We start from the raw sequence: 55,809 nt of genomic DNA, 5'->3' as shown, positions 1-55,809 counted from the left end.
AGGAGTTCAGGGACATGTTCTGCGCCTTGAACGGCGCGACCTTGACGCCCTGGCGGACCAGCCACCGGCAGATCCCGGCCGTCACGACGCTCTTGCCGGCGTCCGAGGTGGTGCCGGCCACGAGGAGGCCACCGTTCACTTCCCACGTCCTTTCAGGAGTGCGCGCGCGGCGAGCGTGGTGCCGAGGGCGAGCAGGCCGACGCGGCGGGAGAGCCGTACCGCCCGGTCGATGTCGGTGACCCGGACCGGGCGTCCGGCGCCGCCGTTGAGCACGGGCCGGTGTTCGACCCGGCCGCCGTACGAGAGGGTGCCGCCCAGCCGGACGCCGAGGGCGCCCGCGAAGGCGGCCTCCACGGGACCGGCGTTGGGGCTCGGGTGCTTGCGGGCGTCGGCCTTCCAGGCACGCAGGGCGCCGCGCGGGTCGGGTCCGGCGAGGGTGGCGAGCACGGCGGTGAGCCGGGCGCCCGGCCAGCCGGCGACGTCGTCGAGGCGGGCGGAGGCCCAGCCGTAGCGGCGGTGGCGGGGCGACTTGTGACCCACCATGGCGTCCAGGGTGTTGACGGCCCGGAACCCGAGAAGTCCCGGCACGCCGGCCACGGCTCCCCACACCAGGGCGCCCACCACGGCGTCGGAGGTGTTCTCGGCGACCGACTCGACCACGGCCCGGGCCATTCCGTCGGCGTCCAGCGCCTGCGGGTCGCGGCCGCACAGGTGGGGCAGCCGGGCGCGGGCGGCCTCGACGTCGCCCGCGGCCAGGGCGCGCCCGATCGCGTCGGCCTCGCGGGCGAGCGAGGTGCCGCCGACGACGGCCCAGGTGGCGGCGGCGGTCAGCGCGACGGAGGCGGTACGGGAGGGGCGTACGGCGCGTGCGGCCAGCGCCCCGAGCGCGACGGCGCCACCGGCGCATACGGCGGTGTGCACGGCGCCCCAGCCGCGGTGGTCGTGCCACAACGCGCCTTCCACGGCCGTGGCCGCGCGGCCGAACGCGGCGACCGGGTGCCCGCGGCGGGGATCGCCGAGGAGCAGATCACCGAGGACGCCGGCGGCGGCGCCGTACGCGTATGTGCGGTCGGCACCCATCGGCTCAGCCGGCCGTGGGCACAGGGGCGTTCCCGGTACGGGTCCTTCGGCAGCCGAGCATGGCGATTCATGTCCTCACTCAGGGTGTCCACGCCCTGGTTCGACGGATTCCGGCGGCGAGAGTTCCTGGCTCCCGGGGGTTCTTCCCCGGTGACAGTGGCGGGACCGCGCCGGATTCGCACCGGCTTCCTCTGCTGCCGCCGTACATGGCCTGGGCAGTCCACCACGTGCCCGGAAGGGCCGTCAACTTGCCTTTGACCTGGGATGCCCGACTGTGCTGAGGCCCACATCACCGGGGCGCCGGACGGGTCTTCGGGGCCGCCGCGAACACGCCTCCGCCCCGCCGGGTCCGGCGGGTGGGCCGGTCGGCGGGGCGGAGGCGGGGATCGGGAGTCTGCGGTCAGGCCACGATCAGGTAGATGCCGTAGGCCACGGCCGCCGCGCAGGCGGCGAAGCAGGCGTAGGCGCCGGTGACGGCGAGCGTGGCGGAGCCGCCCTGGGCCGCGGCCCGCTCGCGGCGGGACAGGCCGTTGATGCCGAGGGTGAACAGGGCCACCAGGCACACCGTGAACACGACGCTGACGCCCAGAACGGAGCCGAGGGCCGCCCAGTCGATCTTCATGGGATTGCTTCCTTCAGTAACCGTGCGGGCGGGTCAGACCGTGGCGGCCGGCGGGGCGGCGGGGGCCGGTTCGGCGGCCGGGGCGGGGATCGTGGCCGTCAGATCGCCGGTCGTCAGGTCGGCGGTGGCCAGACCGGCGGTGGCCAGGTCCGCGGAGAGCGGCTTCTCGGCGGCCGGGACCGTCAGGCTGTCGGCGATCGGGCCGGCGGGCGGCGGGGTGACCGCGGCGATGGCGGCGGTGACGACACCGGCCGGCTCGCCGGTCTCCTCGACCACGTTGGTGTGGTCCACGACCTCGCGGCGGGAGATCTTCCAGATCGCGGCGCTCGCGGCGACCAGGAAGACGGCGACGGCGGCGGTGCCCCAGTCACCGAGGTCGGTGACGGACTCGGCGCCCGCGCCGACCAGCGCGGCGGCCGGCAGGGTGAGCACCCAGGCGACGGCCATGCGGGTCGCGGTGGACCAGCGGACCACACCGCCCTTGCGGCCGAGGCCCGCGCCCATCACCGAGCCGGAGACGACGTGGGTGGTGGAGAGGGAGAAGCCGAGGTGGGAGGAGGCCAGGATGGCGGTCGCGGCGCCGGTCTGGGCGGCGAAGCCCTGGCGCGGCTCCAGGTCGGTCAGGCCCTTGCCCATGGTGCGGATGATGCGCCAGCCGCCGATGTAGGTGCCGAGCGCGATGGCCAGGCCGGCGGAGAGGATCACCCAGGTGGGAGGGTTGGAACCGGGAGCGAGGGAGCCGCCCGCGATCAGCGCGAGGGTGATGATGCCCATCGTCTTCTGGGCGTCGTTGGTGCCGTGCGCGAGCGAGACCAGGCCGGCGGAGGCGATCTGGCCGGCGCGGTAGCCCTTGCGGGTCGCCTCGTTGTCGCCGGTGCCGCCGATGCCGTAGGAGAGCCGGGTGGCCAGGAACGAGGCGAGGCCCGCCACGACCGGCGCGGCGACGGCGGGGAGCAGCACCTTGGTGACCAGGACGCCGCCGTGGACGGCGTCGAAGCCGGCGGAGGCGACGGTGGCGCCGACCAGGCCGCCCATCAGGGCGTGCGAGGAACTGGAGGGCAGGCCCACCAGCCAGGTCAGCAGGTTCCAGAGGATCGCGCCGACCAGGGCGGCGAAGATGACCTCGGGACGGATGCCGGTCTCGTCGACGAGACCCTTGGAGATCGTGTTCGCGACCTCCACGGAGAGGAAGGCGCCCGCAAGGTTGAGGGCGGCGGACATGGTCACCGCGATCTTGGGCTTCAGGGCGCCTGTGGAGATGGTGGTGGCCATCGCGTTCGCGGTGTCGTGGAAACCGTTCGTGAAATCGAACGCGAGTGCGGTTACCACCACAATCGCGAGGATCAGCGAGAAGCTTTCCATTTACCCAGGCAATCGTTCGAGGTCGTTGGCTGGATGAACGTAGGCAACCTGGGTGAACGGAAGATGAACTGGGACGGGCATGGTGGTGTCGGTAATCCCATACCGGGGTTCTGTTCCGCCCCGCCGGGCCGGGCCCCCCTTGGCTACCGGGCCCGCGCGAAGATCCGCAGCCGGTCCAGGGTGCCGTTGAAGAGATCCTGGTCACCCGGCAGCGTGCCCTTCGTGCGGTACTGCCAGAACGTCCAGTACTTCCAGCCGCCCGGCAGCGCCCCCGGCCGGGCGGTGCCGTGCCGGGCGATCCACAGCGGGTGGTCCTTCGAGAACGCGCGGCTGTCGCCGGTGCACAGCTTCCACCACTGGGTCGTCGTGTAGATCACCGGGCGGCGGCCGGTCTTGCGGCGGACCTCGTCGCTGAACGAACGGATCCAGGCGACCATGCGTTTCTTGCCCAGCCCGTAGCACTTGCGCGAGCCGTAGGGGTTGTACTCGATGTCGAGCGCGGGCGGCAGCGTCCAGCCGTCCCCCCGCCAGTCGCCGCCGTGCCGCACGAAGTGCGCGGCCTGCTTGGCGCCGGAGGACCGGTCGGGGCGGGCGAAGTGGTACGCGCCCCGGATCAGGCCGGCCTTGCGGGCGCCGGCGTACTGCTCGGCGAAGTAGGGGTTGCGGTAGCCGGTGGACTCGGTGGCCTTGACGTAGACGAAGCGCGCTCCCTTCTTCCGCGCGTCCGGCCACTTCACGTGCCGCTGGTGCGACGACACGTCGTGGCCCTTGGGCGGCTTGGCGGCGGCGGTCGCGGGGCCGGTGAGGGCGAGGACCGCCGCCACGGCCGCCGCGAGGACGCTCACGCGGCGGCGGGCGAGGGTGGGTACACGGGCCATACGGGCTCCCCCCGGGGGTGGCGGACGACGGGCGCGCCGGCCCTCGCGGGCGGCGGTGCCCGTGGGTGGGCAGGAGGGAGTCATTCAAGGTCCGCCGAACACGGAAAACCGGGCGATTTCAGGCGTTTCCCCCCGAAATCCCCCCGTTCGGCTCCGCGGTTTCCGGCCGGATCCACCGGCCCGCCCGCTCCCCGTCCCTCCGGCTGGCAGGATCACCGCATGGCTGAACCGGGACGGAACGCGAAGGACGGGCGACCGGACGAACGACAGGGCGGGCGGCCCGACGACTCCCCGGACGAGCCCCCGGCCGAGCCGGGGAGCGCCCGCCGGGGCGCGGGGGAGAGCGCGGTGTCGGACGTCGGGGAGGAAGCGGGGGAGGGCGAAGTGCCGGACATCGGGGAGGACGTGGCGCGGCTCTGGGCGGAGGTGGTCGCCACGGCGCGGCGTACCGTCGCCGACGGGCTGGTGGTCGGCACCTCCGGCAACGTCTCCGCCCGCCTCGGCGACCTCGTACTGGTCACCCCCTCGGGGGTGCCCTACGACCGGCTCACCCCCGCCGACCTCACCGGCGTCGACCTCACCGGCCGCCAGGTGCTCGGCACCCTCGTGCCGACCAGCGAACTGCCCATGCACCTCGCCGTCTACCGCACCACCGACGCCCGCGCGGTCGTCCACACCCACGCCGTGCACGCCACCGCGGTCTCCACGCTCGTCCCCGAGCTGCCGCTGGTCCACTACATGGCCGCCGCCCTCGGCGGACCCGTACGGGTCGCTCCCTACGCCCCCTACGGCAGCGACGAGCTGGCCGGGAACATGCTCCGCGCCCTCGCCGGCCGCTCCGGCTGTCTGCTGCGCAACCACGGCACGGTGACCTACGGCGCCACCCTCGACCAGGCCTACGACCGCACCGCCCAGCTGGAGTGGATGTGCCGCCTGTGGCTGACGGCGTCGTCGGTGCCGGGCCTGAGCCCGACCCTGCTCACCGAGGCACAAGTGGCGGAGGTCGGGGAACGTTTGAAGGGGTACGGCCAACGGAGGTGACCCCTTTTGCCGAACAGCAGCCCGCCCCGCACCCCGCACACCCCGCTCCGCCGGGCCCGTACGGGCACGCCGGCCCCGTTCCACGGCACCCTGCCGGCCGCGTACGCCGCGTACGGCCGGGCTCTGCCGGCCGCGCGCGCCGCGTATGAGCGAGCCCTGCCGGCCGCACTGGCTCTGCTCCGCCGGGCCCGGCGGAGGTCGCGCGCCGCGCGCGGCCGGAACAGGCCGGTTCCGCTCGCCGTGCTCCGCCGCGCCCTGGCGAACCGGCCCGCCCCGGCCCGCCGTGACGCCCTCCGGCCCCGGCCCGTCGGTGCCCGGCCCGGGCACGCCGGTATCCGGTCCTGGCCCTGGCGTGTCGGCACCTCGCCCCGGCGTGTCGGCACCCCGCCCACGCGCCCGCTCCCGGCCCTCCCGGGCTCGGCGGCGCGTCCGTCTCCCCGCCCGCCCTCCTCACCCCGCCCGGCGCTTCGGCTGGCCGCCGCCCGCCGCCCCCGTGACACTGGATCCGTGCGTACCGTCTCAGCGACCGCCGGTGCGGTCACCGCCGTCCTGGCCGCCGGCACGGCCTCCGTGGTCGCCGGCCGGCTCGCCAGCGACGCCGCGCTGAAGGTGTCCGCGGGCCGCCCGCTGCCCACCGAGCCCCGGCTCACCGTGCACGGCACGGCCGCAGGCCGGATCACGCTCACCCGTGATCTGGCCACCCTGCGCCCCGGTGTCTACGGTCTCGCCGGCGACGGCTCGCACGCGGTCGTCGGCCCCGTCCTGGAGGGCACCCCGCACGCCGCCGACACCGTCGTACGGCGCCTGGAACGCGTCACCCACGGCACCTTCACGGCCGGCGACGCGGCCTGGCTCACCCCCAACCTGTACGTCGGCAACCCCCGCGCCTCCCTCGGCCTGGACCACACCGACGTCGAGGTGCCCGGCGAACTCGGTGCCCTGCCCGCCTGGTTCGTACCCGGCGACCGGGACACCTGGGTGATCGCCGTACACGGCCTGGGCACCACCCGGGAGCACGCCCTGAACCTGATGGGCTTCCTGCACGCCCGCCGGCTGCCCGTCCTCGCCCTCGCCTACCGCGGCGACCCCGGCGCCCCCCGCCCGCCGGACCGGCTGAACCACCTCGGCGAGACGGAGTGGCGGGACGTCGAGGCGGCCATCCGGTACGCCGTCCGCCACGGCGCCGGCCGGGTCGTCCTCCTCGGCTGGTCCACCGGCGCCACCATGGCCCTGCGCGCCGCCGAGCACTCCCAGGTCCGCGACCGCGTCGCCGGGCTCGTCCTGGACTCCCCGGTCCTGAGCTGGCCCGCCACGCTGCGCGCGCTGGCCCGGGCCCGGCACACCCCCGAGCCGCTGCTGCCCCTCGCGGTGCGGGCCGCGCAGGGCCGGGCCGGACTGCACGCCGACGGACTCGCCGGGCCCGGCGCCCCGGACCGGCTCCAGGTGCCCACCCTGCTCGTGCACGGCCCGGACGACCAGGTCGCGCCCTGGGAGTACTCCCGCCGGCTCGCCCGGCGCCGGCCCGGCCTCGTCACCCTGCACACCGTCCCGGACGCCCCGCACGCGGCGATGTGGAACGCGGACCCCGAGGAGTACGAGGAACGGCTGCGCCGGTTCCTCACCCCGCTGCTGTGACCCCGCGCGCCGGGGCCCGCGCGCGCCGGTGGCCGGCATTCCGGTTACGGGCGTGGAGCCGATCCGGCCACCGGCGCACGACTGGCTCGATCCGGTCCGTCCCACCGCCCCGCGCCCCGTGCCCCGGCCGGCCCCGGTGCCCGCCCTGACATTCCGTTTGGGTTTTCGGACCGTCAACCGGAAGACTGCACCCGTGACGTCCCGTATCCCGCGCGACTCCAGGCTCCGACTCGTCCGACCTCGACCCCTGGCCGCCGCCCCCAGAGCTGTGAACCAGCGGCGTCCGCGCCGCCCGGCACCCCGGCCGCCCGAGGGCACGCCCGCCCCCGCCGAACTGGCCGGAATGGCCCGTACCGGTCTGGCCGGCGCGGTCCGCGTCGCCCGCTGGGCCGACGCCGCCCTCGGCCCCGGCCGGCACGGTGCCACCGCCGACGGAAAGGCGACGCTCTCCGACGCCACCGCCGAACGCGCCGCCGCCGACCTGGGCCTGAGCGTCGCCCAGATCCGCGCCGACTGGGACACCGCCCGCCTCGCCGGACTCGTCGAGGTGCACGGCGACAGCGCCCGGCCCGGCTGGCGGCTGCGCGCCTGGGACCGCGACGACAGCGCCGTACTGCGCGGCTGGGTCGCCCTCTTCGACGCCTGGTCGCTCGCCTTCCCCGAGCCCGCGGACCACGAGCCGGCCGCCGTCGCCGAGGTCGTCTCGGCCATGCCCCAGGTGCTCTCGTTCCTCCAGCTGTCGGCCGGCCCGGTCCCGGTGGAGCAGCTGCTCGACCTGCTCCAGCAGCGGGTCACCGAGCTGCGCACCGAACGCTGCGAGGTCGCCTACGAACCCGGCACCGGACGGCCCGCCGGGTCGCCCGCCCCGGCGGCCGCCGCGCCCGCCGCCGACGCCCCGCTCGCCCCGCTGCTCGACTGGGCACTGCGGGCCCTCGCCTCGGTCGGCGCCCTCACCTACGGCGGCGGCCAGGCCACCCTCACCCCGCTGGGCAGCTGGGCGGTGTGGGTCAAGCTGGAGCAGATCTGCGTGGCCGCGCAGAGCCCCGCCGGCAACATCGAGCAGTCCGCCGAGGACATGCTGCGCGGCTGCGCCCAGCTGCGCCCCAACGCGGCCCGCGCCGAGTACCGCGCCTGGCTCGCCGCCCGCCCCGTCGGCAGCGCCGTCACCGAGCTGATCGACGCCGCCCGCGGTGACGACGCGCTGCTGCGCGGGCTGGCCTTCGAGGCGCTGCGCGTCGTCGGCGCGCCCGCCGAGCCCGACGTACGGGCCGTGGTGGGCGAGCCCGCGCTGCGGCCGTACGCCCTGCTGTGGCTCGCCGAGCACGACGGGATCGACCCGGAGGACGCCCACGAGGTGCTCACCCGCCAGGAGGCCACCTGGCTGTGGGTGGACACCGCCGCCGCGGTCGCCGACCACGGTGAGGCGCCGATGCTGGTGAGGCACCTGGAGTCCGCGGTGCAGCCCACCGTGCCCCAGCTGCTCGAAGAGGTCCGCGCGGTCGGCCACCCGCGCACCGTGCAGGTGCTGGTCGCGCTCGCCGCCGCGCACCCCGACCCGGCGCTGGCCAAGGCCGTGCGCCGGGCCGCGTTCCAGGTGCACACCGGGGGCTGAGTACCACCGGGGCGGCTCAGGCCCCGGTCTCCGGGGCGTACGTCCCGAAGCTCCAGACGTTCCCCCCGGCGTCCCGGGCCAGGTACTCCCGGGCACCGTAGTTCTGGTCCGCCGGGGGCATCAGGATCTCCACCCCATGGGCCACGGCCCGCTCGTGGTGGGCGTCCACGTCGTCCACCACGACGTACACCCCGGCGGGGCCCGCCTGCTCCAGGGCGCCGTCGAGGGGGTCGCCGCGGCCCTTGGAGCCGATCATCACCACGCCGCCGGCCTGGGCCAGCTCGGCGTGCAGGACCGTGCCGTCCGCCGTCTCGTACACCGACAGTTCGGTGAAGCCCAGGCCCTCGGTGAGCTGCCTGATCGCCGCCTTCGCGTCCGTGTACAGCAGTGTGGGGCAGATGCCCGGCCGTCCGCCGCCGCCCGTGCCCGCCATGCCGACCACACTCCTTCGCGCACCGATTCCGTCGTCCTCCGGCGTCCGTCGCACCGCACGCGTCTTCGCTTCCCACCGCACACAACACCCGAAACCGCCCCATCCCGCCGAGTACGGGCATAACCCGACCGAGTGACGCGCCCGCCCCGCCGCGTCCAGGGGACAGCGGAGGGGGAGAGGTGCCGCCCCGCCACACCCCGCCCCCCAGCTCCCGGTGGGCGGCCGACGCGCAGGCCCGGTCGGGAAACGCGGATGCGGTGAGCCGGTCCCCCGTAGGCCGGGGCCGGGCTTGATGGAGTACGCCGAGGAGCCAGAGCCCCGCCGGCAGAGCGAGGTGCCCCGGGTGCGCGGCGCCGTCGTGGCCGGGTACGACACCCGCGGCGGTGGCCCGCGCCGCCGGTACGCGCGCGTGGGGCACCGCCGCCGTGCTCCCCGCGCGCGGGGAGGCAGTCACGCTCAGGGGCGGCGGGCTGCTCACCGCCACCGACGGCCGCGCCGTGCGCCGGCACCGGCCCTGCCCGACCCGGCCGAGTGGCTCCCGGCCCACGGCGGCGCCGGCGTCCCGCGTCCTCGGCCGTGGCATCCTCGCGGTCGTCACCCCGCGCCTCGCGTCGCCGCGTACCCCACCGCCGACGGCGATCTGCGCCGGCCCCTGCCCGCCCGCGACGGCCGCGCGTTCCGCCCCGGTGGCGCGCTCGGGCGCGCTCCGGCCCCGCTGCTCGCCCGGCCGTGCGCGGACACCGCCTGGGCCGGCCGGTTCGCGGCCCTGGACGGCCTGGGCCGGATCACCCCGGCCGCACCGGTTCGCGGCCCTGGACGGCCTGGGCCGGATCACCCCGGCCGCACCGCCCCGGGGCGCCCGCCCCGCGCCCGGTCGCCAGGACGCAGGAAAACCGCTTGCACCGCCCCGTTAGACTTGGCCCCATGGCCATTCTCCTCGCGCATTAGACGGCGGGAACGTCCTCAGCCGCCCACCCGCCAATCCCTGTACGCCCTGGAGTCTGTCCGTGATCTCCGCCTCCGGTATCGAGCTGCGCGCCGGTGCGCGCGTCCTCATCGAGAACGCCACCTTCCGTGTCGCCAAGGGCGACCGCATCGGCCTCGTCGGCCGCAATGGCGCAGGCAAGACCACCCTCACCAAGTGCCTGGCCGGCGAGGGCATCCCGGCCGCCGGCACGATCACCCGCTCCGGCGAGGTCGGCTACCTCCCGCAGGACCCCCGCACCGGCGACCTCGACGTCCTCGCCCGCGACCGCATCCTGTCCGCGCGTGGCCTCGACGTGCTGATCCGCAAGATGCGGGAGAACGAGGAGCGGATCGCCAACGGCAAGGGCTCCACGCGCGAGAAGGCCATGAAGCAGTACGAGCGCCAGGAGACGGAGTTCCTCACCAAGGGCGGGTACGCCGCCGAGGCCGAGGCCGCCACCATCGCCGCCGCGCTGAACCTGCCCGACCGGGTGCTCGGCCAGCCGCTGCACACGCTCTCCGGCGGTCAGCGCCGCCGTATCGAGCTGGCCCGGATCCTGTTCTCCGACGCCGACACCCTGCTGCTGGACGAGCCCACCAACCACCTCGACGCGGACTCGATCATCTGGCTGCGGGACTACCTGAAGTCCTACCGCGGCGGCTTCATCGTCATCTCCCACGACGTCGACCTCGTGGACACGGTCGTGAACAAGGTGTTCTACCTGGACGCCAACCGCTCCCAGATCGACGTCTACAACATGGGCTGGAAGCTCTACCAGCAGCAGCGCGAGGCCGACGAGAAGCGCCGCAAGCGCGAGCGCGCCAACGCCGAGAAGAAGGCCGCCGCCCTGCATTCGCAGGCCGACAAGATGCGCGCCAAGGCCACCAAGACGGTCGCCGCGCAGAACATGGCCCGCCGCGCGGACAAGCTGCTCTCCGGCCTGGAGGCGGTCCGCCAGTCCGACAAGGTCGCCAAGCTCCGCTTCCCGGAGCCCGCGCCCTGCGGCAAGACCCCGCTGATGGCCGAGGGCCTGTCGAAGTCGTACGGCTCGCTGGAGATCTTCACCGACGTCGACCTCGCCATCGACAAGGGCTCCCGGGTCGTCATCCTCGGCCTCAACGGCGCCGGCAAGACCACGCTGCTGCGCCTCCTCGCGGGCGTGGAGACGCCGGACACCGGCCGGGTCGTCCCCGGCCACGGCCTGAAGCTCGGCTACTACGCCCAGGAGCACGAGACCCTGGACCCCGACCGCACGGTCCTGGAGAACATGCGCTCGGCCGCCCCGGACATGGACCTGGTGGAGGTCCGCAAGGTGCTCGGCTCGTTCCTGTTCTCCGGTGACGACGTCGACAAGCCGGCCGGTGTCCTCTCCGGCGGCGAGAAGACCCGGCTCGCCCTCGCCACGCTGGTCGTCTCCTCGGCGAACGTGCTGCTCCTGGACGAGCCGACGAACAACCTGGACCCCGCCAGCCGCGAGGAGATCCTCGGCGCCCTGCGCACCTACAAGGGCGCGGTCGTCCTCGTCACCCACGACGAGGGCGCCGTCGAGGCACTCCAGCCCGAGCGGATCATCCTGCTCCCGGACGGCGTCGAGGACCTGTGGGGTTCCGACTACGCGGATCTCGTCACCCTCGCGTGATCGACGGGCCTGATCCATCCCGCATGGATCATTCGGCCCATCCGTGATCCATCATCTGTGTGAGATCTCCTCGTATCGAGGTGTGTCATACACGGATTTCGCGGCCGACCCCCCAGTAGCCGGGGGGCCGGCCGCTCGGCGTTCCTGACCTGGTACTTCGCGAATCCCCCCGTACGGACCCCTGGACCCCACCCGCTGGAATCGCGTATTCCGTTTGTGGGGAACCCCTCCTGTCGTCACAACGATGTCTCACCGACCTTGCCGAATGGGTGGCCATCACGCCCAGGAGGGGTGATCATGAGGAGACCAGAGCGCACTTCCCATGAGGAGGCACGGGTGGCCGAGACTCTGAAGAAGGGCAGCCGGGTGACCGGCGCCGCGCGCGACAAGCTCGCGGCAGACCTGAAGAAGAAGTACGACTCCGGTGCGAGCATCCGGGCACTGGCCGAGGAGACCGGCCGCTCGTATGGCTTTGTGCACCGGATGCTCAGCGAGTCGGGCGTCACGCTCCGTGGGCGTGGCGGAGCGACCCGGGGTAAGAAGGCCGCTTCGTCCTGACTCCGGGCGGCCCATCGGCTTCGATGGTGGCCACCCGGTCGGCGGACCGACCGGCCGGGTGGTTACTGTGCAGTCACTTAGCTCAGCTCTGCTGACCGCACCCATCGGAGGCACCCCATGGCTTCGCCCGACCAGGACCTCGCTCCCGCACTCGACAAGGACGGCGTACGGCTCACCGTCGAGGACACCCTCGCCACGGTGACGCTGACGAACCCGGCCAAGCGCAACGCGCAGACTCCCGCCCTGTGGCGGGCGCTCGCCGAGGCCGGTCGGCTGCTGCCGGGCTCCGTCCGGGTGGTCGTGCTGCGCGGCGAGGGGCAGTCCTTCTCCGCCGGGCTGGACCGTCGCATGTTCACCCCGGAGGGGATTCCGGGCGAGCCGACCTTCGTCGACCTCGCGCGTCGCGACGACGCCGGGATCGACGCGACCATCGCCGAATACCAGGAGGCGTTCACCTGGTGGCGGCGCACCGACCTGGTGTCCATCGCCGCCGTCCAGGGCCATGCCATCGGGGCCGGCTTCCAGCTCGCGCTCGGCTGCGACCTCAGGGTCGTCGCCGACGACGTCCAGTTCGCCATGCGCGAGACCAGCCTCGGTCTCGTTCCCGACCTGACCGGAACCCACCCGCTGGTCGGCCTCGTCGGGTACGCCCGCGCGCTGGAGATCTGCGCGACCGGGCGGTTCGTCGGGGCCGAGGAGGCGGTGGCCAGCGGGCTGGCCAACCTCGCCGTGCCCGCGGCCGACCTGGACGCGACGGTACGGGACCTGGCGGCGGCGCTGCTGGCCGCGCCGCGCGACGCCGTGGTGGAGACCAAGGCGCTGCTGCGCGGCGCCCTCGACCGTACCTACGAGGAGCAGCGCGCGGCCGAACGCGCCGCCCAGGCCCGCCGCCTGCGCGACTTGGCCGGCCTCGGCGAATAGACCCCCGCGCGCGGGCCGGCGGAATCCGGGCGTACGCCTCGACGCGCCTCCCGGACAGCGTTCCGTACGGCGTTCCCGCGCCCGCGGAGCGTATGGGTGACCCCCTCGATCCGCCGGGCCATGTCCACGGCCCGGCGGATCCGCGTCCGCGGCCGTCTCCCGGCGGGACGTCACGGCACGCCGGCGCGTACCGGCTCCGCCGCCGAGACGGCCGCCGCCGTCAGAATCCGTGCCGCATGCCGCCGTCGACCGGGACCATGATGCCGGTCAGGTACGACGCGGCCGGGGACAGCAGGAACGCGGCGGTGCGGCCGAACTCGTCGGGCCGGCCGTAGCGGCGCAGCGGAATCCGTGAGGCGTTCGCCGTCCGGGTGGCCTCGGGGTCGGCGGACCGCGCGTCCAGCTCGCGCACGCGGTCGGTGTCGATCCGGCCCGGCAGCAGCCCCACCACCCGGATGCCGTGCGGCCCCAGCTCGTCGGCGATCGACTTGGCGAACCCGGCGAGTCCCGGCCGCAGCCCGTTGGACACCGTCAGCCCCGGGATCGGCTCGTGCACCGACCCGGACAGCACGAACCCGATGACCCCGCCCTCCGGCAGCTCGGCCGCCGCCGTGCGGGCCAGCCGTACCGCGCCGAGGAAGACCGACTCGAACGCGTCCCGCCACTGCTCGTCGGTGTTGTCGGCGAGGAACCCGGGCGCCGGCCCGCCCACGCTCACCAGCACCCCGTGGAAGCCGCCGAAGTTCTCCCGGGCCGCCGCGATCAGCCGCTCGGGGGCGCCCGGGTCGGCGTTGTCCACGGCCACACCCACCGCGTTCGGGCCCAGGGCGGCGGCGGCCTCGGCGACCCGCCGCTCGTCCCGGCCGCTGACGACCACCTTCGCCCCGTCCGCGACGAGTTCCCGCGCGGTGGCGTTGCCCAGTCCCCGGGTGGCTCCGGTGACGACGTACACCCGGTCCTTCAGTCCAAGATCCATGGCCCCTATCCTGCCCCGTCCTCCCCGAAGAGCGTGAGCGCCGTGTTCACCAGGCCGATGTGGCTGAACGCCTGCGGGAAGTTGCCCAGCTGGCGGCCGTCGAGGGGGTCGTACTCCTCGGCCAGCAGGCCCACGTCGTTGCACAGGTCCACCAGCCGGTCGAACAGTTCGCGGGCCTGCCGGGTGCGGCCCGTCATGTGCAGCGCGTCGGCCAGCCAGAAGGAGCAGGCGAGAAAGGCACCCTCGCCGCCCGGCAGCCCGTCGATCACCGAGTCATCGGTGTCGTAGCGGCGCAGGAAGCCGCCGTGCCCGAGGTCGTCGCGGATGGCGTCGACCGTGCCGACCACCCGGGGGTCGTCCGGCGGCAGGAAGCCCACGCGCGGGATGAGCAGCAGCGAGGCGTCCAGTTCCCGGGAGCCGTAGTACTGGGTGAAGGTGTTGCGCTCCTTGTCGTATCCCTTCTCGCACACCTCCCGGTGGACCTCGTCGCGCAGCCGGCGCCAGCGCGCCAGGTCGCCGCTCAGCTCGTGGTGCCGCTCCAGCGTCTTGACGGCCCGGTCGGCGGCCACCCACACCATCACCTTGGAGTGCACGAACTGCCGCCGGCCGCCGCGCACCTCCCACAGACCCTCGTCCGGCCGCCGCCACGCCGACTCCAGGAACCCCATCAGGGAGCGCTGCATGGCCCACATGTGCGGCTTGGTGGGCAGGCCCGAGGCGCGGGCCAGCGACAGGGAGTCCATCACCTCGCCGTACACGTCCAGCTGGAGCTGGTCGACGGCGCCGTTGCCGACACGCACGGGGGCGGAGCCGGCGAAGCCGGGCAGCCACGGAAGTTCCGTCTCCCGCAGCCGCCGCTCACCCGCCACGCCGTACATGATCTGCAGATCGGCCGGGTTGCCGGCCACCGCGCGCAGCAGCCAGTCCCGCCATGCCTCGGCCTCCTCCTGGTAGCCGGCGGCGAGCAGCGCGCCGAGGGTGAGGGTGGAGTCGCGCAGCCAGCAGTAACGGTAGTCCCAGTTGCGCACGCCGCCCGGCTTCTCGGGCAGCGAGGTGGTCGCCGCGGCGACGATCCCGCCGGTCGGGGCGTAGGTGAGGGCCTTGAGGGTGATGAGGGAGCGCACCACCGCGTCCCGGTACGGCCCGTCGTAACGGCACCGCCCGGCCCAGCACCGCCAGTCGGCGACGCTGGTCTCCAGCGCCTCGTACGGGTCGATGAGCGGCGGGCGTTTCTCGTGCGAGGGGTGCCAGGTCAGCACGAACGCGACGCGCTCGCCCGCGGTGACGGTGAACTCGGAGTGGGTGCCGTACTCCTCGCCCCAGGTGCGTACGGCCGGCTCGGCGCGCAGCCAGGCGGAGTCCGGCCCGGCGACGGCCACCCGGTGGCCGTCCGAGCGGCGCACCCACGGCATGATCGAGCCGTAGTCGAAGCGCAGGCGCAGCGTGCTGCGGACGGTGACCCGGCCGCTGAGGCCCTCCACGATCCGTACGACGTCGGGGGCGCGCTCGCGCTGCGGCATCAGATCGGTGACGCGTACCGCTCCGTCCGCCGTCTCCCACTCGGTGTCCAGGACGAGGGTGTCGGGCCGGTAGGCGCGGCGGGCGCAGACGTCCGCCCCCTCGGGCGCGATCCGCCAGTGGCCGTGGTCCTCGTCGCCCAGCAGCCGGGCGAAGCAGGCGCCGGAGTCGAAGCGCGGCAGGCACAGCCAGTCGATCGAGCCGTCCTTGCCGACCAGGGCCGCGGTCTGCTCGTCCCCGATGAGGGCGTAGTCCTCGATGCGCGCGTTCACGGGATGCGGTTTCCCGTCCGACCAGGGGGCCAACCAGGTGGTCCGCCGGGGGAGTGAGCCGGCCAGGGGGGTGCGCGGGCGGAAAAGGACGGCTGACGATCGCGGATGCGGAAGGGGCGTGCCGCTGCGTATGCGGTGCGCGGGCGGAGGCGGGCCTTCGGCCGGGGCGAAGCGATGGCGGGCGCACGGGCGCGACGGGGCGGGCGCGGGGAGTGGCCGCGCGCGGACGGCGCGGAGGGCGGCCGCCGGGCGACCGGGGTGGGCCGGCCGTCACCGGGGCGAGCCGAATGCGGGGCTGTGCTCGGGCCGGGCCGGGGGCGCGGAGGGCGGTCGGCGGGCGGCGGGGGCGGAAGGCAGCCGTCCGTCGGCGCGGGCCGAAGCGGGAGGTCGGCCGTGGACCAGGGCGGGGCGGAGGTGGGTGCGTGGGCCGGGCCGGGGCGGCGCGGAGGGTACTCGCCGGTCGCCGGGCCGGAGGCCGGTGTCCGCGGGGGCGAGTGAAAGGCAGGTTGAGTGGGGGCCGGGCGCCGGGCTCAGACCGACGCCGGTTCCGCCTCCTCGGTTCGCTGGTCCGCCGCCGCCTCCTCCCGGTCCCGCAGCTCGCGCCGGACCAGGAACCACCAGCCGACCGGGACGGCCGCCGCGAACAGCCACCACTGGATCATGTACGCGTAGTTCAGCGGGGCGTCCTCGCTGCCCGGGTCGGAGATCTGTTCCGGGGAGCCGTCCTTCGCCTGCGGCGCGGTCTGCTGGATGTAGCCGCCGAGCACCCGGGCGCCCAGCCGCCGCGCCTCCTCCTCGCTGTTGATCAGCATGATCTGCCGGTCGGGCAGGCCCTTGACGTTCTTGATGCCGCTCGCGGCGGTCGTCTCGTCGGACATCAGCCGTCCGGTGACGGTGATCCGCCCGGCCGGCGGCGCGGGCACCTCGGGGAAGTCGGTCTGCGCGCCGTTCGCCGGGATCCAGCCCCGGTTGACGAGCAGCACCTTGCCGTCTTCGAGGACGAAGGGCGTGAGGACGTGGAAGCCGACCTCGCCGTCCGAGTTGGTACGGCGGCGGACCACGACCTCCTTGGCGGTGTCGAAGGTGCCGGTCGCGGTGACCGTGCGGTACTTCTCGGCGCGGGTCACCGTGTGCCCGGGGGAGGTGAGCCGCTCCACCGGGACCGGGTCGGCGTGCAGCGCGGCGGAGACCAGGTCGTTGCGGGCGGTGCGCTGCTCGTAACGGTGCTGCTGCCAGAAGCCCAGCCGGATCATCGTAGGGATCAGCGCGATCGCGACGAGCGTGAGGATCACCCACTGGCGGGACAGCAGGAAGCGGTAGCGGTGCACCCCACGACGGTACCTCCGCGCGGTGGGGTGCGTTCAGGCGGGTACCGGGTCAGACCCGGTCGACGATGCCGGCCCTCCCCTCGGCCCGGGCGCAGTGCGCGCCGCAGAACCAGTGGCCCTCCACCTCCACGCCCTGGCCGATGATCTGCACCCGGCAGTGCTCGCAGATCGGGGCCATGCGGTGGATCGCGCAGGAGAAGCAGTCGAAGACATGCACGGCGCCCTGCGCGTGCACCTCGAAGGTCATTCCGTAGTCATTGCCGCAAACTTCGCATGTCGCCATGCGCCACAGGGTGGGCCGTCGCCGAACCCCCGGCGAGTCGGCGCCGGGTGAGTCGTGAGGCAATCACCCGTTCGTACGATGAACGGCACACGGGTCGGCCGATGAACCGCACGGGGCGGCCGTGGCTACTCGTCGGCGGGCTCCACGTCCCGCAGCAACTGGCCGAACGCGGCCTCGTCCACGATCGGCGTGCCGTACTGCCGGGCCTTGACCGTCTTGGACGTGCCCGAGTCGGGGTCGTTCGTCACCAGCAGGCTGGTCAGCCGGGAAATGCTGGTGGCCACGTGCAGCCCGGCCTCGGTGGCGCGGTCCTCCAGCAGCTCGCGTTCCGTCGACGTGTCACCCGAGAAGGCGACCCGCATGCCCTGTTTGAGCCTTTTGCCGTCTTCATAGCGGCCTGGGTTGGGATAGGGGCATGCGGGCCTTTTGCGGGAGGGTCGCCAACTCGCCGCCCGGTAGCCGCCGTAGCCGCCCGTCGCCTGCCGGGGCACCGGCCGGTCCGACCACTCCGTCAGCGGCCGGCACTCCAGCAGCGGCAGTCGTACCCCGCCCGCCGCCGCGGCCCGCAGGCTGGGCCGGAACGCCTCCGCCAGCACGCGCGCGTCGTCCAGCGCGTGGTGCGCCCGCTGCTGCACCACCCCGAAGTGCGCCGCCAGCGACTCCAGCTTGAAGTTGGGCAGCGGCAGCCCCAGCTCCTTCGACAGCGCGATGGTGCACAGCCGTTGCCGCACCGGTGCCTCGCGCCGCACGCGCGCGTACTCCCGCGCGATCATCTGCCAGTCGAAGACCGCGTTGTGCGCCACCAGCACCCGGCCGTCCAGCCGGGCCGCGAACTCCTCGGCGACCTCCGCGAACAGCGGCGCGCCGGCGAGCGTCTCGCTCGTCAGACCGTGTATCCACACGGGCCCGGGATCGCGCTCCGGGTTGACCAGCGTGTACCAGTGATCCTCGACCTCGCCGCGCGCGTCCAGCCGGTACACGGCCGCCGAGATGATCCGGTCGTCCCGGGCCAGTCCGGTGGTCTCCACGTCAACGACCGCGTATCCCTTCGGATACGCGGCCGGCCACGGGGTGGCGGAGGGCGCTGCGGTCGCACGGTCTTCGAGCATGGTCACTGAGGATACGGGCCGCCACTGACAACACCGTCCCCCAGGTCCGGCACCCGCGTCCCCGGCCCGACCGCCCGCTCGCCTCCCGCACACGCGCGCGTGCCCGTGCGAAGGAGGCGTACGGAAGTCCCGTGTCGGATCTCGCCACGACGGCCGACTCCCTTCGGTGCGCGCCTGTTCACCCGCAACCCGGACCGCTGTGACCGTGTTGCAGATGACGGCCCGTCAGGGAGGCCGCCGAGCCCCTGGGGGACCCACCGCCCGACGCGACCGGCCCGGTGTTCGCACGGGGGGCGTCGGTCCGCGTGTGGTGACGGCGGGGCGGGGCTGGGCGGTGGGATCCTCCCTGCTGTGACGGAACCCACCCACGACGAGGCCCACGGCGGCGCCCTCGGCTCCCGGCTGAACTGGCTGCGGGCCGCCGTGCTGGGCGCGAACGACGGCATCGTCTCCACCGCCGGCCTGGTCGTCGGCGTGGCCGGCGCCACCGAGAGCCGCTCCGCCCTGCTCACCGCCGGACTGGCCGGCCTGCTCGCCGGCTCGATGTCCATGGCGGCCGGCGAATACGTCTCCGTGTCCACCCAGCGCGACTCCGAGATGGCCGCGCTGGCCCTGGAGCGACGGGAGCTGCGCGACCAGCCGGAGGCCGAACTGCGGGAGCTGACCGACCTGCTGGCCTCGCGCGGCCTGTCCCGGGAGGTGGCCCGTGAGGCCGCCGAACAGCTCACCGCGCGCGACGCGCTGAGGGCCCACGCGCGCGTGGAGCTGGGCATCGATCCCGACGAGCTGACCAACCCCTGGCACGCGGCCTGGGCGAGCTGCCTGGCCTTCACCGTCGGCGCGCTGCTCCCGCTGCTGGCCATCGTGCTGCCCCCGGCCGGCGCGCGGCTCCCCGTCACCGTGTGCTGCGTCCTGGCCGCCCTGGCCTTTACCGGCTGGAGCAGCGCCCGCCTCGGCTCGGCCGACCCCCGGCGCGCGATCCCGCGCAACGTGGCCGGCGGGGCACTGGCGATGGCGGTGACCTACGCGGCGGGCAGCCTGCTGGGGGCCGCCGGGGCGTGAGTACGGCGGGGGCTGGCCGCGCGGGCCGCCGGGGGCGCGGCGTACCGTGAAGTGCGCCCGTCACCCGTGGGCGCACCGGCCCCGCCCGCCTCGCACGAGAAGGACCCCGTCATGCGCGCCACCACCATCCACGCCCCGTACGAGATGCGCGTGGAGGACGTCCCCGACCCCGTGGCGCAGCTGCCCACCGACGCCGTCGTACGGGTGCTGCGCGCCTGCATCTGCGGCAGCGACCTGTGGGCCTACCGGGGCGAGGCGGCCCGGCAGCCGGGTCAGCGGATCGGGCACGAGTTCCTCGGCGTCGTGGAGGAGACCGGCTCCGAGGTGGCCACGGTCCGCCGCGGTGACCTGGTGGTCGCGCCCTTCATGTGGTCCGACGGGGTCTGCGACTACTGCCGTGAGGGCCTGACCACCTCCTGCGAGCACGGCGGTTTCTGGGGTTCCGTCGGCTACGACGGCGGCCAGGGCGAGGCCGTCCGCGTGCCGTTCGCCGACGGCACCCTCGTCCGGCTGCCCAAGGAGGCGGCCACGGACGACCACCTGCTGTCCGCCCTGCTGACCCTGTCCGACGTGCTCGGCACCGGCCATCACGCCGCCCTCGGCGCGGGCGCCCGGCCCGGCGCCACGGTCGCCGTCGTCGGGGACGGCGCGGTAGGGCTGTGCGCCGTCCTGGCCGCCAAGCGGCTCGGCGCCGAGCGGATCATCGCCCTGGGCCGGCACCAGGTGCGTACCGACATAGCCCGCCGGTTCGGCGCCACCGACGTCGTCGCCGAGCGCGGGGAGGCGGCCGTCGAGGCCGTCCGCGAGCTGACCCGGGGCCAGGGCGCGCACGCCGTCGTGGAGGCGGTCGGCACCGAGCAGTCCATGCGGACGGCCGTCGGCATCACCCGCGACGGCGGCGCCATCGGCTTCGTGGGCGTGCCCCACGGCAGCGGCACCGGCCTGGACCTCGGCGTGATGTTCGACCGGAACATCTCCCTGCGCGGCGGCGTCGCCCCGGTCCGCGCCTACATCCCCGACCTGCTGCCCGACGTCCTCGACGGCACGATCGACCCGTCCCCGGTGTTCGACATGACCGTGGACATCGAGGGTGTGCCGGCCGGCTACAAGGCGATGGACGAGCGCACGGCCCTGAAGGTACTGGTCACCAACGACCGCTGACCGCGTCAACAGTTGACCGAGTCGACCGGGTGTCCGCGCCGATCATTGACCGCGTCCGTCACCCGCGGGCGGCCGGGGTGGCGGCCCAGCGGGCCGGGGACGAGCCCCACGGCACCGGGGGCCGGGCCCAGTCGGCGGGGCCGCCCGTGAAGGACACGGCCGGGCGGGCGTACCGCAGCCGGCTCGGCGCGCCGCCGGTCTCCGCCAGCCAGGCGTCCGGACCCGGGTACGGCTCCCCGCCGGCCGGTTCCGGGCGGATGCCCGAGGTCAGCCAGTGCGCGGTCCGGGCCAGCGCGAGCCGCACCAGCCGGCTCCCGCCGTCGTACGACTGCTCGGTCAGCGCCCGCAGCACGGCCGCCGCCAGCAGATAGCCGGTGCCGTGGTCCAGGGCCTGCGCGGGCAGCGCGCCGGGTTCCCCGGCCGTGCCCTCGGTGACCGCGATGCCGGTGGCGACCTGCACCAGGCTGTCGAAGCCGCGCCGCCCGCGCCAGGGCCCGTACGCGCCCCACGCCGACACCTGCGCCACGACCAGGCCGGGGTGGCGCGCGCTCAGCGCCTCGGGGGAGAGCCCGAACCGGTCCAGGGCGCCCGGCCGGTAGCCGGTCACCACGACGTCCGCCGTGCTCAGCAGGTCCTCCAGGACGTCCCGGCCGGTGCCGAGGTCCAGCGTGGCGGACCGCTTGCCGAAGCCCGTGTCGGCGTGCTGGTCCGGCAGTTCCGGCAGCCAGGGGGCGTCCACGCGCAGCACGTCCGCGCCGAGCAGGGCGAGGGTGCGGGTGGCGACCGGGCCGGCCAGGACCCGGGTCAGGTCCAGGACGCGCAGCCCGGCGGCGGGCAGCACGGCGCCGGCGCCCGGGTCGAGCGGCGCGAACTCCCGCGGGGGCGCCGCGTCCAGCCGCTCGCGCTCGACCAGCGGGCGCGCGGTAACCTCGGCCGCCTGCTCGTGGGCCCGCCACCGCTCCGGCGTGCGCAGGGCCACGGCGAGGCCGCCCGCGCCGCTCACGGTCTCCTCCACCTCCGCGGCACCGCGCCCGGCGAGCAGCCCGGCGACCCGCTCCGCCGGGGCGTCCCCGGGCAGCCCCAGCGCGCCGAGCAGCCGGGCCCGGTGGTGCGGGTAGTTGGCATGGGTGCGCACCCAGCCGTCGGCCGTCCGCCAGAACCGGGACAGGGGCGCGAAGGAGACCGGCGCCCGGCCGTCCACCCGCAGCAGCCGCTCGCTGTGGAAGGCCGCCGCCACCGCGCCGTCGTCGACCCGGACGTCCGGGACCTCGGCGAGCCCGGCCCGGTGGGCCGCCAGCTCCGCCGCGGCCAGCCCGCAGGCGCCGACGCACGCCCGGGCCAGCTCCCGCACGGGAAGGCGCGCCGTGAGCACGCCCTTCCGCGGGACGGTGGTGAGCCGGGAGAGCCGGGCGGGATCGCCGCCCAGCGCGGACCACGCGTACATGAGTGCAGTCATGACTGCACTATGCATTATTGATTCGATCAATATGTTGCTGTGGGCGCCTGCGGAGACCCCCGGCTGACGGTCTATCTGGGCACCGCGTCTACCTGGTCACCGCGGCCAGCGCGTCCGCGACACCCCAGCCGTAGAAGCCGTTGCGGTTCTTCGTCCCCTCGCACACCGCGTCCACCTTGCCGTCGCCGTTGATGTCGTACGGGTTCGTGCAGGGCGTGGCGGTGGCCTCCGCGTACAGCAGCGCCTTCACGGCCGCCACCGGGGCGTGCGGATGGGTTGACTTGATCAATGCGGCAACGCCGGCGACGTGCGGGGTCGCCATGGACGTCCCGGCCATGTAGCCCCACTTGCCGCCCGGCAGCGTGCCCAGGATGAGGCCGCTGGTCGCCGGGGCCTGCGGCGGCTGGTACTGGTCGCCGCCGGGCGCGGCGATGTCGGCCACGCCCAGACCGTAATTGGAGAACGAGGACTTCAGCCCCTTCGCGCCGGTCGCCGTGACCGTGACGACACCCGGCAACTGGGTCGGTATGTCGAAGCACTCGTGCGGGTCGATCACCCGGTCCGACGGGGTGCCGTCGTTCGGCGAGTCCTCGTCGGTGATCGCGTGGGACGCGAGGTCGTAGTTCTGGTTGCCCGCGGCCGCGACGTTGACCGTGCCCTTCCCCTCCGCGTAACGCGAGGCCCGGGCGATGGCGTCCACGAGCGCCTTCTGGTCGGGGTCGGTGGTGCAGTTGAAGTACCACGGGTCGGCGTAATAGCTGTTGTTGGTCACGTCGACGTGGTGTTCGGCGGCCCACACGAACCCGCACACCACGGCCTCGGTGTAGAAGTAGCCGCCCGGGGTGGACACCTTGATGCCGGCGACCCTCACCCCCGGCGCCACACCCGTCATCCCCACGCCGTTCTTCGCCGCCGCGATCTCACCGGCCACATGCGTGCCGTGCGGGCTCTCCGAGGCGCCCGGCCGCCAGGCGCCGTCCGTCGTGTCCGGCTTGCCCGACACGCAGTTGACGGAGGCCGCCCGGTCGAAGTTGGGCGCGATGTCCGGGTGGGTGTCGTCGACGCCCGTGTCGATGACGGCGACCGTGACGTCCCGGCTGCCCAGGGTCTTCTCGTGCGCCCTGTCCGCCTTGATGGCCGGCAGGTCCCACTGGAGCGGCTCCAGCGGGTCCTGGCCGGCGGCGGCCCGGACACCGGCGGCCTCCGCCGCGCTCAGCGCCTTCGGCGTGCCCACGTCGGTGGTGGACTGGGCGGGCAGCGGCGCGTTGCGCGTGGCACCCGCCGAGGCGACACCGCGCACGGCACGGATCGCCTCGGCGAACCCGGGATTCGCGGAGTGCGCCACGATCACCCCGATCCGGTCGTAACTCGTCACGACCGTACCGCCGTTGCGGGCGATCGCCCGGCGCACCGACTCGATCGTGGAACGGTCCGTCCGCGTGTTCACCACATACGACAGGGTGGGGCCGTCCGCCGCCCGCGCCGCCGTGGCCGCCGGGTCCGTCCGGGCCGCCGCGGAGGCCGCCGACGGCAGGAAGCCGAGCGTGGCGGTCAGCGACAGCGCAACCGGTACGGCGAGCGCCAGTCGGCGTCTGGAGCGCAGATGAGCCATGGGATCTCCACATCATCCGGATACGGGACCGCCCGGAACACCGGTGACTGCCCGGGCAGGTACATGACGAGGCGGTGCTGGGCCGAAGCTATCTCCCGGCGCTGATCTCCGAAAGGCCCGGGCCGACTTGAACCACTCCCCGGGCGGCGCCGTGACCGTGGACGGGAGGCCCGAAAGGTCAGGCCCCCTACGGGATTCACCCGATGCAGTCGAATGATGACTCGCTGTAATGTGGTCCCGTCCCTGTGAGATGAGCAAGCGCACGTCCGTGACGCGAGGAGACTCCGTGGCTACCGAGACACCGCCACCCGCGCAGACCCCGACCCGCCTTCCCTCGGCCGAGGAGTTCACCGAGGTGCAGCAGAGCGCGGAGTTCGGTGAACTGCGCCGCGCGCACCGCTCCTTCGCCTTCCCCCTGACGATCGCCTTCGCCGCCTGGTACCTGCTGTACGTCCTGCTGTCCAACTACGCGGGCGACTTCATGGGCATCAAGGTGGCCGGCCACATCAACGTCGCCCTCGTCCTGGGCCTCGCCCAGTTCCTCACCACGTTCCTGATCGCCTGGTGGTACGCGCGCCGCGCCGCCACCCGGCTCGACCCCCGGGCCGAGGCCATCAAGTCCCGGATGGAGAGCGGAGCATGAACGCCGTACCCCACACCCTGCTGGCCGCCGGCGAGGCGAGCGAGCACCGGACCCTGATCATCACCCTGTTCGCGGTGTTCGTCGCCGCGACCCTCGTCATCACCGTCTGGGCGGGCCGGCAGACCAAGGACGCCGCCGACTTCTACGCGGGCGGACGGCAGTTCACCGGCTTCCAGAACGGCCTCGCCGTCTCCGGTGACTACATGTCCGCCGCGTCCTTCCTCGGCATCGCCGGCGCCATCGCCCTCTTCGGCTACGACGGCTTCCTGTACTCCATCGGCTTCCTCGTCGCCTGGCTCGTCGCCCTCCTGCTGGTCGCCGAACCACTGCGCAACTCGGGCCGCTACACGATGGGCGACGTGCTCGCCTACCGCATGCGCCAGCGCCCCGTGCGCACCGCGGCCGGCACCTCCACCATCGTCGTGTCGATCTTCTACCTGCTGGCCCAGATGGCCGGTGCCGGCGTGCTGGTCTCCCTGCTCCTCGGCATCACCAGCGACGGCGGCAAGATCGGCATCGTCGCCCTGGTCGGCCTGCTGATGATCGTGTACGTCACCATCGGCGGCATGAAGGGCACCACCTGGGTCCAGATGGTCAAGGCGGTGCTGCTCATCGCCGGCGCCGTGCTGCTGACCTTCCTCGTCCTGCTGAAGTTCGACTTCAACATCTCCGAACTGCTCGGCAGGGCCGCCGACAACAGCGGCAAGGGCAGCGCCTTCCTGGAGCCCGGCCTGAGGTACGGCGCCACCGGCACCAGCAAGCTGGACTTCCTCTCCCTCGGTATCGCCCTGGTCCTGGGCACGGCCGGCCTGCCGCACATCCTGATCCGCTTCTACACCGTCCCCACCGCCAAGGCCGCCCGCAAGTCCGTGCTGTGGGCCATCGGCCTGATCGGTGTCTTCTACCTGATGACCCTCGCCCTCGGCTTCGGCGCCGCCGCGCTGATCAAACCGGACGAGATCATCGCCTCCAACAAGGCGGGCAACACGGCGGCCCCGCTGCTGGCGCTGCACCTGGGCGGAGTGGACTCCAACTGGGGAGCCGTCCTGCTCGCCACCATCTCCGCGGTCGCCTTCGCCACGATCCTCGCGGTCGTCGCCGGCCTGACCCTGGCCTCGTCGTCCTCGTTCGCGCACGACATCTACGCCAACGTCATCAAGAGGGGCCAGGCCACCGAGCAGCAGGAGGTGCGCGCGGCCCGCTGGGCGACCGTCGGCATCGGCGCGGTCTCCATCGTCCTCGGCGCCCTGGCCCGCGATCTGAACGTGGCCGGCCTGGTCGCCCTCGCCTTCGCCGTCGCCGCCTCCGCCAACCTGCCGACCATCCTCTACAGCCTGTTCTGGAAGCGGTTCACCACCGCCGGCGCCCTGTGGTCGATCTACGGCGGCCTGGTCACCGCGGTCGGCCTGGTGCTGTTCTCCCCGGTGGTCTCCGGCAAGCCCACCTCGATGTTCCCCGACGTCGACTTCCACTGGTTCCCGCTGGAGAACCCCGGCCTCATCTCCATCCCGGTCGGCTTCCTGCTCGGCGTGGTGGGCACTCTCCTGTCGAAGGAGGCCCCGGACGCCGCCAAGTACGCGGAACTAGAGGTGCGGTCCCTGACCGGCACCGGAGCCCACTGAGGCGGCCCACGGGACGACCGCGCCGGCCGGGACTGTACGGTCCTACGACGCGGTCGCGCCCTACCTCGTGGGATCGGGCCGCTGTCGATGTCAGCGGGGTCACGTACGCTCGCAGGTGACGGACGGGGCATCCGCGACCCAGAATGGGTGACCGGGAAAGGGAGGGGCCCACGTGCTCATCGACACCTACGGCCGGGTGGCCACCGACCTGCGGGTCTCGCTGACCGACCGGTGCAATCTGCGCTGCACCTACTGCATGCCCGAGGAGGGCCTGCAGTGGCTGGCCAAGCCCGACCTGCTCACGGACGACGAGATCGTCCGCCTCATCGGCATCGCCGTGCGCACCCTCGGCATCGAGGAAGTCCGCTTCACCGGCGGCGAGCCCCTGCTGCGCCCCGGCCTGCCCGGCATCGTGGAGCGCGTCGCCGCCCTCGACCCGCGCCCCCGGATGTCCCTGACCACCAACGGTATCGGCCTGGTCCGCACCGCGACCGCGCTGAAGGCGGCGGGCCTGGACCGGGTCAACGTCTCCCTGGACACCCTCCGCCCGGACGTCTTCAAGACCCTCACCCGCCGCGACCGCCACCAGGACGTCCTGGACGGCCTGGCCGCCGCCCGCGAGGCCGGTCTGACCCCGGTCAAGGTCAACTCGGTCCTGATGCCGGGCCTGAACGACGACGAGGCCCCGGACCTGCTCGCCTGGGCGATCGAGCACGACTACGAACTGCGGTTCATCGAGCAGATGCCGCTGGACGCCCAGCACGGCTGGAAGCGCGAGGGCATGGTCACCGCCGGGGACATCCTCGCCTCCCTGCGCACCCGTTTCGACCTCACCCCCGAGGGCGCCGACGCGCGCGGCTCCGCCCCCGCGGAGCGCTGGCTGGTGGACGGCGGCCCGCACCGGGTCGGCGTGATCGCCTCGGTGACCCGGCCGTTCTGCGCGGCCTGCGACCGCACCCGCCTCACCGCCGACGGCCAGATACGCACCTGCCTGTTCGCCACCGAGGAGACCGACCTCCGCGCGGCCCTGCGCTCGGGCGCCCCGGACGAGGAGATCGCCCGCGTCTGGAAGCTGGCGATGTGGGGCAAGAAGGCCGGAGCGGGCCTGGACGACCCGTCGTTCGTCCAGCCGGACCGGCCCATGTCGGCGATCGGCGGCTGAACCGGGCGCGGTGCCCCGGCTCTACGCCCCGGCCTCCTCGGCGGCCCGCCACTCCTCGAAACGGACGACGTCCTTCAGGAACCCCCGCACGCCGAGGAACTGCGACAGATGCTCGCGGTGCTCCTCGCACGCCAGCCACGTCTTGCGCCGCTCCGGTGTGTGGACCTTGGGGTTGTTCCACGCCAGCACCCACACGGCGGCCGTGCGGCAGCCCTTGGCCGAGCAGATCGGGGTCTCGTCACTCACGGTTTCGTCTCGGTTCGTGTCATCGAGGGGCGGAAAACGAAAGGGCGGAAAACAAGGCGACGCCGGGCAGCCACGGGGGGAGCTGCCCGGCGTCGGTCCGTCGCTCCGACGGGGGATGCGGAGCGCCTACGCAGTATGTCACGGCTACCCCATCGCCCGGGACCGGAACAGCTAGATTGATCTGAGGTTTTCTTGAGCTCCCAGGTGACAGCCCCAAAGGTCCCCGTGTCCGCCGTGCTCAGACCGGGTCGGGGCGCTCGCCACCCGCCCCGGCCGTCTGGTTCGTCGGCACGTCGCGCGGTGCGGAATCCCGTACCGAGTCCGCCTGTTGGTCCTCGGCCGACGGGGCCGCGATCATCGGACGCAGCGGCGTGGTGACGAACGTCGACGGGAGCGACGGCGGCCGCTCGCGGCCCGCGTTGGCGACCACCACGGCGATATAGGGCAGCACCGCGCCGAGTACGAGCGCCACGATCGCGACGTACCGCTCGACGTTCCACAGGGAGGCCGCGAGGATCACCGACACGGTACGGACCGACATCGAGATCACATACCGCCGCTGCCGGCCCCGGACATCCTCGGCGAGTCCGGTTCGCGCGCCGGTGATCCGGAACACCTGGACGCCACCGCCGTGCTGTTTCCGCATCACCATTCACCATCCGCCCGCATCGGACCCGTCCCGGCCCGCACCCTCGTCCGCATCCGGCGGAGAACCCTGCCGGGCCACCCCCCACGTTACGCCGCCTCCACCCGGCTATCGAGGCCGGGTCGCCCCCTGCCTGCGACGACGTCCCCGGCCCCGGCGCGTACGGGCTAAGCCGACATGCGCCGTACGGCGCACCGCCCCACACTGGGCGTAATGCTCACGTCGAGCCGTACGAGGAGGCAGCCATGGGCTGGTTGTGGGCGATCATCGTGGGATTCGTGCTGGGCATCATCGCCAAGGCGGTCATTCCGGGCAAGCAGCACAGCCCCCTCTGGCTGACCACCATCTGCGGCATCCTCGGCGCCATCGTGGGCAACGCGATCGCCCGCGCGGTCGGCGTGTCGGAGACCAAGGGCATCGACTGGAGCCGGCACATCTTCCAGCTGGTGGCGGCGATCATCATCGTCGCGGCCGTCGACGCGCTCTACATGGCGACGCTGGGCAAGAGGAAGCACCGGGCCCGGGTGTAGGGGCGCGGGTGTCCCGCGCCCCCACACCGCACGGCGTCAGCCGGCGACGACCTCCACCGCGGCGAGGTTCTTCTTCCCGCGCCGCAGCACCAGCCACCGCCCGTGGAGCAGGTCCTCCCGGGCGGGCACCGCGTCCTCCGCGGTGATCTTGACGTTGTTCACGTAGGCCCCGCCCTCCTTCACCGTCCGCCGGGCGGCGGACTTGCTGGGCACCAGGCCGACCTCGGTGAGCAGGTCGACCACCGGGGCCAGCTCGGAGACCCGGGCGTGCGGCACCTCCGACAGCGCCGCGGCCAGCGTCCGCTCGTCCAGCTCCGCCAGCTCGCCCCGGCCGAACAGCGCCCCGGACGCGGCGATCACCGCGGCCGTCTGGTCGGCGCCGTGCACCAGCGTGGTCAGCTCCTCGGCGAGCGCCCGCTGCGCCGCCCGGGCCTGCGGACGCTCCTCGGTCTGCCGCTCCAGCTCCTCCAGCTCCTCGCGGGACTTGAAGGACAGGATGCGCATGTACCGGGAGATGTCCCGGTCGTCCACGTTCAGCCAGAACTGGTAGAACGCGTACGGCGTCGTCAGCTCCGGGTCGAGCCAGACGGCGCCGCCCTCGGTCTTGCCGAACTTGGTGCCGTCAGCCTTGGTCATCAGCGGGGTGGCCAGGGCGTGCACCGAGGCGTCCGGCTCCAGCCGGTGGATCAGGTCCAGCCCGGCCGTGAGGTTGCCCCACTGGTCGCTGCCGCCCTGCTGGAGCGTGCAGCCGTAGCGCCGGTAGAGCTGGAGGAAGTCCATGCCCTGGAGGATCTGGTAGCTGAACTCGGTGTAGCTGATGCCCTGGTCGGACTCCAGGCGGCGGGCCACGGAGTCCTTCGTCAGCATCTTGTTGACGCGGAAGTGCTTGCCGATGTCCCGCAGGAACTCGATCGCGGACAGGCCCGAGGTCCAGTCCAGGTTGTTGACCATGATCGCCGCGTTCTCGCCCTCGAAGGACAGGAACGGTTCGATCTGGGCGCGCAGCCGGTCCACCCAGCCGGCCACCGTCTCCGGGTCGTTCAGCGTGCGCTCGGCCGTCGGACGCGGGTCGCCGATCAGGCCGGTGGCCCCGCCGACGAGCGCCAGCGGACGGTGCCCGGCCTGCTGGAGCCGGCGCACGGTGAGCACCTGCACCAGGTGCCCCACGTGCAGGGAGGGCGCCGTCGGGTCGAAACCGCAATAGAACGTGACGGGACCGTCCGCGAGCGCCTTGCGCAATGCGTCTTCGTCGGTGGACAGGGCGAACAGCCCGCGCCACTTCAGCTCGTCGACGATGTCCGTCACGGTTCTCGTGTCTCCTTGATGATCTTCCGGCAGCCGGGTGACACCCGACCACGAACGCCTACGAGGTTATACGCCCTGGCTGACAGAGCTCATGTTGAAATCCGGGATCCGCAGGGCGGGCATCGCGGCGCGGGTGAACCAGTCGCTCCACTCGCGCGGCAGCGTCCGCTCCGTCCGCCCGGCCTCGGTGGCCCGGCCCAGCAGGTCCACCGGCGACTCGTTGAACCGGAAGTTGTTCACCTGCCCGGTCACCTCGCCGTTCTCCACCAGGTAGACGCCGTCCCGGGTCAGGCCCGTGAGCAGCAGGGTCGCCGGATCGACCTCGCGGATGTACCACAGGCAGGTCAGCAGCAGCCCGCGTTCGGTGTCCGCGACCATCTGCTCCAGCGAGCGGTCGCCGCCGCCGTCCAGGATCAGGTTGCCGAGCGAGGGGGCGACCGGGAGCCCGGTCAGGGCCGCGCTGTGCCGGGTCGTCGTCAGGTGCTTCAGCACGCCCCGGTCCATCCACTCCGTGGCGTGCGTGGGCAGCCCGTTGTCGAACACGGACTCGTCGCCGCCGGAGGAGTGGGAGATCACGAAGGGCGGGCACTCCAGCCCCGGCTCGTTCGGGTCGCTGCGCAGGGTGAGCGGCAGTTCCGAGAGCCGCTCCCCGATCCGGGTGCCGCCGCCCGGCTTGGAGAACACCGTCCGCCCCTCGACGGCGTCCCGGCCGGAGGCCGACCACAGCTGGTAGATCAGCAGGTCCGCGACCGCGGTCGGCGGCAGCAGCGTCTCGTACCGGCCCGCGGGCAGTTCGACGCGCCGCTCGGCCCAGCCGAGCCGTACGGCCAGCTCGGCGTCGAGCGCGCCGGGGTCGACGTCCTTGAAGTCCCGGGTGGAGCGGCCGGCCCACGCCGAGCGGGTCCGGTCCGGGGACTTGGCGTTCAGCTCCAGGGTGCCGGTGGGCTGGTCGTGCCGCAGGCGCAGCCCGGTGGACGTGCCCACATAGGTCGACACCAGCTCGTGGTTGGCGAAACCGTACAGTTCCCGGCCGCCCGCACGCGCGCGGGCGAAGGCCTCGCCGAGCGCCGGCGCGAAGTCGGCGAACACCGCGGAGGAGGTCTCGGCGGGCGCGTCCGTGAAGTCGGGGGACTGGGGCACCCCGCCGACCAGCGGCTGGGCGTCCTCGGCGGGCCCGGCACCGCGCGCGGCGGCCTCGGCGGCCCGCACCAGCGGCTCCAGTTCCCCGGCGGTGACCGCCGACCGGGACACCACACCGGAGGCGGTGCCCTCGGCGCCGTCCACGGTCGCGATCACGGTGAGCGTACGGCCGCGGGTCACCCCGTTGGTGGTGAGCGCGTTGCCCGCCCAGCGCAGATTGGCGGTGGAGTGCTCGTCGGCGATGACGACACAGCCGTCCGCCCGGGACAGCGCCAGCGCCTGCTCGACGATCTCGTGCGGCTTCTGGGTACGGGCGCTCATCGGCCGGCCTCCTGCGTGGTGTTGAGGATGTTGACGCCCTTGAAGAGGGCCGACGGGCAGCCGTGGGACACGGCGGCGACCTGGCCCGGCTGGGCCTTGCCGCAGTTGAAGGCGCCGCCGAGGACATACGTCCCCGGACCGCCGACGGCCGCCATGGAGCCCCAGAAGTCGGTCGTCGTGGCCTGGTAGGCGACGTCCTTCAGCTGACCGGTGATCCGCCCGTTCTCGATCCTGAAGAAGCGCTGGCCGGTAAATTGAAAATTGTACCGCTGCATGTCGATCGACCAGGACCGGTCACCGACGACGTAGATGCCCCGGTCCACGCCCCCGATCAGGTCCTCCGTGGACAGCCCGGCGGGATCCGGCCGCAGCGACACGTTGGCCATGCGCTGCACCGGAACGTGCCCGGGGGAGTCGGCGTACGCGCACCCGTTGGACCGCTCGAACCCGGTCAGCCGCGCTATCCGCCGGTCCAGCTGGTAACCGACCAGCGTGCCGTCCTTCACCAGGTCCCAGGACTGCGCCGCCACGCCCTCGTCGTCGTAGCCGATGGTGGCCAGGCCGTGCTCGGCGGTGCGGTCACCGGTGACGTTCATCAGCTCGGAGCCGTACCGCAGCTTGCCGAGCTGGTCGAAGGTGGCGAAGGAGGTACCGGCGTAGGCGGCCTCGTAGCCGAGGGCGCGGTCCAGCTCGGTGGCGTGGCCGATGGACTCGTGGATGGTCAGCCACAGGTTGGAGGGGTCCACCACCAGGTCGTACACGCCCGGTTCCACGCTCGGCGCCCGCATCTTCTCGGCGAGCAGCTCCGGGATCCGGGCCAGCTCGTCGTCCCAGTCCCAGCCGGTCCCGGTCAGGTACTCCCAGCCGCGCCCCACCGGCGGGGCGAGGGTGCGCATCGAGTCGAACTCGCCGCTCGCCTCGTCGACCGACACGGCCGTCAGCTGCGGGTGCAGCCGTACCCGCTGCTGGGTGGTCACCGTCCCGGCGGTGTCCGCGTAGAACTTGTTCTCGTGGACGGTGAGCAGCGAGGCGTCGACGTGGTCCACGCCGTCCGCGCGCAGCAGCCGGTTGCTCCACTCCGCCAGCAGCGCCGACTTCTCCTCGTCCGGCACCGAGAACGGATCGATCTCGTACGAGGAGACCCACGTCTTGTCGGCGTGCACCGGCTCGTCGGCCAGCTCCACGTGTTCGTCCGACCCGGCGGCCCTGATCACCTGCGCGGACAGCTTGGCCATGGCCACCGCCTGCGAGGCGACCCGGGCGGCGGCGTCCATGGTCAGGTCCACGCCGGAGGCGAAGCCCCAGGTGCCGCCGTGCACCACCCGGACCGCGTACCCGAGGTCGGTGGTGTCCGACGATCCGGCGAGCCGCGCGTCCCGCAGCCGCCAGGAGGCGCTGCGCACCCGCTCGAACCGGAAGTCCGCGTGCTCGGCGCCCAGCGCACGCGCGCGCGCCAGCGCGGCGTCGGCGAGGGCGCGTAGGGGGAGCGCCAGGAATGATTGATCGACTTCGTGGGGCACCGTTGGGATCCCTTCGGGCGCTTGCCTGTGGTGACTTTCGCAGGCAGTGAATCATGCCCCGCCGGTCACACTCCCGGGAGAATCCCTGGCCGCGAACTCAGCCGTCCAGAAGCGCGGTGAAGGCCGTCCAGGCGGCCGGGGTGACGGTGAGGGGGCGGATGGCCTTGTCCTTGGAGTCCCGGACGTGGACCGCCTCGGGACGCAGGGCGACCTCCACGCAGTTGTCGCCCTCGCTGCCGCTGTAACTGCTCTTGAACCAGTCGCCCGTCGCGAGCGTGGTGAAGGCTGTCCAGGCGGCGGGGGTGACGGTGAGGGGGCGGATGTCCTTGTGCTTGGAGTCGCGTACGTGGACTGCTGCGGGGAGCATGGCGACCTCGACGCAGTTGTCGTTCTCGCTGCCGCTGTAGCTGCTTTTGAACCAGCTCAGCTCGTCGGTGGTGCTCATAGCGCTCCTCGCATCTGTTCCAGCAGCTCCACGGTAGCCCGGCAGTCCAGGGCCTGGGAACGCAGCTTGCCATAGCGCTGGAGCAGAACGCTGACGTCCTTGGGCGCGGAGATCAGGTTGCTCGACCGCTGCCCTTCCGTGTAGCCGATCCACTGATGAGCAGGTGTTTCGGCCAGGTACATCTGACCGTCAATGCCGCAGTGGTCCTCTTGGACGGTGGGCATGAGCTGGATCTCGACGTTGCGCCGCGTGCTCATCTCAAGGAGATGGCTGATGACTTGCCTGGTGACATCGCGTCCCCCCATACGACGCTCCAGCACGCCCTGTTCGATGATGAAACCGAAGGCTGTGTTCTGGTTGGCGGAAACGATCTGTTGGCGGTCCAGCCGAGATGCGACCTCGCGTTCGATCTGTTCCTCGGACGCCGGCGGAAGCCGCCGGTCGAAGATCGCCCGGATGTACGCCTCCGGTTGCAACAACCCCGGAACCGCCCGGCATTCATAGGCGTAGAGGGTGATCGCCTCCTCCTCGATCCCGGCCCATTGCCGGAACCAGGACGCCAGCAGCGCCTTCCTCGTCAGACTCCGCGCCGCCGCCGTAAGGACCTTCGCCCCGACCGGCCCCAGCACCTCACCCGCCCGTGCCGGCAGATCCGCCGGAGGGAACCGTTTGCCCTGCTCGATCTTGGCGATGTACGCGGCCGAGTACCGTACGCGCGGCGCGAACTCCTCCTGGGTCAGCCCGGCTTCTTCCCGCAGCGCCTTCAGGACCGCGCCGAAGGTCTTGAGGCTGTCGGAAAGTTCGGCTTCAGTGTTGTTCGCAGTGCCTCCGCCGTGGTCCACCGTCATCGCCACGCGCCTCCTGTGCTCACGTCTCCGTGCTCTCACCGAAACCCCGCCCGCCCACCCAGGGTCACGGGGAGTTACCCACCCAGTCCAGAGGGTGCACTGATACAGCCGCGACTGTATGGGCGTCGTACCTGTTGGCGGCGCGGACGTGAGCAGAACGCTGGCTCCATGTCAGCGCCAGAGGCCCAAGTGGCCGTAACCGTAAGTGTGTTCGTCCAGCGCTTCTCCGCCACCCGCCGAGGGGCCCGCCTCGCCCGCAGGCTCGCCGCACACCGTCTCCACCTCTGGGGCATGCCGTACGGCGGCCAGGCTTCGGACGCCGTCACTCTCGTCGTCGCCGAACTCGCGGCCAACGCCGCGCTCCACGGCCGCGTCCCGGGCCGTGACTTCGAGCTGCGCCTGAGTTTCGACCGCGCCGCCGGTGTCGTGCGCGTCGAGGTGTCCGACACCCACCCCGAGCGGCCCGAGCCCCCCGGGCCGGAGACTCCCTGCCGCCCCCTGGATGCTGAGGGCGGCAGGGGACTGCTCCTCGTGGCGGCCGTCGCCGCCCGCTGGGGTGTCGGCGAGCGGCGGGGGCCGGGCAAGACGGTGTGGGCGGAGTGCGAGGTGCCGCCAGCGGATGCCGACAGCGGGGCCGGGCGTTCGGCTCGGTCTCACTGAGGGGCATCTCGGGCACCCGGCGGGCCGGGGCGGCCGCGCTTTCCGCCCGCGCGCCCGCTACGGCGGACCGAGTCCGAGGGTGTCCGGCGGTGCGCCGACTGTAGGGACCCCACAGTGTGCGGCATGAGGCACTGTCGGTGCCCGATTGCCCGCGGGCGCGGCGATACCGATAGGTTTCCGGTGAAGCCGCCTGCCGCCCAGGAGTCCGGGCGGATATGTAAGACCGCTATCGAAAGGGTGATCTGTTGAGCCGCTCGGTTCTCGTCACCGGAGGCAACCGGGGCATCGGCCTCGCCATCGCCCGCGCTTTCGCCGACGCCGGCGACAAGGTCGCGATCACGTACCGCTCGGGTGAGCCGCCGGCCGGCTTCCTGGCCGTCAAGTGCGACATCACCGACCCGGAGCAGGTGGAGCAGGCCTACAAGGAGATCGAGGACCGGCACGGTCCGGTCGAGGTCCTGGTCGCCAACGCCGGCGTCACCAAGGACCAGCTCCTGATGCGCATGTCCGAGGACGACTTCACCTCGGTCATCGACACCAACCTCACCGGCACCTTCCGCGTCGTCAAGCGCGCAAACCGCGGCATGCTGCGGGCCAAGAAGGGCCGCGTCGTCCTCATCTCGTCCGTGGTCGGTCTGCTCGGCTCGGCCGGACAGGCGAACTACGCCGCCTCCAAGGCCGCGCTGGTCGGCTTCGCGCGTTCCCTGGCCCGGGAGCTGGGCTCGCGCAACATCACGTTCAACGTCGTCGCGCCCGGTTTCGTCGACACCGACATGACCAAGGTGCTCAGCGACGAGCAGCGCCAGAACATCGTCGCCCAGGTGCCGCTCGGCCGGTACGCGCAGCCCGAGGAGATCGCCGCGACGGTGCGCTTCCTCGCGTCCGACGACGCCTCGTACATCACTGGAGCCGTCATCCCGGTTGACGGCGGACTGGGAATGGGTCACTGATCACCATGAGCGGAATCCTCGAGGGCAAGCGCGTCCTGATCACCGGTGTGCTGATGGAGTCCTCCATCGCCTTCCACGCCGCCAAGCTGGCCCAGGAGCAGGGTGCCGAGATCATCCTGACCGCGTTCCCGCGGCCCACGCTGACCGAGCGCATCGCCAAGAAGCTGCCGAAGCCGACCAAGGTCATCGAGCTGGACGTCACCAACGACGAGCACCTCGGGCGGCTGGCGGACGTCGTCGGCGAGGAGCTGGGCGGCCTGGACGGCGTCGTGCACTCCATCGGCTTCGCGCCGCAGGACGCGCTCGGCGGCAACTTCCTCAACACGCCGTTCGAGTCCGTCTCCACCGCCATGCACGTCTCGGCGTTCTCCCTGAAGTCGCTGACCATGGCCTGCCTGCCGCTGATGCAGAACGGCGGCTCGGTCGTCGGCCTCACCTTCGACGCGCAGTACGCCTGGCCGCAGTACGACTGGATGGGCCCGGCCAAGGCCGCCCTGGAGGCCACCAGCCGCTACATGGCGCGTGACCTGGGCAAGCAGAACATCCGCTGCAACCTGATCTCGGCGGGCCCGATCGGCTCCATGGCCGCCAAGTCCATCCCGGGCTTCAGCGACCTGGCCTCCGTGTGGGACACCCGTTCCCCGCTGGAGTGGGACCTGAAGGACCCGGAGCCGGCCGGCCGCGGCATCGTCGCCCTGCTGAGCGACTGGTTCCCGAAGACCACGGGCGAGATCATCCACGTCGACGGCGGCCTGCACGCCATCGGCGCCTGAGGTCCTCCAGACCCTCAAGAGGCTCTGGTGAGCCTCACGACGCCCCGTTTCCCGCCGTGCGCGGGGAGCGGGGCGTCGTCGTGGGCCCGGGCGCGCGCGTGCCGGGGTGTCACCCGTCCGGCCCACCGGCCGGGCCGCCGCCGGGCCGGCGGCGCACCCTGGGAGTACGCCTTCGGACGACGCGTTCGCTCGCACGCCCCTCCGCAGCCCGGCCGAGGAGGTCCCGCTTGTGCGCCTGTCCCGCAGTCTGGCCCCGCTGTCGGTGGCCTTGGCCCTCGTACTGTCGCTGCCGTACGACGCACTGCCGAACAACGCGCTGCCCTCCGGCGCGCCCGCGCACGCGCGCGTGGAGGCCGGCGCGTCACCCTCGCCGGGCCGGTTCGGCGCCTCCTGCCGTACGTCCGTCCACGGCTCCCAGGTGGTGGCCTACTGCCACAACCCCTATGTCGACATCGACCGCGTACGGCTGCACATAGAGTGCGCCCGCTGGTGGGACATCGACACCGACAGCGCCCCGGCGGACGCCTGGCCGGCCATGACCGTACGGCTCACCGGCCGGTGCTGGAAGGAGATCCGCTCGGTGTGGATCAGCCACCAGAAGGCGCGCTGAACCGGCCCGGATTGCACAGGAACGGATAGCTCGCGGCCTCCACGGCCGCCGCCTCGGCGTCCCCCGCGCGGATCGCGTCCACCAGGCGCGCGTGGTCCATGTGGGTCTCCGGGGTCAGCTCCGCCCCGACGTCCGCGCGCAGCCAGTCGCGCAGCACCTCGCCCAGATCGGCGTACATCGCCGTCATCACGTCGTTGTGGGACGCGGCCACCACCGCCAGATGGAAGGTGGCGTCGGCCGCCACGAAGGCCTCCGTGTCGCCCGTCTCCCACGCCTGCTCGCGGCGGACGAGCAGCGCGTCCAGCTGCTTGAGGTCCTTCTCGGTGCGCCGTTCGGCGGCCAGCTTGGCCGCGGCCGACTCCAGCGTGGAGCGCAGCTCGGCGATGTGCCGCGGATCGGCGTCGGCGAAGCGGCGGTGCATCACGCCGGCCAGCTCGCTCGTGGCCACGACGTACGTGCCCGAGCCCTGGCGGATGTCCAGCAGACCGTTGTGCGCGAGCGCGCGGACGGCCTCGCGGACGGTGTTGCGGGCGACACCGAGCTGCTCGACCAGTTCCGGCTCGGTCGGGATACGGGAGCCGACCGGCCACTCGCCGGAGGCGATCTGGTTGCGCAGTTCGGCGATGACCTGCTCGGACAGCGCCGAACGACGCGGGTGGCTCAAGGGCATGGCACACCTTCGCACGAGAGGACCGGGCAGGGACGCTCCGGGGATGGACAGGCAATCATCCTATGATTCTATGATGGGTCTTATGGCTAGTGAGGAAATCCGGACAGTGGAGACCCGTACGGCGATGTCACCGACCCCACGCGGTGCTGCCGCCGCGACGAACACCCCAGAGACGACCCCCGGCGCGGGCCGCACGCGCGCGTGGGCCACCCGGCTGGTGGTCGTGGGCATCATGCTCTCCGCCATGAACCTCCGGCCGGCCATCACCAGCCTCGGCGCCCTCCTCGAAGAGGTCCGCGACGGGCTCGGCATGAGCGGCAGCGTGGCCGGACTGCTCACCTCCGTGCCCCCGCTGTGCTTCGCCGTCTTCGGTGTCATGGCGCCCCGCCTGGCCCGCCGCTTCGGGCCGGCCGCCGTGGTGTGCGCCGGTATGGCCGCCATCGCCGTCGGCCTGGTCGTACGGCCGTACGTCGGGAACACGGCCGGGTTCCTGGCCGCCAGCGCGCTCGCCCTGATGGGCATCGCCGTCAGCAACGTCCTGATGCCGGTCATCGTCAAGCGCTGGTTCCCCGACCGGGTCGGTTCCATGACCGGCCTGTACTCGATGGCCCTCGCCGCCGGTACCTCCCTCGCCGCCGCGCTGACCGTCCCCCTCACCGACGCCATGGGCGGCAACTGGAAGTCCGGCCTCGTCGTGTGGGCGACCATCGCCGCCGCCGCCGTCCTGCCCTGGCTGCCGCTGCTCCGCGACCGCGGTCCGGCCGACGCCCGGCCCCGGCAGACGGCGCCCGAGACCGCGGAGGCGCAGGCCCCGCTGCGCATCACCCGCAGCCGTACGGCCTGGTCGCTCGCCGTCTTCTTCGGCCTCCAGGCCACGGCCGCCTACATCACGATGGGCTGGATGCCGCAGATCTTCCGCGACGCCGGCGTCCCGGCCGGCACCGCCGGTGTGCTGCTCGCCGTCACCATGGTCATGGGCGTGCCCCTGGCCTTCGTCATCCCCCGGGTCGCCACCCGCCTGCCCCACCAGGGGCCGATCGTGCTGGTACTGGGCGTCTGCGGGCTCGCCGGATACGCCGGGCTGTACCTCGCGCCGTCCGGCGGCGCCTGGGCCTGGGCCCTGCTGCTCGGCGTCTCCAACTGCGCCTTCCCGCTCGCCCTGACCATGGTCGGCATGCGCGCCCGCAGCGGCCCGGGCGTGGCCCAGCTGTCCGCGTTCGCCCAGAGCACGGGCTACCTGATCTCCATCCCCGGCCCGCTGCTGGTCGGCGTGCTCTACCAGCAGAGCGGCGGCTGGGGACTGCCGATCGCCCTGATGGCGGCGCTGATGGTGCCGCAGATGGTGGTGGGATTCATCGCCGGGCGTGACCGCACGGTCGAGGACGAGGCGACGAACTGACCCGACTGGCGGGTGCCCCGGCGCCCTCGCGGGGGAGGCGGGGTGCGAGACTGGACGCATGCAGCCTGTGCTCGACCCGAACCCGAAGAACGGCCAGAAGAAGATGCTGCTCGTCTTCGGCTCGTTCCTCGCCATCTTCGTGATCATCGCCGTGGTGGCGACCATCGCGTCCCCGTGACACCGACGACCCGCCCTCGTCCCGCTCCGGGCGTCCTGCTCCGGGCGGATGGTGGTGCTGGCCCCCCATCCCCTAGGGGGCCAGGGTCAGGGTCAACTGGGTGGGAATCCTGATGGGTTGGCGGCCCTGGATTCCGTAGCTTCGAGATGTGACCGCGCGAGGCGGTCACGGCACCCTCGAAGACTCACTCACGGAGGCGACCATGCCGGCCCGCACCCACTCCCGGCCCCACCCGGCGACCACGGGCGGCGCCGGCACCCGACTGCCCTGGTGGGCGCTCGCCCTGCCCGCCCTCGCCTTCGTCGCGCTGCTCGCGCTGATACTCAACCCGTCGGACGCCCAGGCGGCCGGCGGCGACCCGGCGATCGCGCGGTTGCTGGAGCGCGTCCAGCAGCTCGCCGCGCGCTGACGGCAAGCCCCCTCACGCGGTGAATCCGCATGGTCAACTCCCTGCGCCGGGTGGCCCGTTTCATGCGAAGCTGGATCTCATGAGCGTCGCAGAACCCCGCAGGATCGTCCTCTTCCGGCATGCGAAAGCCGACTGGCCCCAGGTTCCCGACCACGAGCGCCCACTCGCCGAGCGAGGCCGCAAGGACGCCCCTGTCGCCGGACGCAAGCTGGCCGACACCGGCATCACCTTCGACCTGGCCCTGTGCTCCACGGCGGTCCGCACCCGCGAGACCTGGAAGCTCGCCGTCCAGGAGCTGTCGCACCGGCCGAGGACCGTCTATGAGGAGCGGATCTACGAGGCATCGCCGGGCGAGCTGATCGCCGTGCTCAACGAGCTGCCCGACGAGGTGCGGAACGTGATCCTCATCGGCCACAACCCGGGCGTGCACGGCCTGGCCGACATCCTGGCCGGCTCGGCCGAGGGCGACGCGCTCGCCCGGATGAACCGCCGTGGCTTCCCCGCCGCCGCCTTCGCCCTGCTCTCCTACGACGGCCACTGGAAGGGCGTCGAGCCCGGCGTGGCCACGCTCACGGACTACTGGGCCCCCGCCGAGTGACCCGCCGCCGCCCCGGCACGCCGTAGGCGGGAGGGCCCGGAACCCGGGAGGGATGCCGGGCCCTCCCGACAGCGCAGCCGTGGCGGCCGAGCCCTCCGCGACCGGTCTGCCTGCGGCCGCCCGCAGGCAGACCTGGCCCAGCACTTCCCGGCCCGGCCCCACCTGGCCCTGGCCGCCCCGATTCAGCCCTCGTCGTGTGTGTCCGCCGCCTCGACCTCTTCCCGGGTGATGCCGAGGAGGTAGAGGACCGTGTCCAGGAAGGGGAAGTTCACCGCGGTGTGCGCCGCCTCCCGTACCACCGGCTTGGCGTTGAAGGCCACGCCCAGCCCCGCCGCGTTCAGCATGTCCAGGTCGTTGGCGCCGTCGCCGATCGCCACCGTCTGCGACAGCGGCACCCCGGCCTCCGCGGCGAACCGGCGCAGCAGCCGCGCCTTGCCCGCCCGGTCCACGATCTCGCCGACGACCCGGCCGGTCAGCTTGCCGTCGACGATCTCCAGCGTGTTGGCCTGCGCGAAGTCCAGACCCAGCCGCTCCTTGAGATCGTCGGTGACCTGGGTGAAGCCGCCGGAGACGACCCCCACCTGGTAGCCGAGCCGCTTCAGGGTGCGGATCAGGGTGCGCGCGCCCGGCGTCAGCCGGACCTGCTCGCGCACCTTCTCCACCACCGACGCGTCCAGCCCCTTCAGCAGCGCCACGCGCGCGTGCAGCGACTGTTCGAAGTCCAGCTCCCCGCGCATCGCCGCGGCCGTCACCTCGGCGACCTGGTCCTCACAGCCGGCGTGCGCGGCGAACAGCTCGATGACCTCGTCCTGGATCAGGGTCGAGTCCACGTCCATGACCACCAGCCGCTGGGCCCGCCGGTGCAGGCCCGCCGAGACCACGGCGATGTCGACACCCAGTGCCGCGGCGTCGGAGGCCAGGGCCGTGCGCAGCGGCCCGGTCTCCACGCCGGAGACGGCGAACTCCACCGCCGTCACCGGGTACTTGGCGAGCCGGAAGATACGGTCGATGTTGCCGCCGGCCTTCGCGATCCGGGCGGCGATCGCGGCCGTCGACTCGGCGGTGAGCGGATGGCCCAGCACGGTCACCAGGGAGCGCCCGAGGCCGCGCGGACGGTTGTCGCCGTGTCCGGAGATGATCTCCGCCTGCATCTTCATCGACTCGGCCCAGCTGTGCACGGTGGCCCGCAGGTCTCCCTCCAGACCGGCCGGCGGCTGGGTCACCAGGGCGCACAGCACCAGCCGGCCCCGGGTGACGACCTGCTCGATGTCGACGACGTCGACGAGGTAGGCGGCGAGGGTGTCGAAGAGACCCGCGGTGATGCCCGGCTGGTCCTTGCCGAAGATCTTGACAAGGAGGGTGGGGGCCTCGGAGGTCTGCGAAGCTGAGGTCTGCGAAGCGCTCATGGTGTCACCACCGTATCCGGCACCCAGTGCCTCGCGCCGCCGAGGTCCGCCTGACGGACACGGAACAATGGCCGACGCCCCGGTGTCGGGGACCTTGCGGCCGGCCGGCGCGCCGCGCGGCCCCGGACACCGCCCGGCCCCCCGTCCCGAGCGTGCCACGCCGGCCCGCGAACGGCGATCCGCGGCCCGGCCGCGGCAGCCCCTCTCGTCGCGGGCTTCCCACCCGTCACGCGAAAGCGTCCGCCCCGCTGGCGCCCCTCGCGGCGATTGCCACCGTCCGGCCCGGTTTCACCCCCGTCACCAGGGCGAAGTGGACCGCGCCCGGGACCGCTCGGCAAGGCCCGGGTTTCGGTCAGGGGGCCGCGCCTGGAATAGTTCCCCACGATGTTCGACATCCCTAGACTCCCCGCCACGGGGGCAATTCGGGGGACAACTCAGTGGGGCATGGAGTGCCGGAACTCGTACTGGAATCAAACGGACGGACCTGGACGCTCGATCCGTCCAGGCCTTACACCCTCGGCCGTGATCCGCAGGGTGACATCGTCTTCGACGACGCCAGGGTCTCCTGGCGGCACGCCACGGTCAGCTTCAACGGCCACAGCTGGGTCGTCGAGGACCACGGCAGCACCAACGGCACGTACGCGCGCGGTCAGCGCGTCCAGTACACGGAGATAGCCCCCGGCTCGTCGCTGCACCTCGGCAACGCGACCGACGGCCCGCGGGTGGACTTCTCGGCGACCGCCGTACCGGTCGGCGGCCCGGCCCACGAGCCGCAGCCGCAGTCGTACTCCCAGCCGCAGCCGCAGGCGGCCGCACCGTACGCGCCCCAGAACCCGGCCGCCTCCGACTGGGCCCAGCAGGCCGTACCCCAGCAGGCGCCCGCCCACCACGAAGCCGTACCCCAGCAGGCCATGCCTCAGCAGGGCGTACCCCACCAGGCCCCGGCCCACCAGCAGGCCCCGCACGCGGGCTGGCAGCAGGCCGGGCCCGCCGAGCAGTACGCGCAGAAGACGCCCGGTGGTGGCGCGGGGGCGCCGCCGGTCTACGGCGACCGCAGCCCGACCACGTTCCACGAGTTCGCGCTCGGCCGCGTGATGCGCATCGGCCGTGCCCTGGAGAACGACCTGGTCGTCTCCGACCTCCAGGTCTCCCGCCACCACGCCGAGTTCCACGCCACGCCCGACGGCCGCTTCGAGATCCGCGACCTCGGCTCCCACAACGGCACCTACGTCAACGGCCAGCCGATCCCCAAGGGCGGCTCCGTACAGCTGGGACCGGCCGACATCGTCGGCGTCGGCCACTCCGCCTTCCGGATCGTCGGCGACCGCCTCGAGGAGTTCGTCGACACCGGCGAGGTCTCCTTCTCGGCCCGCCACCTGACCGTCACGGTCGACGGCGGCAAGCAGATCCTCAAGGACGTCTCCTTCGGCGTCCCCGAGAAGTCGCTGATCGCCGTGATCGGCCCGTCCGGCTCCGGCAAGTCCACCCTGCTCAAGGCGCTCACCGGCTACCGGCCCGCCAACCAGGGCGAGGTGCTGTACGACAACCGGAACCTGTACAAGCAGTTCGCCGAGCTGCGCCAGCGCATCGGCCTGGTGCCGCAGGACGACATCCTGCACCGCGAGCTGACCGTGAAGAAGGCCCTGAAGTACGCGGCCAAGCTGCGCTTCCCCGCCGACACCACGGCGAAGGAGCGCGACGCCCGCATCGACGAGGTGCTGCGTGAGCTGAAGCTCGACGTCCACAAGGACAAGAAGGTCACCTCGCTCTCCGGCGGCCAGCGCAAGCGCGTCTCGGTCGCCCTGGAGCTGCTCACCAAGCCGTCGCTGATCTTCCTCGACGAGCCGACCTCCGGCCTCGACCCGGGCATGGACCGGGACGTCATGCAGCTGCTGCGCGGCCTCGCCGACGACGGCCGTACGGTCCTCGTCGTCACCCACTCGGTGGCCGAGCTGGCCTTGTGCGACAAGCTCCTGGTGATGGCCCCGGGCGGCGCGGTCGCCTACTTCGGCCCGCCCGAGGAGGCGCTGAACTTCTTCGGCTACGACAGCTGGGCCGATGTCTTCTCCGCCTTCGAGAACTACCGCGACTACGACTGGGCGGGCCGCTGGAAGGGCTCGCAGCACTACCAGATGTACGCGGCGGAGATCGACGCCGTCGCCCCGCAGACCGGCCCCATACCCCTGCCGCAGGCGCTGAGGCCGCCCAAGCCGCAGAGCTGGGGCTCGCAGCTGACGACCCTGGTCCGGCGCTATGTCTCGGTCATCGCCTCCGACAAGGGCTTCCTGGCGCTGACGGTGCTGCTGCCGGCGGTCATCGGCGCGGTCAGCCTGCTGATCCAGCCCGACCGCGGACTGCTGCCCAACCCGGTCAACCCCAAGACCCACCTGCCCGCCCCGAACGGCACCGCCACCACCGTCCTGCTGATCCTCGCCGTCGGCGCGTGCTTCGCGGGCGCCGCGAACTCGGTCCGAGAGCTGATCAAGGAGCGGGTGATCTACGAGCGGGAGCGCGCGACCGGCCTGTCCCGCTCGGCGTACCTGATGTCCAAGGTGGTCGTGCTCGGCGCCGTCACCATGTTCCAGGGCCTGCTGGTCGGCGTCATCGGCTTCACCAGCCGCGAGATCCCCGGCGAGGGACTGGTGCTCGGCGGCTCCACCCTGGTCGAGCTGTGCCTGCCGATCATGGCGCTGGGCTTCACCTCGATGATGGTCGGCCTGGTGATCTCCTCGCTGGTGAGGACCGCCGAGAAGACCATGCCGCTGCTGGTGATGTTCGCGATCGTCCAGGTCGTCTTCACCGGCTGCCTGTTCACCCTGCACGGCACGCTCGGCGTGAACGAGTTCTCGTACCTGATGCCGTCCCGCTGGGCGGTGGCCGCGGCCGGCACCACGCTGGACTTCAACAGCATCGCCCCGAACACCGACGACCCGGGCAGCACCGACCCGCTGTGGGACCACGCCGCCTCGGCCTGGGGCCTGGACATGCTCGCGCTGCTCGCGCTCGGCGCGGTCTGCGGCTTCTTCGTCTCCCGCTTCCTGCGCCGCCACGAGCCGGAGGTCATGCGCAAGTAACCGGGCCTCGTACGCACACGCCCGCGTGACGCCGAAGGGCGGCGCCCCGTGACAGGGGTGCCGCCCTTCGGCGTTGCGTCGCTGAGGTCCCGCGCCAGGGCCTCAGTACGCGCTGTTGACGTTGTCGATCGAGCCGTACCGGTGGGCCGCGTAGTTGGCGGCGGCGGTGATGTTGGCGACCGGGTCGTAGATGTTCCAGGACGTGCCGGGGACGTGGTAGGCGTTGAAGGTCGGCGGGATGACCTGGAGCAGGCCCTTCGACGGGATGCCGTTGACGGCGTTGATGTCCCAGTTGTTGATGGCGAGGGGGTTGCCGGAGGACTCCCGCATGATGTTGCGGTGCAGGCCGCTGTAGCTGCCCGGGATGCCCTTGGTCTTCATGATCGACAGGGCCTGCCGGATCCAGCCGTCGAGGTTGTTGGTGTACGTCTTGGCGGCGACCGGCTCGATGTCCAGACGCTGGGTGGAGCGGGTGGCGGCCTGGACGGCGGAGTGCTGCCGCGCGGCCTTGCGGGCGGCGGCCTGCTTCTGCGCGGCGACCTTGCCGGCCTGGGCGGCGGCAGCGGCGTCCGCGGCCTTCTTCCGCGCCGCGAGGGTGTCCAGCTTGACGTTGTCGGCGGCGAGCCGGCCGGTGACGGAGCCCTTGACGTTCTTCAGCACGGTGCCGGAGGAGACCTGCGCGGTCGTGGCCGGGGCGCCCGTGGTGACGGTGCCGTCGTGGCCGAGGGTGGCCGAGAGGGCGAGGGCGGCGGTGCCGAACGCGGCGACACCCGCGACGGCGGCGATCCTGCGCTGCTTCGTCAGCGGACGACTATGAGCACGGTTGAGCATGTTCTTGGGCATGGCTGATGGACCTCTTCGATAGCGCGGAGGTCGCTCCTGCGTCCGCCGGGGGAATCGGCTCCTCCCGCACGAACGCCGCGGTGGGAACCCGCGGCGCTGAGCGACGAGGCAATTCTTAGCGGGCGCAAAATGCCCAGGCAAAGGTGCCCAATACGATGCCGGGTAGTGGATCAGGGAAGGGCAAAATAGGACAGACGGGACCGTCGATCCCGTTCATGCGGGCGGGTGCCTCTCCTATGCTCCTTCGTACGTGATGTAGGCCCTATGCGCGGGCTCACATGGAATATCAGCCGCCCTCACAGCCGGTTGCCGTCGCAACGCTCAGCGTGAGGCTCCTCATCCCCAGGTATGAGACGGCCGCCAGGGCCTAGGACCAGGGGACCAGGCCCCGCCGTCACCGGCCCGATCCGCGGTGTCGGACCCCGCCGGTACCGTGAGGACATGAGTCAAGGCCCCCGGTCCGGCCTCGCCGCGGTCAGCTCCGCGCTGCTGGCCATGAGCAGGCATCTGGAGGTGCGCGACGTCCTCAAGACGATCGTCGCCTCCGCCCGCGAACTGCTCGACGCCCAGTACGCCGCCCTCGGCGTCCCCGACGACCACGGGGGCTTCGCCCAGTTCGTCGTCGACGGTGTCAGCGAGGAGCAGTGGCGTGCCATCGGCCCGCTCCCGCGCCAGCACGGCATCCTCGCCGCGATGCTGCACGAGGCGAAGGCCGAGCGCCTCGCCGACGTGCGCAAGGACCCCCGCTTCGAGGGCTGGCCGGACGCCCACCCCGACATGGCCGACTTCCTGGGCCTGCCGATCAGGGACGGCGAGGAGATCATCGGGGCGCTCTTCCTCGCGAACAAACGCTGCCCCAAGCCGGAGGGAAGCTGCGGCTTCACCCAGGACGACGAGGAACTGCTCTCCATCCTCGCCCAGCACGCCGCCATCGCCCTCACCAACGCCCGGCTCTACGAGCGCAGCCGCGAACTGACCATCGCCGAGGAACGCTCCCGCCTCGCCCACGAACTGCACGACGCGGTGAGCCAGAAGCTGTTCTCGCTCCGCCTGACCGCCCAGGCCGCCGCGGCGCTCGTCGACCGCGACCCCGCCCGCGCCAAGGGTGAGCTGCACCAGGTGGCCTCGCTCGCCGCCGAGGCCGCCGACGAACTGCGCGCCGCCGTCGTGGAGCTGCGGCCCGCCGCGCTGGAGGAGGACGGCCTGGTCGCCACCCTGCGCACCCAGATACAGGTCCTCGACCGCGCCCACACCGCCCGCGTCACCTTCACCGGTGCCGGCCTGCGCGCCCTGCCCGCGGCCCAGGAGGAGGCCATGCTCCGGGTCGCCCAGGAGGCCCTGCACAACGCCCTGCGGCACTCCGGCGCGGCACACGTGGACGTGAGCGTGCAGCGGCGCGGCTGCGGCGCCGTCCTGCGCGTCGCCGACGACGGCAGCGGCTTCGACCCCACGGCGGTCCGCCGCGCCGGACGCCACCTCGGCCTGGTCTCCATGCGGGACCGGGCCGGCGGGGTCGGCGGCTCGCTGACCGTGGAATCGGCGCCCGGCAAGGGCACCACGATCGAGATGGAGGTCCCCGGTGGGTGAACCGGTCAAGGTGCTGCTGGTCGACGACCACCAGGTCGTCCGCCGGGGCCTGCGCACCTTCCTGGAGGTGCAGGACGACATAGAGGTCGTCGGCGAGGCCGCCGACGGCGCCGAGGGAGTCGCCCGCGCCGAGGAGCTGCGGCCCGACATCGTCCTCATGGACATCAAGATGCCGGGCATGGACGGCATCGACGCGCTGCGCAGACTGCGCGAACTCGGCAACCCCGCGCGCGTGCTGATCGTCACGAGCTTCACCGAGCAGCGCACCGTCGTCCCGGCCCTGCGCGCGGGCGCCGCCGGGTACGTCTACAAGGACGTGGACCCCGACGCCCTCGCCGGCGCGATCCGCTCCGTGCACGCCGGGCACGTCCTGCTCCAGCCGGAGGTCGCCGACGCCCTGCTCGCCCGGGAGGAGGCGGGCGGCGGACAGGGCAGGGGAGGCTCGCTCACCGAGCGGGAGCGCGAGGTGCTCGGCCTGATCGCGGACGGCCGCTCCAACCGGGAGATAGCCCGCGCCCTCGTCCTGTCCGAGAAGACCGTCAAGACGCACGTCTCCAACATCCTGATGAAGCTCGACCTCGCCGACCGCACCCAGGCCGCGCTGTGGGCCGTACGCCACGGTGTCGCCGGCTGACCCGGCCAGGCAACACGGAGCGTCACGGACCGGACTGAGATTCATACCGTAGTGGGAATGTCACCCGGACGGCGCATCCTCCGGCGATCTCCGCCGTTCTCCAGTGCGTGCCGCGGTGATCGCCGCGGTGGACACCCAGGAGGGGCAGACAGTGAAGAACCTGAAGAAGGCAGCGGCCGTGACGATGGTGGCGGGTGGCCTGGTGGCCGCCGGCGCGGGGCTCGCCTCCGCCGAGAGCGGCGCCGCCGGCCAGGCCGCCGGGTCGCCGGGTGCCGTCTCGGGCAACGTCGCCCAGGTGCCGGTGCACGTCCCGGTGAACGCGGTCGGCAACAGCGTGAACGTCATCGGCGTGCTGAACCCGGCCTTCGGCAACCTCGGCGTCAACAGCTGACCCGCAACCGGACAGCACCCCAGGCCTCCCGGCCCCACCGGGAGGCCTCGCCGGTTCCTCCTCCGAACACCGAGGCAGGCCCCGCCACCCGCAGTCGAGCCTTCGTGGGCGATGACGGCGTGGAGCGCTCCCGCTCTGTCGTAACGGCGCTCCGGCGACCGGTCACCGCCCCCCGCGCTGCCGTTCCTCCGTAGGCACGCCCCGGCGGTCGGCCACGGCGTGCCGCGCTCGGCCTTCTTCGCAGCCGCGTCCCCGTGTCCTCGCCTCCGGCGTCCGCCTGCTGCCGATGCCACCGCGCTCGTTGGTCGACCGGCCCCGCCGGCCGCCCCCTTCACGGCCCGCAGTCGAGCTCCCGGCGGCCGGTCACGGCGCCCCGCGCTGCCGTTCCTCCGTAGCCACGCCCCGGCGGTCGGTCACGGCGTGCCACGCTCGGGCTTCTTCGCAGCCGCGTCCCCGTGTCCTCGCCTCCGGCGTCCGCCTGCCGCCGATCCCGCCGCGCTCGTTGGTCGACCGGCCCCCCCGGCCGCCCTTTCACGGCCCTCCGCCGAGCGCCCGGCGGCCGGTCACGGTGCCCCGCGCTCCCGTTCCTCCGTAGCCACGCCCCGGCAGTCGGTCACGGCGTGCCACGCTCCCCCTTCTCCGCAGCCGTGTCCCCGCCCCGGCATCCGCCCGCCACCGAGCCCGCCGGGCGACCGGCCCCGCCGCCCCGCGCTCCCGTTCCTCCGTACCCGCGCCTTCGCGCCCTCGTCCCCGGCATCCGCCCGCCACCGAGGCCGCCGCGTCCGCCGGGCGATCGACCCCGCCGGCCGATCCCTTACGGGCCCCCGCCGCCACCCGCAGCCGAGCCCCCGCAGCCGAGCCCCCGCAGCCGAGCCCCCGCAGGCGGTCACGGCGTCCTGCGCTGCCGTTCTTCCGTACCCGCGCCCCGGTGGTCGGTCATGGCGTGCCATGCTCCGGCTTGTTCGCAGCCGTGTCCCCGCGTTCCCGTGTCCCCGGCATCCGCCCGCCACCGAGGCCGCCGCGCCTGCCGGGCGACAGGCCCCGCCGACCGCCGGCCGTCCTCCTCGCGGCCAGCCGTCGCCCGTAGCCGAGGTCCGCAGGCGGTCATCGCGCTCCGCGCCCACGCCCCCGTCCGTCACCGTCGCCCCGCGACCGGTCACCGCGCCCCGCGCTCCCGCTCCTCCACATACGCGTTGTACGCCGCCACCTGGGCCCGCCGTGCCGTTCGCTCCACCGGGCGGAGGGCCTCGGTCCGGGCCCGCATCTCGGCGGAGCTGACCGCGCCACCGTGCCCGTTGCCGTACGCCAGGGACACCAGCAGGCCCACCCGCTGCGCCAGCTCCAGCACCCGCACCGCGCGCGGGGGATAGCCCGGTGCCAGTACCTCCCGGCCCCGCTCGGCCCGCGCCCGGTACGCGTCGATCGCCGCCTCCGCCACCGGCCCCGACCCGGCGACGTCCAGCTTCGACAGCACCTCGGTCGCCTCCCGCAGCGCCTCCGCCAGCTCCCGCTCGGCCTCACCGAGCGACGGCACGTCGGCCGGCGGCGCCTCGCGCACCGGCAGCACCCGCCAGACCACCTCGGCGTGCACATCGCCCTCGGGCCCGGCCTCGTACGCCTCCGGCACCAGCCCGAACGCGGCACCGTGACAGACCACCGCCTCCCCGGCCTCCAGCGCCCGCGTGTTGAACTCCGGCGGGCCGCTCAGCCCCAGCGGATGCCCCGGCGCCGGCAGCGCCACCCGCAGCCCGGTCACGCCCAGCGCGCGCAGCCGCCCCAGCGCGAGCGTCAGCCCGACCGGCGCCGCCTCACCGGGCAGCCCGTCCACCCGGTGCACCGTGTCCTCGCCCACGATGGCGAGGACGGCGTCGTCCGGAGAGACAAGTCCGGCCAAAAGGGCATTTCCCCAAGCTGCGAGGCGTCCTGAACGCGGTTCCGAGAGCATGCCCCCACCCTAAGGACCGGACCGATGGAATGGAGCGGGGCACTCGTGGCGTAGATTTCATAAGGGCTGCGCCCGCCGGCGCGAGACCCCGTCACAGGCGTACGCGACAGCCGAGACCGGCCACACTGCAAGGGGAGACAACGCGCTCATGAGCGATGTTCTGGAGCTTCAGGACGTATCCGTGGTCCGCGAGGGCCGGGCTCTGGTGGACCAGGTCTCCTGGTCGGTGAAGGAGGGCGAGCGCTGGGTCATCCTCGGCCCCAACGGCGCCGGCAAGACCACCCTCCTGAACGTCGCCTCCAGCTACCTCTACCCCAGCACGGGCACCGCCACCATCCTCGGCGAGACCCTCGGCAAGCCCGGCACCGACGTCTTCGAGCTGCGCCCCCGCATCGGCATGGCCGGCATGGCCATGGCCGACAAGCTCCCCAAGCGCCAGACCGTCCTGCAGACCGTCCTCACCGCCGCCTACGGCATGACCGCCGGCTGGCAGGAGCAGTACGAGGACGTCGACGAGCAGCGCGCCCGCGCCTTCCTCGACCGCCTCGGCATGAGCGACTACCTGGACCGGAAGTTCGGCACCCTCTCCGAGGGCGAGCGCAAGCGCACCCTGATCGCCCGCGCCCTGATGACCGACCCCGAGCTGCTCCTGCTCGACGAGCCCGCCGCTGGCCTCGACCTCGGCGGCCGCGAGGACCTGGTGCGCCGTCTCGGCCGGCTGGCCCGCGACCCCATCGCCCCCTCGATGATCATGGTCACGCACCACGTCGAGGAGATCGCCCCCGGCTTCACCCACGTCCTCATGATCCGCCAGGGCAAGGTCCTCGCCGCCGGTCCCGTCGAGCTGGAACTGACCTCCCGCAACCTCTCCCTGTGCTTCGGCCTCCCGCTCGTCGTGGAGCAGGTCGGCGACCGCTGGACCGCCCAGGGTCTGCCCCTGTCCTGACCCCGCCGCTCCCCCCTGCGCGCCCTGTCCGCCGCCCGACCGCGGCCCTACCATGACCATGTGAACATCGACGCATGGGTGTGGTGGCTCGTCGGCGCGGCGGCGCTCGGTATCCCGCTCGTGGTCACCGCCATGCCGGAGTTCGGCATGCTCGCGGTGGGAGCCGTCGCGGCGGCGGTCGCCTCCGCCCTCGGCTTCGACGCCGTCGTCCAGGTCCTGGCGTTCGTCGTCGTCTCCGTCGCCCTCATCGCCGTCGTGCGGCCCATCGCCGCCCGGCACAGCGCACAGCGACCCCAACTCGCCACCGGCGTCGAGGCGTTGAAGGGCCGGCAAGCCGTCGTCCTGGAACGGGTCGACGCGTCCGGCGGCCGGATCAAGCTCGCCGGAGAGGTCTGGTCGGCCCGCGCCCTCGACACCGGCCGGACCTACGAGGCGGGCCAGGAGGTGGACGTCGTGGACATCGAAGGGGCCACCGCGATCGTCCTGTGAGGACAACTCACCGGGAACTGCTCACGAGTTGCGCGACGGTCTGACAGACTCGACCAGCAAGATCCTCAACAGACATGAGATCTGCCGAAGGCGCCGAGGCGGAGAAGGGTACGGGGAGCGACGATGGAACCGGTCATCATCGTCCTGATCATCCTGGTGGTGTTGGTCTTCATCGCCCTGATCAAGACGATCCAAGTCATCCCACAGGCCAGCGCCGCCATCGTCGAGCGCTTCGGCCGTTACACACGGACACTGAACGCGGGCCTCAACATCGTGGTCCCGTTCATCGACACCATCCGCAACCGCATCGACCTGCGGGAACAGGTCGTACCGTTCCCGCCGCAGCCGGTGATCACCCAGGACAACCTGGTCGTGAACATCGACACGGTCATCTACTACCAGGTCACCGACGCCCGAGCCGCCACCTACGAGGTCGCCAGCTACATCCAGGCGATCGAGCAGCTCACCGTCACCACCCTGCGCAACATCATCGGCGGCATGGACCTCGAACGGACCCTGACCTCCCGCGAGGAGATCAACGCCGCCCTGCGCGGCGTCCTGGACGAGGCCACCGGCAAGTGGGGCATCCGCGTCAACCGCGTGGAGCTGAAGGCCATCGAACCGCCCACCTCCATCCAGGACTCGATGGAGAAGCAGATGCGCGCCGACCGCGACAAGCGCGCCGCCATCCTCCAGGCGGAAGGTGTCCGGCAGTCGGAGATCCTGCGCGCGGAGGGCGAGAAGCAGTCCCAGATCCTGCGCGCCGAGGGTGAGGCCAAGGCCGCGGCCCTGCGCGCCGAGGGCGAGGCCCAGGCCGTCCGTACGGTCTTCGAGGCCATCCACGCCGGCGACCCGGACCAGAAGCTGCTCTCCTACCAGTACCTCCAGATGCTCCCCAAGATCGCCGAGGGTGACGCCAACAAGCTCTGGATCGTCCCCAGCGAAATCGGCGACGCCCTCAAGGGCCTCTCCGGAGCCGTCGGCAACTTCGGTTCCCTGGGCGGCAGTTCGGGCAGCAGCGGCGGCAACGGCGGTACGGAACGCCGGGAGAAGCCCCCGATCGACTGACCCCCGTACACCCCGCGCCCCCAAGGGGCGCGGGGACCCGCGGCCGCACACCCGGAGCAACCCGGCAGACGCCTAGGCCGCGTCCCTGGAGAGCCAGTCGGGGAGCGCGGCGATCTCCTCCTGCCCCAGCGACAGCAACATCGCGTCGGCCGGCGTGGGTTCGAACGGCTGCCGCAGCAGCGTCATCCCGGCCTCCTCCGGAGTCCGGTTCGCCTTGCGGTGGTTGTCCTCCGCGCACGCGGCCACCGTGTTCAGCCACGTGTCCTGCCCGCCCTGCGCCCGCGGCACCACATGGTCCACGGTCGTGGCCCGGCGCCCGCAGTACGCGCACCGGTGCCGGTCCCGCACCAGCACCCCCCGCCGCGACCACGGGGCTCGTCTTCGGAACGGCACCCGTACATACCGGCACAGCCGGATCACCCGGGGCACGGGGATGTCCACGTCCGCACCGCGCATCCGCAGTTCGGGGTGGGCCTGTTCGACCACGGCCTTGTCCTGGAGCACCAGGACCACGGCTCGGTTCAGGGACACCGTCGACAGCGGCTCGAAACTGGCGTTCAGGACCAACGTGTCACGCATCCAGCCCACCTCCCGTGTGCGCCTGCCCACCCCCCGGCGGGCTTGGATCAACTCTGGACGGGCACGCCGAGATGGACAACGCAATAAAAAGTGCCCGCCTCCGATCACTTCCAAGACCGGAGGCGGGCAAACGTTCAGTGAACGCCGAACTGGATCGCGGTACGGCGCTCAGCCCTCCGCGGAGACCTCGTACTCACCGATCAGCTGGGCGCGCGCGAGCGTGTGGAACCGGAGGTTGAAGCCGACCACGGCCGGCGAGGCGTCCGCGTCCGGACCCAGTTTCTCCTGGTCCACCGCGTACACCGTGAAGACGTACCGGTGCGGGCCGTCCCCGGGCGGCGGCGCGGCACCGCCGAAGTCCTTCGTCCCGTAGTCGTTCCGCGCGTGCACGGCACCCTCGGGCAGCCCCTCGAACTTGCCGCTGCCCGCACCCGCGGGCAGCTCGGTCACCGAGGCCGGGATGTCGAACAGGACCCAGTGCCAGAACCCGCTGCCGGTCGGCGCGTCCGGGTCGTAACACGTCACGGCGAAGCTCTTGGTCTCCGCCGGAAAGCCCTCCCAGCGCAGCTGCGGCGAGGTGTTGCCCTCCGCGTACACCTGGGCGCTTCCCAGCGTGGCACCCTCCCGGACCTCCTCGCTCGTCACCGTGAACGACGGCACGGGCGGATGGAAGTCATGGGGGAGCGGCCGCCGCTTGAGCTCGGTCACCTCGGTACCTCCTGATCGATGATCTGGAACCAGCAGCTCCGAGCCTAGAACCAGTTGCGCTTGCTGCCGACCTCGGACAGCCACTGGTTGAGGTAAGCCGCCCAGTCGGTCCCCTGCCAGTCGTTCAGGCCCACCTGGAAGGACCGGTAGGTGTCCGAGCCCTCGCTGAACAGACCCGGCTTCTTGTCCATCTCCAGCACGACGTCCATCGCGTGCTCGTCCGCCACGAAGCTCAGCTCGACCTGGTTCAGGCCCCGGTACTGCGCCGGCGGGAAGAACTCGATCTCCTGGTAGAACGGCAGCTTCTGCCGCGTACCCCGGATGAGGCCGCGCTCCATGTCCGCGCTCTTGAAGCGGAAGCCCAGCTGGACGAAGGCGTCCAGGATGGCCTTCTGCGCCGGCAGCGGGTGCACGTTGACCGGGTCCAGGTCGCCGGAGTCCACGGCCCGCGCGATCGCCAGCTCGGTGGTCACACCGATGTGCATTCCGTGCAGAGCCTGCCCGTCGATCATGGTGACGGGCGTCTCCCAGGGGATCTCCAGCCCGAACGGCACCGCGTGCACGGCACCCGCCTGGAGCTCGAAGGCACCGCCGAGCCGCACCTTGGTGAACTCGATGTCCTGCTTGTACTCGTGGTCGCCGCTCTCCACCTCGACCTTGGCCTGGAGACCGACGGACAGCCCCTCGATGGCCTGGTTCACCGAACCGCCCTGGATCCGCACCTCACCCTGGACGACACCGCCCGGCACCACGTTGACCTCGGTCAGCACCGTCTCGACCGACGCGCCGCCGGCCCCCAGGCTCGCGAGCAGCTTCTTGAACGCCATGGCACTCCCTTTACGAAAGAATCCTCGACCGGTACGAACGCGATCCGCCCATGACCGGTTCCGCCGGGCCGGTACGCCCTCTGGACTACCCTCGGAGGGCATGATCGCGCCCCCGGACCGTACGCCACTGCCCCGCACCTTCTTCGACCGCCCGGTCCTGGAGGTCGCCCCGGACCTCCTCGGCCGCGTCCTGGTCCGCAGCACCCCCGACGGCCCGATCGCCCTCCGTCTCACCGAGGTGGAGGCATACGACGGCCAGAACGACCCCGGCTCCCACGCCTACCGCGGCCGCACCGCCCGCAACGCCGTGATGTTCGGCCCGCCCGGACACGTCTACGTCTACTTCACCTACGGCATGTGGCACTGCATGAACCTGGTCTGCGGACCCGAGGGCCGGGCGAGCGCGGTGCTGCTGCGCGCCGGCGAGGTGGTGGAGGGCGCCGAGCTGGCCCGCAGGCGACGCCTTTCGGCCCGCAACGACAAGGAACTGGCCAAGGGTCCCGCCCGGCTGGCCACCGCCCTGGGGATCGACCGGGCACTGGACGGCACGGACGCGTGCACCCCGGACGAGACCCCGCTGCGGATACTGACCGGCACACCCGTCCCCTCCGACCAGGTACGCAGCGGCCCCCGCACCGGCGTCTCCGGCGAGGGCGGCGACGGCGACCTCCACCCGTGGCGCTACTGGGTGGCGGACGACCCCACCGTCAGCCCCTACCGGGCCCATGTGCCCAGGCGCCGCCGAGGTTGACTCGACCGGACCAAGTGCGTAATGTATCCCGAGCCGCTGAACCGGGTACGGCGATCGCCTGCAGCCGGAGCGGCCAACCCACTACCTAGCTCAACCCCTTCGACGGGGTCGTTTCGAGCGCGCCCGCGTGCCCGAATTCGAACCCGCGGGACTCGATTATGAGTCCCGGAGGGAATCGGCTAACGTAGTGAATGTCGAAAGGGCGGACGGCGAAAGCCGAAAACCCCGAGACAAACCCCGCCGACCGGGAATCGGAACCGAAAGGATCTGATAGAGTCGGAACCGCCGGAAAGGGAAACGCGAGAGCGGGAACCTGGAAAGCACCGAGGAAATCGGATCGAGAAAAGATCTGATAGAGTCG

At 72.6% G+C, this 55,809-nt stretch carries 55 protein-coding genes and 1 riboswitch (1 of these 56 only partly in view); of the genes, 28 read left to right on the top strand and 27 right to left on the bottom strand.

Going from position 1 to position 55,809, the window contains the following annotated elements; all coding sequences use genetic code 11:
* The 5 genes from IE251_RS08150 to IE251_RS08130 form a co-directional block, all read right to left on the bottom strand.
* On the bottom strand, positions 1-139 hold the 5' end (the start) of the coding sequence (locus tag IE251_RS08150; protein WP_189752233.1) for a cobyric acid synthase. The gene continues 1,370 nt to the left of window position 1, outside the view; the window shows 139 of its 1,509 coding nt (coding positions 1-139); it begins with the start codon at positions 137-139; its stop codon lies beyond the left edge, outside the window.
* Positions 136-1,080, bottom strand: a complete 945-nt coding sequence (locus IE251_RS08145) for a cobalamin biosynthesis protein (RefSeq protein ID WP_189752232.1) — start codon at positions 1,078-1,080, stop codon at positions 136-138. Before IE251_RS08145 ends, IE251_RS08150 begins: the two co-directional genes overlap by 4 nt.
* A 98-nt stretch (positions 1,081-1,178) precedes the next feature.
* A riboswitch (cobalamin riboswitch) is annotated at positions 1,179-1,320 on the bottom strand.
* Between the two features lie 160 nt (positions 1,321-1,480).
* On the bottom strand, positions 1,481-1,702 hold the full coding sequence (locus IE251_RS08140; RefSeq protein WP_189752231.1) for a hypothetical protein: 222 nt from the start codon (positions 1,700-1,702) through the stop codon (positions 1,481-1,483).
* 33 nt (positions 1,703-1,735) lie between these two features.
* Complete coding sequence (locus IE251_RS08135) at positions 1,736-3,064, bottom strand: inorganic phosphate transporter (RefSeq protein ID WP_189752230.1); 1,329 nt, start codon at positions 3,062-3,064, stop codon at positions 1,736-1,738.
* A 143-nt stretch (positions 3,065-3,207) separates the two neighbouring features.
* The gene (locus IE251_RS08130; RefSeq protein ID WP_189752229.1) at positions 3,208-3,942 is read right to left on the bottom strand and encodes a lysozyme; all 735 of its coding nucleotides are present in this window, start codon (positions 3,940-3,942) and stop codon (positions 3,208-3,210) included.
* Positions 3,943-4,161: 219 nt separating this feature from the next.
* On the opposite strand from IE251_RS08130, the gene IE251_RS08125 reads away from it, so the two are divergent.
* From IE251_RS08125 to IE251_RS08115, 3 genes are all read left to right on the top strand, one after another.
* On the top strand, positions 4,162-4,983 hold the full coding sequence (locus IE251_RS08125; RefSeq protein WP_229896661.1) for a class II aldolase/adducin family protein: 822 nt from the start codon (positions 4,162-4,164) through the stop codon (positions 4,981-4,983).
* Between the two features lie 507 nt (positions 4,984-5,490).
* Positions 5,491-6,618, top strand: a complete 1,128-nt coding sequence (locus tag IE251_RS08120) for an alpha/beta hydrolase (protein ID WP_189752228.1) — start codon at positions 5,491-5,493, stop codon at positions 6,616-6,618.
* 193 nt (positions 6,619-6,811) lie between these two features.
* On the top strand, positions 6,812-8,230 hold the full coding sequence (locus tag IE251_RS08115) for a hypothetical protein (RefSeq protein WP_189752227.1): 1,419 nt from the start codon (positions 6,812-6,814) through the stop codon (positions 8,228-8,230).
* Positions 8,231-8,246: 16 nt separating this feature from the next.
* On the opposite strand, the gene IE251_RS08110 is transcribed toward IE251_RS08115, so the two are convergent.
* The gene (locus IE251_RS08110; protein WP_189752226.1) at positions 8,247-8,663 is read right to left on the bottom strand and encodes a VOC family protein; all 417 of its coding nucleotides are present in this window, start codon (positions 8,661-8,663) and stop codon (positions 8,247-8,249) included.
* A 1,007-nt stretch (positions 8,664-9,670) separates the two neighbouring features.
* Between IE251_RS08110 and IE251_RS08105 the strand changes: the two genes are divergently transcribed.
* The 3 genes from IE251_RS08105 to IE251_RS08095 all read left to right on the top strand — a co-directional run bounded on the left by IE251_RS08105 (position 9,671) and on the right by IE251_RS08095 (position 12,748).
* Positions 9,671-11,269 (top strand): ABC-F family ATP-binding cassette domain-containing protein, encoded by a 1,599-nt coding sequence (locus IE251_RS08105; RefSeq protein WP_189752225.1) that lies wholly within the window; start codon positions 9,671-9,673, stop codon positions 11,267-11,269.
* A 336-nt stretch (positions 11,270-11,605) separates the two neighbouring features.
* Positions 11,606-11,827, top strand: a complete 222-nt coding sequence (locus tag IE251_RS08100) for a helix-turn-helix domain-containing protein (protein ID WP_004002281.1) — start codon at positions 11,606-11,608, stop codon at positions 11,825-11,827.
* A 117-nt stretch (positions 11,828-11,944) separates the two neighbouring features.
* Positions 11,945-12,748 carry an enoyl-CoA hydratase/isomerase family protein gene (locus IE251_RS08095; protein WP_189752224.1) on the top strand — a complete coding sequence of 268 codons (804 nt, stop codon included), beginning with the start codon at positions 11,945-11,947 and terminating at the stop codon, positions 12,746-12,748.
* A 220-nt stretch (positions 12,749-12,968) separates the two neighbouring features.
* Here the strand turns inward: IE251_RS08095 and IE251_RS08090 are convergent, their stop codons facing one another.
* From IE251_RS08090 to IE251_RS08070, 5 genes are all read right to left on the bottom strand, one after another.
* Positions 12,969-13,724 (bottom strand): SDR family oxidoreductase, encoded by a 756-nt coding sequence (locus IE251_RS08090; protein ID WP_189752223.1) that lies wholly within the window; start codon positions 13,722-13,724, stop codon positions 12,969-12,971.
* Between the two features lie 5 nt (positions 13,725-13,729).
* Complete coding sequence (locus IE251_RS08085) at positions 13,730-15,514, bottom strand: glycoside hydrolase family 15 protein (RefSeq protein ID WP_189752222.1); 1,785 nt, start codon at positions 15,512-15,514, stop codon at positions 13,730-13,732.
* A gap of 530 nt (positions 15,515-16,044) precedes the next feature.
* Positions 16,045-16,842, bottom strand: coding sequence for an SURF1 family cytochrome oxidase biogenesis protein (locus tag IE251_RS08080; protein WP_189752221.1), 798 nt, complete (start codon positions 16,840-16,842; stop codon positions 16,045-16,047).
* Positions 16,843-16,891: 49 nt separating this feature from the next.
* Positions 16,892-17,125 (bottom strand): metallothionein, encoded by a 234-nt coding sequence (locus IE251_RS08075; protein WP_078637757.1) that lies wholly within the window; start codon positions 17,123-17,125, stop codon positions 16,892-16,894.
* Between the two features lie 125 nt (positions 17,126-17,250).
* Complete coding sequence (locus IE251_RS08070; RefSeq protein WP_030791125.1) at positions 17,251-18,234, bottom strand: DEDDh family exonuclease; 984 nt, start codon at positions 18,232-18,234, stop codon at positions 17,251-17,253.
* Between the two features lie 351 nt (positions 18,235-18,585).
* Between IE251_RS08070 and IE251_RS08065 the strand changes: the two genes are divergently transcribed.
* On the top strand, positions 18,586-19,296 hold the full coding sequence (locus tag IE251_RS08065) for a VIT1/CCC1 transporter family protein (RefSeq protein WP_189752220.1): 711 nt from the start codon (positions 18,586-18,588) through the stop codon (positions 19,294-19,296).
* A 111-nt stretch (positions 19,297-19,407) separates the two neighbouring features.
* On the top strand, positions 19,408-20,457 hold the full coding sequence (locus IE251_RS08060) for a zinc-dependent alcohol dehydrogenase family protein (RefSeq protein ID WP_189752219.1): 1,050 nt from the start codon (positions 19,408-19,410) through the stop codon (positions 20,455-20,457).
* 58 nt (positions 20,458-20,515) lie between these two features.
* On the opposite strand, the gene IE251_RS08055 is transcribed toward IE251_RS08060, so the two are convergent.
* Together IE251_RS08055 and IE251_RS08050 are read right to left on the bottom strand one after the other, a co-directional pair.
* Positions 20,516-21,913: a CoA transferase gene (locus tag IE251_RS08055; protein WP_189752218.1), complete on the bottom strand. Its 1,398-nt coding sequence runs from the start codon at positions 21,911-21,913 to the stop codon at positions 20,516-20,518.
* Positions 21,914-22,001: 88 nt separating this feature from the next.
* On the bottom strand, positions 22,002-23,525 hold the full coding sequence (locus tag IE251_RS08050; protein WP_189752217.1) for a S8 family peptidase: 1,524 nt from the start codon (positions 23,523-23,525) through the stop codon (positions 22,002-22,004).
* A gap of 286 nt (positions 23,526-23,811) precedes the next feature.
* Here IE251_RS08050 and IE251_RS08045 point away from each other — a divergent pair, with 286 nt between their 5' ends.
* The 3 genes from IE251_RS08045 to moaA all read left to right on the top strand — a co-directional run bounded on the left by IE251_RS08045 (position 23,812) and on the right by moaA (position 26,952).
* Positions 23,812-24,168: a DUF485 domain-containing protein gene (locus IE251_RS08045; protein WP_030791110.1), complete on the top strand. Its 357-nt coding sequence runs from the start codon at positions 23,812-23,814 to the stop codon at positions 24,166-24,168.
* On the top strand, positions 24,165-25,790 hold the full coding sequence (locus IE251_RS08040; RefSeq protein WP_189752216.1) for a monocarboxylic acid transporter: 1,626 nt from the start codon (positions 24,165-24,167) through the stop codon (positions 25,788-25,790). Before IE251_RS08045 ends, IE251_RS08040 begins: the two co-directional genes overlap by 4 nt.
* Before the next feature lie 172 nt (positions 25,791-25,962).
* The gene (gene moaA / locus IE251_RS08035) at positions 25,963-26,952 is read left to right on the top strand and encodes a GTP 3',8-cyclase MoaA (protein WP_189752215.1); all 990 of its coding nucleotides are present in this window, start codon (positions 25,963-25,965) and stop codon (positions 26,950-26,952) included.
* Between the two features lie 21 nt (positions 26,953-26,973).
* Here moaA and IE251_RS08030 read toward each other — a convergent pair whose 3' ends face one another.
* Together IE251_RS08030 and IE251_RS08025 are read right to left on the bottom strand one after the other, a co-directional pair.
* Positions 26,974-27,198, bottom strand: coding sequence for a hypothetical protein (locus IE251_RS08030; RefSeq protein WP_030619952.1), 225 nt, complete (start codon positions 27,196-27,198; stop codon positions 26,974-26,976).
* Between the two features lie 238 nt (positions 27,199-27,436).
* Complete coding sequence (locus IE251_RS08025) at positions 27,437-27,844, bottom strand: DUF3099 domain-containing protein (RefSeq protein ID WP_189752214.1); 408 nt, start codon at positions 27,842-27,844, stop codon at positions 27,437-27,439.
* 245 nt (positions 27,845-28,089) lie between these two features.
* On the opposite strand from IE251_RS08025, the gene IE251_RS08020 reads away from it, so the two are divergent.
* Entirely contained in the window at positions 28,090-28,374 is a 285-nt protein-coding gene (locus IE251_RS08020) for a GlsB/YeaQ/YmgE family stress response membrane protein (RefSeq protein WP_189752213.1), read from the top strand.
* Between the two features lie 36 nt (positions 28,375-28,410).
* Here IE251_RS08020 and tyrS read toward each other — a convergent pair whose 3' ends face one another.
* The 5 genes from tyrS to IE251_RS07995 all read right to left on the bottom strand — a co-directional run bounded on the left by tyrS (position 28,411) and on the right by IE251_RS07995 (position 33,953).
* The gene (gene tyrS / locus IE251_RS08015) at positions 28,411-29,679 is read right to left on the bottom strand and encodes a tyrosine--tRNA ligase (protein WP_189752212.1); all 1,269 of its coding nucleotides are present in this window, start codon (positions 29,677-29,679) and stop codon (positions 28,411-28,413) included.
* Between the two features lie 66 nt (positions 29,680-29,745).
* Positions 29,746-31,140, bottom strand: a complete 1,395-nt coding sequence (locus IE251_RS08010; RefSeq protein WP_189752211.1) for a metallopeptidase TldD-related protein — start codon at positions 31,138-31,140, stop codon at positions 29,746-29,748.
* Positions 31,137-32,660, bottom strand: a complete 1,524-nt coding sequence (locus IE251_RS08005; protein ID WP_189752210.1) for a TldD/PmbA family protein — start codon at positions 32,658-32,660, stop codon at positions 31,137-31,139. Before IE251_RS08005 ends, IE251_RS08010 begins: the two co-directional genes overlap by 4 nt.
* 97 nt (positions 32,661-32,757) lie before the next feature.
* Entirely contained in the window at positions 32,758-32,982 is a 225-nt protein-coding gene (locus tag IE251_RS42055; protein WP_373301978.1) for a DUF397 domain-containing protein, read from the bottom strand.
* 119 nt (positions 32,983-33,101) lie between these two features.
* The gene (locus tag IE251_RS07995; RefSeq protein WP_189752577.1) at positions 33,102-33,953 is read right to left on the bottom strand and encodes a helix-turn-helix domain-containing protein; all 852 of its coding nucleotides are present in this window, start codon (positions 33,951-33,953) and stop codon (positions 33,102-33,104) included.
* Between the two features lie 168 nt (positions 33,954-34,121).
* Between IE251_RS07995 and IE251_RS07990 the strand changes: the two genes are divergently transcribed.
* From IE251_RS07990 to IE251_RS07975, 4 genes are all read left to right on the top strand, one after another.
* Positions 34,122-34,613, top strand: coding sequence for an ATP-binding protein (locus IE251_RS07990; protein ID WP_189752208.1), 492 nt, complete (start codon positions 34,122-34,124; stop codon positions 34,611-34,613).
* 245 nt (positions 34,614-34,858) lie between these two features.
* On the top strand, positions 34,859-35,563 hold the full coding sequence (fabG, locus tag IE251_RS07985) for a 3-oxoacyl-[acyl-carrier-protein] reductase (protein ID WP_030791084.1): 705 nt from the start codon (positions 34,859-34,861) through the stop codon (positions 35,561-35,563).
* 5 nt (positions 35,564-35,568) lie between these two features.
* Positions 35,569-36,336, top strand: coding sequence for an enoyl-ACP reductase FabI (fabI, locus tag IE251_RS07980; RefSeq protein WP_189752207.1), 768 nt, complete (start codon positions 35,569-35,571; stop codon positions 36,334-36,336).
* 229 nt (positions 36,337-36,565) lie between these two features.
* Positions 36,566-36,946, top strand: coding sequence for a hypothetical protein (locus tag IE251_RS07975; protein ID WP_189752206.1), 381 nt, complete (start codon positions 36,566-36,568; stop codon positions 36,944-36,946).
* Here the strand turns inward: IE251_RS07975 and IE251_RS07970 are convergent.
* Positions 36,924-37,616 carry a FadR/GntR family transcriptional regulator gene (locus IE251_RS07970; protein WP_189752205.1) on the bottom strand — a complete coding sequence of 231 codons (693 nt, stop codon included), beginning with the start codon at positions 37,614-37,616 and terminating at the stop codon, positions 36,924-36,926. The genes IE251_RS07975 and IE251_RS07970 overlap by 23 nt on opposite strands.
* A gap of 82 nt (positions 37,617-37,698) precedes the next feature.
* On the opposite strand from IE251_RS07970, the gene IE251_RS07965 reads away from it, so the two are divergent.
* From IE251_RS07965 to IE251_RS07955, 4 genes are all read left to right on the top strand, one after another.
* The gene (locus IE251_RS07965) at positions 37,699-39,015 is read left to right on the top strand and encodes a CynX/NimT family MFS transporter (protein ID WP_373301977.1); all 1,317 of its coding nucleotides are present in this window, start codon (positions 37,699-37,701) and stop codon (positions 39,013-39,015) included.
* A 58-nt stretch (positions 39,016-39,073) separates the two neighbouring features.
* Positions 39,074-39,193, top strand: a complete 120-nt coding sequence (locus tag IE251_RS41670; protein WP_094374424.1) for an SGM_5486 family transporter-associated protein — start codon at positions 39,074-39,076, stop codon at positions 39,191-39,193.
* Positions 39,194-39,395: 202 nt separating this feature from the next.
* A complete protein-coding gene (locus tag IE251_RS07960) occupies positions 39,396-39,602 on the top strand; it encodes a hypothetical protein (protein ID WP_189752203.1) in 207 nt (68 codons plus the stop codon).
* A gap of 79 nt (positions 39,603-39,681) precedes the next feature.
* A complete protein-coding gene (locus tag IE251_RS07955; RefSeq protein WP_189752202.1) occupies positions 39,682-40,200 on the top strand; it encodes a SixA phosphatase family protein in 519 nt (172 codons plus the stop codon).
* Between the two features lie 182 nt (positions 40,201-40,382).
* On the opposite strand, the gene serB is transcribed toward IE251_RS07955, so the two are convergent.
* Positions 40,383-41,606: a phosphoserine phosphatase SerB gene (gene serB / locus IE251_RS07950; protein WP_189752201.1), complete on the bottom strand. Its 1,224-nt coding sequence runs from the start codon at positions 41,604-41,606 to the stop codon at positions 40,383-40,385.
* 449 nt (positions 41,607-42,055) lie between these two features.
* Between serB and IE251_RS07945 the strand changes: the two genes are divergently transcribed.
* Positions 42,056-44,680 carry an FHA domain-containing protein gene (locus IE251_RS07945; RefSeq protein ID WP_189752200.1) on the top strand — a complete coding sequence of 875 codons (2,625 nt, stop codon included), beginning with the start codon at positions 42,056-42,058 and terminating at the stop codon, positions 44,678-44,680.
* Between the two features lie 102 nt (positions 44,681-44,782).
* Here IE251_RS07945 and IE251_RS07940 read toward each other — a convergent pair whose 3' ends face one another.
* The gene (locus IE251_RS07940; protein WP_189752199.1) at positions 44,783-45,523 is read right to left on the bottom strand and encodes a transglycosylase SLT domain-containing protein; all 741 of its coding nucleotides are present in this window, start codon (positions 45,521-45,523) and stop codon (positions 44,783-44,785) included.
* Between the two features lie 441 nt (positions 45,524-45,964).
* Between IE251_RS07940 and IE251_RS07935 the strand changes: the two genes are divergently transcribed.
* The 3 genes from IE251_RS07935 to IE251_RS07925 all read left to right on the top strand — a co-directional run bounded on the left by IE251_RS07935 (position 45,965) and on the right by IE251_RS07925 (position 48,135).
* A complete protein-coding gene (locus IE251_RS07935; RefSeq protein WP_189752198.1) occupies positions 45,965-47,110 on the top strand; it encodes a GAF domain-containing sensor histidine kinase in 1,146 nt (381 codons plus the stop codon).
* Positions 47,103-47,744 (top strand): response regulator, encoded by a 642-nt coding sequence (locus tag IE251_RS07930; RefSeq protein ID WP_030791061.1) that lies wholly within the window; start codon positions 47,103-47,105, stop codon positions 47,742-47,744. Before IE251_RS07935 ends, IE251_RS07930 begins: the two co-directional genes overlap by 8 nt.
* 151 nt (positions 47,745-47,895) lie before the next feature.
* Complete coding sequence (locus IE251_RS07925; protein WP_189752576.1) at positions 47,896-48,135, top strand: chaplin; 240 nt, start codon at positions 47,896-47,898, stop codon at positions 48,133-48,135.
* A gap of 1,156 nt (positions 48,136-49,291) precedes the next feature.
* On the opposite strand, the gene IE251_RS07920 is transcribed toward IE251_RS07925, so the two are convergent.
* A complete protein-coding gene (locus IE251_RS07920) occupies positions 49,292-50,080 on the bottom strand; it encodes an Rv1486c family protein (protein WP_189752197.1) in 789 nt (262 codons plus the stop codon).
* 148 nt (positions 50,081-50,228) lie between these two features.
* Between IE251_RS07920 and IE251_RS07915 the strand changes: the two genes are divergently transcribed.
* From IE251_RS07915 to IE251_RS07905, 3 genes are all read left to right on the top strand, one after another.
* A complete protein-coding gene (locus tag IE251_RS07915) occupies positions 50,229-51,026 on the top strand; it encodes an ABC transporter ATP-binding protein (RefSeq protein ID WP_189752196.1) in 798 nt (265 codons plus the stop codon).
* Between the two features lie 60 nt (positions 51,027-51,086).
* Positions 51,087-51,515: an NfeD family protein gene (locus tag IE251_RS07910; protein ID WP_189752195.1), complete on the top strand. Its 429-nt coding sequence runs from the start codon at positions 51,087-51,089 to the stop codon at positions 51,513-51,515.
* Positions 51,516-51,638: 123 nt separating this feature from the next.
* A complete protein-coding gene (locus IE251_RS07905) occupies positions 51,639-52,583 on the top strand; it encodes an SPFH domain-containing protein (protein ID WP_189752194.1) in 945 nt (314 codons plus the stop codon).
* Positions 52,584-52,655: 72 nt separating this feature from the next.
* Here IE251_RS07905 and IE251_RS07900 read toward each other — a convergent pair whose 3' ends face one another.
* From IE251_RS07900 to IE251_RS07890, 3 genes are all read right to left on the bottom strand, one after another.
* Positions 52,656-53,162 carry an HNH endonuclease gene (locus tag IE251_RS07900; RefSeq protein ID WP_189752193.1) on the bottom strand — a complete coding sequence of 169 codons (507 nt, stop codon included), beginning with the start codon at positions 53,160-53,162 and terminating at the stop codon, positions 52,656-52,658.
* A 168-nt stretch (positions 53,163-53,330) separates the two neighbouring features.
* The gene (locus IE251_RS07895; protein WP_189752192.1) at positions 53,331-53,870 is read right to left on the bottom strand and encodes a YbhB/YbcL family Raf kinase inhibitor-like protein; all 540 of its coding nucleotides are present in this window, start codon (positions 53,868-53,870) and stop codon (positions 53,331-53,333) included.
* Between the two features lie 44 nt (positions 53,871-53,914).
* The gene (locus tag IE251_RS07890) at positions 53,915-54,697 is read right to left on the bottom strand and encodes a sporulation protein (protein ID WP_189752191.1); all 783 of its coding nucleotides are present in this window, start codon (positions 54,695-54,697) and stop codon (positions 53,915-53,917) included.
* Positions 54,698-54,797: 100 nt separating this feature from the next.
* Here IE251_RS07890 and IE251_RS07885 point away from each other — a divergent pair, with 100 nt between their 5' ends.
* The gene (locus IE251_RS07885; protein WP_189752190.1) at positions 54,798-55,448 is read left to right on the top strand and encodes a DNA-3-methyladenine glycosylase; all 651 of its coding nucleotides are present in this window, start codon (positions 54,798-54,800) and stop codon (positions 55,446-55,448) included.
* The last annotated feature ends 361 nt before the right edge of the window (positions 55,449-55,809 follow it).

The organism is Streptomyces eurythermus (genome assembly GCF_014649115.1).
GTDB lineage: Bacteria > Actinomycetota > Actinomycetes > Streptomycetales > Streptomycetaceae > Streptomyces > Streptomyces eurythermus.
The sequence above is the reverse complement of the archived record's forward strand: the minus strand, read 5'-3'. Positions and strand labels throughout refer to the sequence as shown.

Excerpts from the sequence above, each read along its gene's own strand:
- IE251_RS08145 (WP_189752232.1), bottom strand. The coding sequence starts at position 1,080 with ATGGGTGCCGACCGCACATACGCGTACGGCGCCGCCGCCGGCGTCCTC.
- IE251_RS08140 (WP_189752231.1), bottom strand. The coding sequence starts at position 1,702 with ATGAAGATCGACTGGGCGGCCCTCGGCTCCGTTCTGGGCGTCAGCGTC.
- IE251_RS08135 (WP_189752230.1), bottom strand. The coding sequence starts at position 3,064 with ATGGAAAGCTTCTCGCTGATCCTCGCGATTGTGGTGGTAACCGCACTC.
- IE251_RS08130 (WP_189752229.1), bottom strand. The coding sequence starts at position 3,942 with ATGGCCCGTGTACCCACCCTCGCCCGCCGCCGCGTGAGCGTCCTCGCG.
- IE251_RS08125 (WP_229896661.1), top strand. The coding sequence starts at position 4,162 with ATGGCTGAACCGGGACGGAACGCGAAGGACGGGCGACCGGACGAACGA.
- IE251_RS08110 (WP_189752226.1), bottom strand. The coding sequence starts at position 8,663 with ATGGCGGGCACGGGCGGCGGCGGACGGCCGGGCATCTGCCCCACACTG.
- IE251_RS08095 (WP_189752224.1), top strand. The coding sequence starts at position 11,945 with ATGGCTTCGCCCGACCAGGACCTCGCTCCCGCACTCGACAAGGACGGC.
- IE251_RS08090 (WP_189752223.1), bottom strand. The coding sequence starts at position 13,724 with ATGGATCTTGGACTGAAGGACCGGGTGTACGTCGTCACCGGAGCCACC.
- IE251_RS08075 (WP_078637757.1), bottom strand. The coding sequence starts at position 17,125 with ATGGCGACATGCGAAGTTTGCGGCAATGACTACGGAATGACCTTCGAG.
- IE251_RS08070 (WP_030791125.1), bottom strand. The coding sequence starts at position 18,234 with ATGCTCGAAGACCGTGCGACCGCAGCGCCCTCCGCCACCCCGTGGCCG.
- IE251_RS08060 (WP_189752219.1), top strand. The coding sequence starts at position 19,408 with ATGCGCGCCACCACCATCCACGCCCCGTACGAGATGCGCGTGGAGGAC.
- IE251_RS08055 (WP_189752218.1), bottom strand. The coding sequence starts at position 21,913 with ATGACTGCACTCATGTACGCGTGGTCCGCGCTGGGCGGCGATCCCGCC.
- IE251_RS08050 (WP_189752217.1), bottom strand. The coding sequence starts at position 23,525 with ATGGCTCATCTGCGCTCCAGACGCCGACTGGCGCTCGCCGTACCGGTT.
- IE251_RS08040 (WP_189752216.1), top strand. The coding sequence starts at position 24,165 with ATGAACGCCGTACCCCACACCCTGCTGGCCGCCGGCGAGGCGAGCGAG.
- IE251_RS08025 (WP_189752214.1), bottom strand. The coding sequence starts at position 27,844 with ATGCGGAAACAGCACGGCGGTGGCGTCCAGGTGTTCCGGATCACCGGC.
- IE251_RS08020 (WP_189752213.1), top strand. The coding sequence starts at position 28,090 with ATGGGCTGGTTGTGGGCGATCATCGTGGGATTCGTGCTGGGCATCATC.
- IE251_RS08010 (WP_189752211.1), bottom strand. The coding sequence starts at position 31,140 with ATGAGCGCCCGTACCCAGAAGCCGCACGAGATCGTCGAGCAGGCGCTG.
- IE251_RS07995 (WP_189752577.1), bottom strand. The coding sequence starts at position 33,953 with ATGACGGTGGACCACGGCGGAGGCACTGCGAACAACACTGAAGCCGAA.
- IE251_RS07990 (WP_189752208.1), top strand. The coding sequence starts at position 34,122 with ATGTCAGCGCCAGAGGCCCAAGTGGCCGTAACCGTAAGTGTGTTCGTC.
- fabI (WP_189752207.1), top strand. The coding sequence starts at position 35,569 with ATGAGCGGAATCCTCGAGGGCAAGCGCGTCCTGATCACCGGTGTGCTG.
- IE251_RS07970 (WP_189752205.1), bottom strand. The coding sequence starts at position 37,616 with ATGCCCTTGAGCCACCCGCGTCGTTCGGCGCTGTCCGAGCAGGTCATC.
- IE251_RS07965 (WP_373301977.1), top strand. The coding sequence starts at position 37,699 with ATGGCTAGTGAGGAAATCCGGACAGTGGAGACCCGTACGGCGATGTCA.
- IE251_RS41670 (WP_094374424.1), top strand. The coding sequence starts at position 39,074 with ATGCAGCCTGTGCTCGACCCGAACCCGAAGAACGGCCAGAAGAAGATG.
- IE251_RS07960 (WP_189752203.1), top strand. The coding sequence starts at position 39,396 with ATGCCGGCCCGCACCCACTCCCGGCCCCACCCGGCGACCACGGGCGGC.
- IE251_RS07955 (WP_189752202.1), top strand. The coding sequence starts at position 39,682 with ATGAGCGTCGCAGAACCCCGCAGGATCGTCCTCTTCCGGCATGCGAAA.
- serB (WP_189752201.1), bottom strand. The coding sequence starts at position 41,606 with ATGAGCGCTTCGCAGACCTCAGCTTCGCAGACCTCCGAGGCCCCCACC.
- IE251_RS07940 (WP_189752199.1), bottom strand. The coding sequence starts at position 45,523 with ATGCCCAAGAACATGCTCAACCGTGCTCATAGTCGTCCGCTGACGAAG.
- IE251_RS07935 (WP_189752198.1), top strand. The coding sequence starts at position 45,965 with ATGAGTCAAGGCCCCCGGTCCGGCCTCGCCGCGGTCAGCTCCGCGCTG.
- IE251_RS07920 (WP_189752197.1), bottom strand. The coding sequence starts at position 50,080 with ATGCTCTCGGAACCGCGTTCAGGACGCCTCGCAGCTTGGGGAAATGCC.
- IE251_RS07915 (WP_189752196.1), top strand. The coding sequence starts at position 50,229 with ATGAGCGATGTTCTGGAGCTTCAGGACGTATCCGTGGTCCGCGAGGGC.
- IE251_RS07905 (WP_189752194.1), top strand. The coding sequence starts at position 51,639 with ATGGAACCGGTCATCATCGTCCTGATCATCCTGGTGGTGTTGGTCTTC.
- IE251_RS07900 (WP_189752193.1), bottom strand. The coding sequence starts at position 53,162 with ATGCGTGACACGTTGGTCCTGAACGCCAGTTTCGAGCCGCTGTCGACG.
- IE251_RS07890 (WP_189752191.1), bottom strand. The coding sequence starts at position 54,697 with ATGGCGTTCAAGAAGCTGCTCGCGAGCCTGGGGGCCGGCGGCGCGTCG.
- IE251_RS07885 (WP_189752190.1), top strand. The coding sequence starts at position 54,798 with ATGATCGCGCCCCCGGACCGTACGCCACTGCCCCGCACCTTCTTCGAC.